Source organism: Streptomyces sp. CA-288835 (genome assembly GCF_050936385.1).
Classification (GTDB): Bacteria; Actinomycetota; Actinomycetes; order Streptomycetales; family Streptomycetaceae; genus Streptomyces.
This window is the reverse complement of record NZ_JBNJMW010000001.1, coordinates 2230178-2285753: the sequence shown is the minus strand read 5'-3', so window position 1 is coordinate 2285753 and position 55576 is coordinate 2230178. Positions and strand designations below refer to the sequence as shown.

52 protein-coding genes and 1 pseudogene (2 of these 53 cut by a window edge) are annotated in these 55576 nt (G+C 69.8%); 16 read left to right on the top strand and 37 right to left on the bottom strand.

Features of this window, described 5'->3' with window-relative positions; all coding sequences use genetic code 11:
- The 4 genes from ACQEVY_RS10335 to ACQEVY_RS10320 all read right to left on the bottom strand — a co-directional run.
- On the bottom strand, positions 1-1009 hold the 5' portion of the coding sequence (locus ACQEVY_RS10335; protein ID WP_432947071.1) for a B12-binding domain-containing radical SAM protein. The gene continues 515 nt to the left of window position 1, outside the view; 1009 of the gene's 1524 nt are visible here — the first part of the coding sequence; it begins with the start codon at positions 1007-1009; its stop codon lies beyond the left edge, outside the window.
- Between the two features lie 529 nt (positions 1010-1538).
- Entirely contained in the window at positions 1539-2828 is a 1290-nt protein-coding gene (locus ACQEVY_RS10330) for an ABC transporter substrate-binding protein (protein WP_432947069.1), read from the bottom strand.
- Positions 2828-3661 carry a carbohydrate ABC transporter permease gene (locus ACQEVY_RS10325; protein WP_432947067.1) on the bottom strand — a complete coding sequence of 278 codons (834 nt, stop codon included), beginning with the start codon at positions 3659-3661 and terminating at the stop codon, positions 2828-2830. The genes ACQEVY_RS10330 and ACQEVY_RS10325 overlap by 1 nt, the downstream gene beginning before the upstream one ends.
- A complete protein-coding gene (locus ACQEVY_RS10320) occupies positions 3658-4587 on the bottom strand; it encodes a carbohydrate ABC transporter permease (protein WP_432947065.1) in 930 nt (309 codons plus the stop codon). The genes ACQEVY_RS10325 and ACQEVY_RS10320 overlap by 4 nt, the downstream gene beginning before the upstream one ends.
- A gap of 456 nt (positions 4588-5043) precedes the next feature.
- Here ACQEVY_RS10320 and ACQEVY_RS10315 point away from each other — a divergent pair, with 456 nt between their 5' ends.
- A complete protein-coding gene (locus tag ACQEVY_RS10315; protein ID WP_432955159.1) occupies positions 5044-6066 on the top strand; it encodes a ketopantoate reductase family protein in 1023 nt (340 codons plus the stop codon).
- A gap of 73 nt (positions 6067-6139) precedes the next feature.
- On the opposite strand, the gene ACQEVY_RS10310 is transcribed toward ACQEVY_RS10315, so the two are convergent.
- The 14 genes from ACQEVY_RS10310 to ACQEVY_RS10245 form a co-directional block, all read right to left on the bottom strand.
- On the bottom strand, positions 6140-6877 hold the full coding sequence (locus ACQEVY_RS10310; RefSeq protein WP_432947063.1) for a sirohydrochlorin chelatase: 738 nt from the start codon (positions 6875-6877) through the stop codon (positions 6140-6142).
- Positions 6878-6897: 20 nt separating this feature from the next.
- Positions 6898-7827 carry an ABC transporter permease gene (locus ACQEVY_RS10305; RefSeq protein ID WP_432947061.1) on the bottom strand — a complete coding sequence of 310 codons (930 nt, stop codon included), beginning with the start codon at positions 7825-7827 and terminating at the stop codon, positions 6898-6900.
- Positions 7814-8602: an ABC transporter ATP-binding protein gene (locus ACQEVY_RS10300; protein WP_432947059.1), complete on the bottom strand. Its 789-nt coding sequence runs from the start codon at positions 8600-8602 to the stop codon at positions 7814-7816. Before ACQEVY_RS10300 ends, ACQEVY_RS10305 begins: the two co-directional genes overlap by 14 nt.
- 40 nt (positions 8603-8642) lie before the next feature.
- The gene (locus ACQEVY_RS10295; protein WP_432947057.1) at positions 8643-9752 is read right to left on the bottom strand and encodes an aliphatic sulfonate ABC transporter substrate-binding protein; all 1110 of its coding nucleotides are present in this window, start codon (positions 9750-9752) and stop codon (positions 8643-8645) included.
- A gap of 229 nt (positions 9753-9981) precedes the next feature.
- Positions 9982-11337: a sulfate adenylyltransferase subunit 1 gene (locus ACQEVY_RS10290; protein ID WP_432947055.1), complete on the bottom strand. Its 1356-nt coding sequence runs from the start codon at positions 11335-11337 to the stop codon at positions 9982-9984.
- Between the two features lie 2 nt (positions 11338-11339).
- The gene (cysD, locus tag ACQEVY_RS10285) at positions 11340-12275 is read right to left on the bottom strand and encodes a sulfate adenylyltransferase subunit CysD (protein WP_432947053.1); all 936 of its coding nucleotides are present in this window, start codon (positions 12273-12275) and stop codon (positions 11340-11342) included.
- The gene (gene cysC / locus ACQEVY_RS10280; protein ID WP_328767905.1) at positions 12272-12829 is read right to left on the bottom strand and encodes an adenylyl-sulfate kinase; all 558 of its coding nucleotides are present in this window, start codon (positions 12827-12829) and stop codon (positions 12272-12274) included. The genes cysD and cysC overlap by 4 nt, the downstream gene beginning before the upstream one ends.
- A gap of 20 nt (positions 12830-12849) precedes the next feature.
- A complete protein-coding gene (locus tag ACQEVY_RS10275) occupies positions 12850-13575 on the bottom strand; it encodes a phosphoadenylyl-sulfate reductase (RefSeq protein ID WP_432947051.1) in 726 nt (241 codons plus the stop codon).
- Entirely contained in the window at positions 13572-13751 is a 180-nt protein-coding gene (locus ACQEVY_RS10270) for a hypothetical protein (protein WP_189327815.1), read from the bottom strand. The genes ACQEVY_RS10275 and ACQEVY_RS10270 overlap by 4 nt, the downstream gene beginning before the upstream one ends.
- Before the next feature lie 109 nt (positions 13752-13860).
- A complete protein-coding gene (locus ACQEVY_RS10265; RefSeq protein WP_432947048.1) occupies positions 13861-15558 on the bottom strand; it encodes a nitrite/sulfite reductase in 1698 nt (565 codons plus the stop codon).
- Between the two features lie 157 nt (positions 15559-15715).
- A complete protein-coding gene (locus ACQEVY_RS10260; protein WP_309486338.1) occupies positions 15716-15799 on the bottom strand; it encodes a putative leader peptide in 84 nt (27 codons plus the stop codon).
- Positions 15800-15947: 148 nt separating this feature from the next.
- Entirely contained in the window at positions 15948-16508 is a 561-nt protein-coding gene (locus ACQEVY_RS10255) for a GNAT family N-acetyltransferase (protein ID WP_432947046.1), read from the bottom strand.
- 48 nt (positions 16509-16556) lie between these two features.
- Positions 16557-18002 carry a hypothetical protein gene (locus tag ACQEVY_RS10250; RefSeq protein ID WP_432947044.1) on the bottom strand — a complete coding sequence of 482 codons (1446 nt, stop codon included), beginning with the start codon at positions 18000-18002 and terminating at the stop codon, positions 16557-16559.
- A gap of 229 nt (positions 18003-18231) precedes the next feature.
- Positions 18232-19866, bottom strand: a complete 1635-nt coding sequence (locus ACQEVY_RS10245) for an acyl-CoA dehydrogenase family protein (RefSeq protein ID WP_432947042.1) — start codon at positions 19864-19866, stop codon at positions 18232-18234.
- An 87-nt stretch (positions 19867-19953) separates the two neighbouring features.
- Between ACQEVY_RS10245 and ACQEVY_RS10240 the strand changes: the two genes are divergently transcribed.
- Complete coding sequence (locus ACQEVY_RS10240; protein ID WP_432947040.1) at positions 19954-21108, top strand: YihY/virulence factor BrkB family protein; 1155 nt, start codon at positions 19954-19956, stop codon at positions 21106-21108.
- Between the two features lie 86 nt (positions 21109-21194).
- Here ACQEVY_RS10240 and ACQEVY_RS10235 read toward each other — a convergent pair whose 3' ends face one another.
- A complete protein-coding gene (locus ACQEVY_RS10235; RefSeq protein ID WP_432947038.1) occupies positions 21195-22031 on the bottom strand; it encodes an NAD(P)H-binding protein in 837 nt (278 codons plus the stop codon).
- Between the two features lie 81 nt (positions 22032-22112).
- On the opposite strand from ACQEVY_RS10235, the gene ACQEVY_RS10230 reads away from it, so the two are divergent.
- Positions 22113-23048, top strand: coding sequence for an AraC family transcriptional regulator (locus tag ACQEVY_RS10230; protein WP_432947036.1), 936 nt, complete (start codon positions 22113-22115; stop codon positions 23046-23048).
- A gap of 10 nt (positions 23049-23058) precedes the next feature.
- Entirely contained in the window at positions 23059-23748 is a 690-nt protein-coding gene (locus ACQEVY_RS10225) for a helix-turn-helix domain-containing protein (protein WP_432947034.1), read from the top strand.
- Here the strand turns inward: ACQEVY_RS10225 and ACQEVY_RS10220 are convergent.
- Complete coding sequence (locus ACQEVY_RS10220; protein ID WP_432947032.1) at positions 23728-24132, bottom strand: VOC family protein; 405 nt, start codon at positions 24130-24132, stop codon at positions 23728-23730. The two genes, ACQEVY_RS10225 and ACQEVY_RS10220, sit on opposite strands and share 21 nt — an antisense overlap.
- A gap of 401 nt (positions 24133-24533) precedes the next feature.
- Here ACQEVY_RS10220 and ACQEVY_RS10215 point away from each other — a divergent pair, with 401 nt between their 5' ends.
- From ACQEVY_RS10215 to ACQEVY_RS10205, 3 genes are all read left to right on the top strand, one after another.
- Positions 24534-25436: a NucA/NucB deoxyribonuclease domain-containing protein gene (locus tag ACQEVY_RS10215; RefSeq protein ID WP_432947030.1), complete on the top strand. Its 903-nt coding sequence runs from the start codon at positions 24534-24536 to the stop codon at positions 25434-25436.
- Between the two features lie 85 nt (positions 25437-25521).
- Entirely contained in the window at positions 25522-26298 is a 777-nt protein-coding gene (locus ACQEVY_RS10210) for a YwqG family protein (RefSeq protein WP_432947028.1), read from the top strand.
- A gap of 58 nt (positions 26299-26356) precedes the next feature.
- Positions 26357-27040, top strand: coding sequence for a DUF2625 family protein (locus tag ACQEVY_RS10205; protein WP_432947026.1), 684 nt, complete (start codon positions 26357-26359; stop codon positions 27038-27040).
- Positions 27041-27275: 235 nt separating this feature from the next.
- Here the strand turns inward: ACQEVY_RS10205 and ACQEVY_RS10200 are convergent, their stop codons facing one another.
- The 10 genes from ACQEVY_RS10200 to ACQEVY_RS10155 form a co-directional block, all read right to left on the bottom strand.
- Complete coding sequence (locus ACQEVY_RS10200; protein ID WP_432955157.1) at positions 27276-27416, bottom strand: hypothetical protein; 141 nt, start codon at positions 27414-27416, stop codon at positions 27276-27278.
- A gap of 49 nt (positions 27417-27465) precedes the next feature.
- Positions 27466-27843 carry a D-alanyl-D-alanine carboxypeptidase gene (locus ACQEVY_RS10195; protein ID WP_432947024.1) on the bottom strand — a complete coding sequence of 126 codons (378 nt, stop codon included), beginning with the start codon at positions 27841-27843 and terminating at the stop codon, positions 27466-27468.
- Between the two features lie 554 nt (positions 27844-28397).
- Positions 28398-30035, bottom strand: a complete 1638-nt coding sequence (locus ACQEVY_RS10190) for an ABC transporter substrate-binding protein (RefSeq protein WP_432947022.1) — start codon at positions 30033-30035, stop codon at positions 28398-28400.
- Positions 30036-30039: 4 nt separating this feature from the next.
- Positions 30040-32133, bottom strand: coding sequence for a hypothetical protein (locus ACQEVY_RS10185; RefSeq protein ID WP_432947020.1), 2094 nt, complete (start codon positions 32131-32133; stop codon positions 30040-30042).
- Between the two features lie 306 nt (positions 32134-32439).
- Entirely contained in the window at positions 32440-33423 is a 984-nt protein-coding gene (locus ACQEVY_RS10180; protein ID WP_432947018.1) for a BtrH N-terminal domain-containing protein, read from the bottom strand.
- Positions 33424-33656: 233 nt separating this feature from the next.
- On the bottom strand, positions 33657-34094 hold the full coding sequence (locus tag ACQEVY_RS10175) for a glutaredoxin domain-containing protein (RefSeq protein WP_432947017.1): 438 nt from the start codon (positions 34092-34094) through the stop codon (positions 33657-33659).
- A gap of 39 nt (positions 34095-34133) precedes the next feature.
- The gene (locus ACQEVY_RS10170) at positions 34134-34796 is read right to left on the bottom strand and encodes a GNAT family N-acetyltransferase (RefSeq protein ID WP_432947015.1); all 663 of its coding nucleotides are present in this window, start codon (positions 34794-34796) and stop codon (positions 34134-34136) included.
- Between the two features lie 271 nt (positions 34797-35067).
- Positions 35068-36108, bottom strand: coding sequence for a LacI family DNA-binding transcriptional regulator (locus ACQEVY_RS10165; RefSeq protein WP_432947013.1), 1041 nt, complete (start codon positions 36106-36108; stop codon positions 35068-35070).
- 217 nt (positions 36109-36325) lie between these two features.
- Positions 36326-37459, bottom strand: a complete 1134-nt coding sequence (locus ACQEVY_RS10160) for an aminoglycoside phosphotransferase (protein WP_432947011.1) — start codon at positions 37457-37459, stop codon at positions 36326-36328.
- Positions 37460-37502: 43 nt separating this feature from the next.
- The gene (locus tag ACQEVY_RS10155) at positions 37503-37796 is read right to left on the bottom strand and encodes a DUF1905 domain-containing protein (RefSeq protein WP_432947009.1); all 294 of its coding nucleotides are present in this window, start codon (positions 37794-37796) and stop codon (positions 37503-37505) included.
- Between the two features lie 199 nt (positions 37797-37995).
- Between ACQEVY_RS10155 and thrS the strand changes: the two genes are divergently transcribed.
- The 3 genes from thrS to ACQEVY_RS10140 all read left to right on the top strand — a co-directional run bounded on the left by thrS (position 37996) and on the right by ACQEVY_RS10140 (position 41199).
- Positions 37996-39309 carry a threonine--tRNA ligase gene (thrS, locus tag ACQEVY_RS10150; RefSeq protein ID WP_432947007.1) on the top strand — a complete coding sequence of 438 codons (1314 nt, stop codon included), beginning with the start codon at positions 37996-37998 and terminating at the stop codon, positions 39307-39309.
- Positions 39310-39439: 130 nt separating this feature from the next.
- Positions 39440-40411, top strand: a complete 972-nt coding sequence (locus tag ACQEVY_RS10145; protein WP_432947005.1) for an ATP-binding cassette domain-containing protein — start codon at positions 39440-39442, stop codon at positions 40409-40411.
- A complete protein-coding gene (locus ACQEVY_RS10140; RefSeq protein ID WP_432947003.1) occupies positions 40408-41199 on the top strand; it encodes an ABC transporter permease in 792 nt (263 codons plus the stop codon). The genes ACQEVY_RS10145 and ACQEVY_RS10140 overlap by 4 nt, the downstream gene beginning before the upstream one ends.
- Before the next feature lie 63 nt (positions 41200-41262).
- Here the strand turns inward: ACQEVY_RS10140 and ACQEVY_RS10135 are convergent, their stop codons facing one another.
- Both ACQEVY_RS10135 and ACQEVY_RS10130 read right to left on the bottom strand, forming a co-directional pair.
- Positions 41263-44403: an ATP-binding protein gene (locus ACQEVY_RS10135; RefSeq protein WP_432947001.1), complete on the bottom strand. Its 3141-nt coding sequence runs from the start codon at positions 44401-44403 to the stop codon at positions 41263-41265.
- A 567-nt stretch (positions 44404-44970) separates the two neighbouring features.
- Complete coding sequence (locus ACQEVY_RS10130; protein ID WP_432946999.1) at positions 44971-46356, bottom strand: amino acid permease; 1386 nt, start codon at positions 46354-46356, stop codon at positions 44971-44973.
- Positions 46357-46481: 125 nt separating this feature from the next.
- Between ACQEVY_RS10130 and mmuM the strand changes: the two genes are divergently transcribed.
- Together mmuM and ACQEVY_RS10120 are read left to right on the top strand one after the other, a co-directional pair.
- A complete protein-coding gene (mmuM, locus tag ACQEVY_RS10125; protein ID WP_432946997.1) occupies positions 46482-47417 on the top strand; it encodes a homocysteine S-methyltransferase in 936 nt (311 codons plus the stop codon).
- A gap of 137 nt (positions 47418-47554) precedes the next feature.
- Complete coding sequence (locus ACQEVY_RS10120; RefSeq protein ID WP_432946995.1) at positions 47555-48499, top strand: SDR family NAD(P)-dependent oxidoreductase; 945 nt, start codon at positions 47555-47557, stop codon at positions 48497-48499.
- A 4-nt stretch (positions 48500-48503) separates the two neighbouring features.
- Here the strand turns inward: ACQEVY_RS10120 and ACQEVY_RS10115 are convergent, their stop codons facing one another.
- Complete coding sequence (locus tag ACQEVY_RS10115; RefSeq protein ID WP_432946993.1) at positions 48504-48884, bottom strand: winged helix-turn-helix transcriptional regulator; 381 nt, start codon at positions 48882-48884, stop codon at positions 48504-48506.
- 119 nt (positions 48885-49003) lie between these two features.
- Here ACQEVY_RS10115 and ACQEVY_RS10110 point away from each other — a divergent pair, with 119 nt between their 5' ends.
- Positions 49004-49411: a RidA family protein gene (locus ACQEVY_RS10110; RefSeq protein WP_432946991.1), complete on the top strand. Its 408-nt coding sequence runs from the start codon at positions 49004-49006 to the stop codon at positions 49409-49411.
- Positions 49412-49424: 13 nt separating this feature from the next.
- Here the strand turns inward: ACQEVY_RS10110 and ACQEVY_RS10105 are convergent, their stop codons facing one another.
- Positions 49425-50252, bottom strand: coding sequence for an oxidoreductase (locus tag ACQEVY_RS10105; RefSeq protein WP_432946989.1), 828 nt, complete (start codon positions 50250-50252; stop codon positions 49425-49427).
- A 91-nt stretch (positions 50253-50343) separates the two neighbouring features.
- Between ACQEVY_RS10105 and ACQEVY_RS10100 the strand changes: the two genes are divergently transcribed.
- On the top strand, positions 50344-51243 hold the full coding sequence (locus ACQEVY_RS10100) for a LysR substrate-binding domain-containing protein (protein WP_432946987.1): 900 nt from the start codon (positions 50344-50346) through the stop codon (positions 51241-51243).
- Between the two features lie 268 nt (positions 51244-51511).
- Here the strand turns inward: ACQEVY_RS10100 and ACQEVY_RS10095 are convergent, their stop codons facing one another.
- On the bottom strand, positions 51512-52669 hold the full coding sequence (locus tag ACQEVY_RS10095) for an FAD-dependent monooxygenase (protein WP_432946985.1): 1158 nt from the start codon (positions 52667-52669) through the stop codon (positions 51512-51514).
- 90 nt (positions 52670-52759) lie between these two features.
- Here ACQEVY_RS10095 and ACQEVY_RS10090 point away from each other — a divergent pair, with 90 nt between their 5' ends.
- Entirely contained in the window at positions 52760-53323 is a 564-nt protein-coding gene (locus tag ACQEVY_RS10090) for a TetR/AcrR family transcriptional regulator (RefSeq protein WP_432946983.1), read from the top strand.
- A 255-nt stretch (positions 53324-53578) separates the two neighbouring features.
- Here the strand turns inward: ACQEVY_RS10090 and ACQEVY_RS10085 are convergent, their stop codons facing one another.
- Positions 53579-54157 carry a hypothetical protein gene (locus ACQEVY_RS10085; protein WP_432946981.1) on the bottom strand — a complete coding sequence of 193 codons (579 nt, stop codon included), beginning with the start codon at positions 54155-54157 and terminating at the stop codon, positions 53579-53581.
- A 70-nt stretch (positions 54158-54227) separates the two neighbouring features.
- On the opposite strand from ACQEVY_RS10085, the pseudogene ACQEVY_RS10080 reads away from it, so the two are divergent.
- Positions 54228-54326 (top strand): annotated as a pseudogene (locus ACQEVY_RS10080) (glyoxalase); the annotation flags it as partial.
- An 18-nt stretch (positions 54327-54344) separates the two neighbouring features.
- Here ACQEVY_RS10080 and ACQEVY_RS10075 read toward each other — a convergent pair.
- Positions 54345-55576 carry the 3' portion of an autotransporter gene (locus ACQEVY_RS10075; protein ID WP_432955156.1) on the bottom strand. 823 nt of this gene lie beyond the right edge of the window, so only the last 1232 of its 2055 coding nucleotides appear in the window; its start codon lies off the right edge, out of view; it ends in the stop codon at positions 54345-54347.

The following is a 55576-nucleotide window of genomic DNA, read 5'->3' as shown; positions in this document are numbered from 1 at the left end:
TGTCGGCCTTCCTGAGCAGGGCGATGGCGTCGGCCGCCTGCTGAGGGGTGGTGCGCTTCGCGTACAGCCGTATGTCCTTGTCGTTCGCCGACTCGACACCGATCAGAACATGGCGCAGCCCGACCTCCCGCAGCGTCATCAGCACTGTTTCTTCCAGCTCGCTGATGCGGCACTCGATGGCGAACTTGATGTCCAGCTCATGCTTCCTGATCAGGCCGGCGATCTCATGGGCCCGCTGGACCCCGCGGCTGTCGCCGCCCAGGAAGTCGTCGTCGACGAAGCTGAACATGCGGGCGCCGTAAGTCTGCTGAAGATGCTTGATCTCGGCTACCACATGCTCCGCCGACCGGTACCGCCAGCGTGGTGCCCCGGGGTGGCGGTTCGCGTAGTTTCCCGACTGGCAGAACGAGCAGTGGGCCGCACAACCCCGGCTGGTGCACATCGTCACGTGGCTGTCGGCGTACGCTGCCTCGCGGCCTCCCCGGAACGGAAGAGGCAGCCCATCGAGATCCTCCGTCGGGGGCCTGGGGCCGGTGAACACCAGCCCCTCGTCCAGCCTGACGTAAGTCCCTCGGACGCCCTTCAGGCCTTTGCCCCTGGTGACATGGCGCCATAACTCGGCGACGGACTCCTCGGCCTCATTGAGGCAGGCGGAATCCAGAGCGTCACATTCTTCGAGCATGCGGGCCCAGAGCGAGAACGTGCCTTGCCCGCCGATCGTGATATGGGCCTGAGGTGCCGCCGACCGGAACTTTCGGGCCAGGGCCAGGGCGTCCGGAATTTGCCTGGTGAACAGCACCCCGATCCCGATCAACGAGGCCTGACGGGCCAGATCAAGGATCTCCGTGGAGGGCTTGGCCGGACATTCGTCGACCACCGAAACCTGCGCCCCCTCTCGGAGGAGGGCCGCCGCCACGGAGCGGATTCCCAGGCTCTCCGCCCCGCGGTATTCGTTGTGATCATAGGAAGGTGCGACCAGAAGTGCGTGCCGGACATCGCTGCTCTCCATGGCCCCCGCCTTCAACAGCGCACCGTGCTACGGATGTTATGAGCATGCGGCAGGCCATAAGCCCGGTCAAGGTGGTGTAGAGGCCCGCCGGGCGCACGCCGGGCGCTCCGGCTGGGTGACAGTGACATCTCCAAGTGCAGGACGCACATCGCCCTCCGCCGGGCAGACGTCAGCCGCAACGGCCCTTCCTGGTCTCGGTCGCGACCACGTCCTCGAGCCGTGCCGAGAGAGATTCAGTCCGCCGCGGATCTCAGAACCACACCCGGTCCCCAGAAGGGCCGAACGTGAGCAGAGGCTCCTTGCTGTCGAGGGTGGCGTTGAAGACGGCGACCTCCTCGTCCAGCGGCTTGACGCACACGAGCTTGCCCCCCCCAAACCGTAGTACGAATCCGGTGTCTCCCCGGTTCGTGCGGCTGTCGAGGCGCGTCCTGACGCCCTGTCTGCTCCTCCAATTCCGGCCAGTCCGAAAATCACGACGCACACCAGAGACACCGTGACCGCCGATCGGATCGATGACCGTCGCCTTCCGTCACCTCTGATAGCGCTTGAGTACCAGGTTCCCGTCCTCCACCAGGCGCCCGCGCAACTCGTCCAGGTCGATCGCCCCGCTGTAGTACTCCTGGAACGCAGGTGTCGCGATCTTGTCCTTCCACTCGGGATAGCCGCGTACGGACTGCGCCGGGGCCGAGCGGAGGTGGTCGGCGAGGGCCGTTCCGGTGGCCCAGTCGTGCTCGGTCGTGTGCAGCGCCGGGTCCTTGAGTGCCTCGGTGCCCGTGGGCAGCATCCAGTCGCCGAGCGCGAGCCGGACCATGTTCTCGGGCCGCAGCAGGAAGTCGATGAACTCTGCGGCCTGCTCCTTGTGCGGGCTGTCCTCCGCGATGGACAGCGTCTGCGGACTCACTCCCTGGGCGAGCCCGTCGGCGCCGGCCGGTGCGGGCAGCACCTGCCAGTCGAAGCCCTTGGGTGCCTGCTGCACGATCTGCTGCCGGTACGAGAAGCCGAGCGGCACCATCGCGTATCTGCCGCCGAAGAAGCCGGGGAGTGTGTCGGAGCCGCTGCTGCCGAGTGTCGAACTGGGCGCGCTGCCATCGGTGTTGACCTGGTCGTGGATGGTTTCTGGCACCACCTCGTCGGCCTCGTCGAAGCGAATCTTCACCTTGCCGTCCGTGCCTCGGTGGAACAGCTGCCCACCGGTCGACAGTGACAGGTTGAGCGTGGCCGAGACGGGCTCCTTGAGCGGCCAGGCCACGCCGTACTTGCCGTCCCCGTTGCTCAGTTCGTCGGTGATCTCCCTGAACTCGCCCCAGCTCCAAGGCTTTTCGGGCGTGGGGATGCGTACGCCGGACTCCTTGAGCCATTTGGCGTTGGCGATCAGGACTCGCGGCTCCTGGAGGAACGGCACCCCATAGATCCCCTCCCCGAACGTCGCCGTCTCCCAACTGCGCTCCGGAATATCGGACTTGAGTCGCTCGGGGAGGAGGTCGGTCAGATCGGCGAGATACCCGCCGTACGCGAAGTCCGCGAGGTCGTCCGAGGCGTCATGGATGATGTCCGGCGCCTCGCCGCCCTCGAAAGAGGTGAGCAGCTGGTCGTGGACGCTCTCCCAAGTCCCCTGTACATACTCGACCTTGACGCCCGGATGGGTGGCGTTCCACTCCTTCACGAGCTCCTTGTTGGCGTCGACGGATTCCTGCTGCCAGGCGAGGGACTGGAAGCGGAGGGTGATGCGGCCGTCCTCCGAGCCGCTGTCGTCGCTGGTGCAGCCGCTGATCACCAGGCCCAGCACCACCGCCAGTACCACGAGCAGTCTCCTGCGCATCAGCTCTTCACCGCCCCTGCGAGCATGCCGCCCGTGATCCGCTTCTGGATGATCGCGAAGACGACCAGTGACGGCAGGGTCGCGAGGAACGCGGCTGCCGCCAGTGGTCCGAGGTCCGCCACGCCCTCCGCGCCGAGGAAGTGCGTGAGGACGACCGGCAGGGTCTGTTTCTCCGGGGTCTTGAGAAGGACCAGCGCGAAGAAGAACTCGTTCCATGCGCTGATGAACGCGAACAGCGCCGTGGCCACGATGCCCGGCGCGAGCAGCGGCGCGGTGATCGAGACCAGGGTGCGTGCCTTCCCCGCGCCGTCCACCGCCGCGGCCTCCTCCAGCTCGGCCGGCACGGCCCGTACGTATCCGACGAGCATCCACAGCGCGAACGGCAGCGCCCAGACCACGTACACCATGATCAGACCCGGTACGGAGTTGATCAGCCGCAGGTTCTTCAGGACCAGGAACAGCGGGATGATCAGCAGGACGAACGGGAACGCCTGGCTGACCACGACCCAGCCGGTCGCGGCCTTCGCCAGCCGTGTGCGGTGCCGGGCCATGACGTACGCCATCGGGGTCGCGATCAGTACGGCGATCAGCGCCGCGCCTACGGCCGCGACCAGGGAGTTGAGCGCGGCGTCCAGCAGCGGCTGCTCCTCGAAGGCCTGCCGGAAGTTGGCGAGTGTGGGGTCCTTCGGGATCCAGGTGGGGTGCAGGCTCCCCAGTTCGCGCGCCGGCTTGAAAGCGGTGGAGATCAGCCAGAGGAAGGGGAAGGCTAGGAAGACGAGATACGCGAGGAGGGCGAGGTACTGGCCCGCACGGGCGCCTTTGCCGGTCTTCACGCGTCCGCACCTCCTTTCAGGCGGCCGACGAGAAAGACGGCGAGGATCACCGAGATCACCGCGACCAGCACGCAGCCCATCGCCGCTGCGTAGCCGAACTGGCCGTAGCGGAAGGCCTCTTCGTACGCGAACAGCATCGGCAGCCGGGTGCGTCCGCCCGGGCCGCCGCTGGTCAGGACGTACACCAGGGCGAATGAATTGAAGTTCCAGATGAAGTTGAGCGCGGTGATGGCGAGGGCGACCGGTCTGAGGGCGGGCCAGGTGACCGTGCGGAAGCGGCGCCAGGCGCCCGCGCCGTCCATCGCGGCCGCCTCGTGGAGTTCGCGCGGGGTGTTCTGCAGGCCGGCGAGCAGAGCGACCGTCGTCTGGGGCATGCCCGCCCAGACGCCGACGACGATCACGGCGGGCAGGGCGGTGGCGAGACCCGACAGCCAGTCACGCCCATCGCCCAGACCCAGGTTGCGGATGGTCTCGTTGAGGATGCCCGCGTCCGCGTTGTAGACGAGCCGCCACATGATGCCCACGACCACCTCGGGCATCGCCCACGGGATGATCGCGAGGGCGCGCGCCAGCCAGCGCAGTCTCAGGTCCTGGTTGAGCAGAAGCGCGAGGCCGAGCGCGAGCAGGAACTGCGGGACGGTGACCCCGACCGCCCACAGCAGACCGATCCGGAACGAGTCCCAGAACAGCGTGTCGTGCAGCAGATCCTGGAAGTTGAGCATCCCGATCCACTGCGTGGGCTCGGTCCGGCCGGACTGCGAGTCGGTGAAGGCCAGCGCGATCCCGTACAGCAACGGTCCGACGCTGAGGATCAGGATCGGAATCAGCGCGGGCAGCACCAGGAACCAGGCGCCGTGGTCGACGGGCCGGCCCTGTTGCGGCAGGCGGGGTTTCGCTGCCCGCTTCGTCGCGCTCCCCAATGTCACGGAATCGGCTCCTTCGGGCGGCTCGTGGGGGTCCGGCCGCCCCGGCGGCCCTGGTCATCGTGCTGGCGGACTGACGTGCCGTCAAGGCAGTGCGCAGGCCCTGGCCAGGGCTCCCACCTGGGCGAATGTGACAGTGGGCGGCGTATGGCGCGATCTCGACGTCGTACGCGAGCACACGCCGCGTACGTGTCTGATGCCGGACTGAGCAGCCGAGGAAGGCGAGTGATGGACGAGGCACGGGCGCGGGACGTCCTCGCGGGGGCGGGACTCGGGCAGGGCGGCGCGGAGCTGCTCGCGCCGGGCCCGATCCACGGCGACGCGCTGCCGCGCAACGTCCACGTCGGCCTGGACGGCCCCGTCCTGTTCGGTACGTGGCCGGGGTGTGTGCATTCAGGCCACGTTGCTGTGTGCGGAATCTTGATGGCGGCTACACACGGCTGTGGCAGGCTCTCACCCATGCGATACATCATCATCGGAGCGGGGGCGGTGGGCGGGGCGATCGGTGGGCGCCTTGCCGGGGCCGGGTGCGAGGTCGTGTTGGTTGCGCGGGGTGCTCAGTACGAGGCGTTGCGTGAGCGTGGGTTGCGGCTGGTGGTGCCCGATGGGCCGCACGTGCAGCGGTTGACCACGGTCGACGGGCCGTACGCCCTGGGGGAGTTGCGGGCGGATGACGTGCTCGTACTCGCCGTCAAGACGCAGGACAGCGCGGCGGCCCTGGAGAGTTGGGCTCCGGTCACGGTGGCGGGCGGGGGGACGGCGGGGGAGCGGCTGCCCCTGGTCTGCGCGCAGAACGGCGTGGAGAGCCAGCGGCTCGCGCTGCGCCGCTTCCGGCGCGTGTACGGCATGTGTGCCTGGCTGCCCGCGGCCTTTGTCGAGCCGGGCGTTGTGTCCGCCGCCGGTACGCCGCTGACCGGCATTCTGCACCTCGGCCGCTACCCGTCCGGCATGGACGAGACGGCCCGTCGGATAGCGGCCGATCTCGAGAAGTCCCGGTTCGAGGCACCGGTCGTACCCGATGTGACGCGCTGGCAGTACGCCAAGCTCCTCGGCAACCTCGCGAACGCGATCGAGGCGGTCAGCGGCGTGCTCACCAGCGAGGAGGGCATCGCGCTCTACGACCGCGTTCGCGCCGAGGGTGAGGCCGTGCTCGCCGCGGCGGGCATCGCGTACGCCGGTGACGAGGAGCAGAAGCAGGCCCGCGCCGACAAGATGCGGTTCGAGCCCTTCGACGGCTCCGAGCGTGGTGCCGGCTCCTCCTGGCAGTCGCTCCACCGTGGCACCGGCACGATCGAGGCCGACTACCTCAACGGCGAGATCACCCTTCTGGGCCGCCTGCACGGCGTACCGACCCCGCTCAACGACCTGCTGCAACGGCTCGCGAACGACTTCGCGCGCGAGCGTCAGGCGGCGGGGTCGATGCCGGTGTCCGAGCTGGTGCGGCTGGCCGACGAGGCGGTCGCGTCGGCGAAAGAGGACTGAGCGCCCGCGTTTGCTCGGGCAGGCAAGCAGCCGCGAGTCGTCCAGGGAAGAAGGTGCAGGCGTCTGCGGCTGCTCAAGCCCCCAGCGCCGCCATCACCGGCACCCGCGCCCCGTCGTACCTCTCCAGCAGCACCCGAGCCACCTCCGGCGCCGGCCCCAGCACATCCGCCAGTACGTCCGCCTCGACCGCACCCCGCGCGATCCGGTCCGGCAGGAAGCCGGGAGCGAGGACGTACGGGGCGACCGCCACGCGGGCACAGCCCAGCGCTCGCAGCTCGCGTACCGCGTCCTCCGTGCGGGGGAGGGATGCGGAGGCGAACGCAGGTCGCACGGCGCACCAACCGGTGTGCCGCCACTCCCGCGCGATTTCTGCGATCACTGCGATCGCCTCCGGGTCGGTGGACCCCGCCGAGGCCAGCACGACCCCGGTCGAGGACTTGTCGGCCGGGCTCAAACCGGCCTCGTACAGCCGCCGTTCGAGCGCGGCCGTCAGCAGCGGCGACGGGCCGAGCACCTCGGCCTGCCGGATCCGTAGCCGCGACGGTGCCTCCCGCAGCACCGCCGGGATGTCGGCCTTCGCGTGGAAGGCCCGGTTCAGGAGCAGGGGGAGTGCCACCACGTCCCGTACTCCCTCTGCCGCCAGCGACTCCAAGACCGCCGGGACGGAGGGGACGTTGAAGTCCAGGAAGCCGGTCTCCACGCGCAGGCCCGGACGCATGGCGCGCACCCGGCGCACCAGGGCGTGCACCGTCGCGGCATGGCGCGGGTCGCGGCTGCCGTGGGCGATGACGAGAAGGACCGGTCGGCGCATGGGACGTGACACTCTCCGGGTCAGCGGTTCGGGAGGAGACCGCGGCTGCGCAGCACCGACCGCTCCAGCGGACTGAAGATCAGCAGGTCGATGGCGATACCGACGATCAGGATCAGGAGGATGGCGAAGAACACCATGGACATGCTGTTCGCGGTACGGCCGTTCTCCAGCAACTGGCCGAGACCGACGCCCAGTTCCGGCGAGGACGCGATGATCTCCGCGGCCATCAGCGAGCGCCACGAGAACGCCCAGCCCTGCTTCAGACCGGCCAGATAACCGGGCAGCGCGGCGGGCATCACGATGTGCCAGGTGCCGCGCAGGCCCGTCGCCCCGAGCGTACGGCCCGCCCGCAGGAACAGCGGTGGCACCTGGTCGATGCCCGACACCAGGCCGTTGGCGATGGAGGGCACCGCGCCCAGCAGGATCACCGCGTACATCATCTGGTCGTTCAGGCCCAGCCACAGCACGGCGGGCGGCACCCAGGCCACCGACGGCAGCGACTGGAGGCCGGACAGGATCGGGCCGATCGCCGCCCGGACGAATTTCACGCGCGCCACCAGCAGACCCAGCGGCGTACCGATCGCCAGCGCCATCAGGAAGCCCAGCAGTCCGCGCGAGACGCTCGTCCAGATGTACTCGTGGAGCGTGCCCTGCAGCCAGGCGTCCCGGACCTCGCTCCAGACCTCGGACGGCGCGGGCAGCTTGTAAGCGGGGACGACCGCCGCCCACACCAGGATCTGCCAGACCACCAGGACCAGGAGTACGGCGACAACCGGCGGCAGGATCTTGTCGACGAGGGTCTTCCGGAAGGGCGTACGTCCGGTCTGGACCGTCTCCAGGGCGTCCAGGCCCGCTTCGAGTCCAGCGAGATCGTTGCCGTCCGCGGCGGCCTTGCTCCCGGTGCCGGCACCGGTGCCGGTCTTGGCGTCCGTCGCCTCAGTGCTGGCCATGACGGCGGATCTCCCCACGCAGTTGATCGGTGATCTCGAGGGACAGCTCTGCCACCGCGGCGTCCTCGATACGGCGCGGCTGCGGAATGTCGACCGTCCACTCCCGTGCGATACGGCCGGGGCGCGAGGACAGCAGCACCACGCGCTCGGCGAGCCGCACCGCCTCGCGCACGTTGTGCGTCACGAACAGCACCGACAGGTTCGTCTCGCGCCAGATGCGGGTCAGCTCGTCGTGCAGCACGTCCCGCGTGATCGCGTCGAGCGCCGCGAACGGCTCGTCCATCAGCAGCAGCTTGCTGTCCTGTGCCAGCGCGCGGGCCAGCGCGACCCGCTGCCGCATACCGCCCGACAGCTCGTGCACCCGCTTGCCGTACGCGCCCTTCAGACGCACCAGCTCCAGCAGTTCCTCGGCCTTGTCGCGCCGCTCGGACTTCGCGATGCCCCTCAGCTTCAGGGCGAGTTCGATGTTCTTGCCCGCGGTCAGCCACGGGAAGAGGGCGTGCTCCTGGAACATCAGCGCCGGACGCCCGTCCGTGGTGATGCCGCCGGCGGTCGGCTTGTCCAGGCCCGCCACCAGGTTCAGCAGCGTCGACTTACCGCACCCGGAGGCTCCCAGGAGGGTGACGAACTCGCCGGGTGCGACATCGAGCGTGATGTCGTCAAGGACGAGCTGCTGTCCGGCCGGGCCGGCGAAGGACTTCGAGACATGCTCGATGCGCGCGGCGTGCGCCACCGACGTACCGGCGTCGGCGGCCTTGGCGAGGGCGGTTGCCATGGTCGTCACCTCCTGGGAACTCAACGGGATGGATTCGGGCTTACTTGACGCCGAGATCGGCGTCGTCGACTTCGGGCTCGCCCTCGGCCTTGAGGACCTTGTTCAGTGGTGCGAGGTCGTAGATGCCCTTGAGGTCGGGCTTCTCGAGCAGACCCGCGTCGACCGCGTGCCGCGCCTCGGCACCGAGGGTGGCGGCCAGCGGATCGTCGGTGAACCGGATCGACTTCCAGGCCGGATCGAGCACATCGGCGGGCAGCGGCTTCGAGGTCAGCTCCTGGAGCTTGGCGTTGGCCGCGGCCTTCGCCTCCTCCGGGTGGGCGTTCATCCACGCGTTGGTCTTCACCGAGCCGCGCAGCACGGCCTCGACGACGTCCGGGTGCTCCTTGAGGAACTTCTGCGACACGATGATGTTCGTGATCACGAACTTCTTGTCCGGCCACAGATCGGCCTCGTCGAGCAGCACCTTGCCGCCCTCGGCGACCAGCTTGGACGCGGTCGGCTCCGGCACCCACGCACCGTCCACGGAGCCCGACTTGTAGGCGTCAGGGGTGATCTTGTTGTCCGTACGCACCACGGACACATCGCCCTTGCCGCTCTCCGCGTCGACCTTCCAGCCCTGCTCCGACACCCAGTTCAGGAACGCCACGTCCTGGGTGTTGCCGAGCTGCGGAGTCGCGATCTTCTTGCCCTTGACGTCCTTCAGGGACTTGATCTTCTCCGGGTTCACCACGAGCTTCACACCGCCGGACGCCGAACCGCCGATGATGCGCAGGCCCTTGCCCTCGGTCGTCGCGTAGCCGTTGATCGCGGGCGACGGGCCGATCCAGCCGATGTCGATCGAGCCGGAGTTGAGCGCCTCGATCTCGGCGGGGCCCGCGTTGAACTGCGAGTACGTGGCCTGCGTGCCCCCCAGCTCCTTCTGGAGCAGCCCCTTCTCGTCACCGACGAGCGCCGTGGCGTGGGTCAGGTTCGGGAAGTAGCCGATCCGTACGGTGTCGGCGGAGAGCTTCTTGCCGTGGGCGGCGACGTTCTCCGTGCCGTTGTCCTTGGCCTGGGAGCCGTACCCGCAGGCCGGCGCGGCGAGCGCCAGCAGGGGCACGGCCACCACCACGGCGAGACCGCGGCGGAGGGCGGAGGGGAGAGCAGGCACGGGAGGGGTTCCTCTCGTCGGCCCGGGGGTCACGCTCTCAGGGCGTGGCCGGGAGATCGGCAGGGGGTTTTCGTCGGTACGAGGTGCGGCGGCAAGGCACGTACGCCTTCACCGCTGAGGGCGTCACACCGCACATCGCGCCACCCCGCCCTGTCCGCTGCCGAGAGCGCCGCTTCCTACGCGGCCGCCCTCCTTCGCGAACGTCGAGAAGAACCCGTCAGTCGTCATGTCAGAAGTCCCAGCCGTCGTCGTCGGCCTCGGTCTTCACCGGTTCCGGCGAGGCGAAGGACTCGCCGACCATGCCCGCGGTCAGCGTCGTCCCGTCCGCCGGGTCGATCAGGATGAACGAGCCGGTGCGCCGGGAGTCGGCGTACGCGTCGACCGGCAGCGGCTCGGCGGTACGGATCTTCACCCGGCCGATGTCGTTGGCGACCAGGTGCCCCGGGTGCGGGTGCAGGGACAGGTCGTCGAGGGTCAGCCGGGAGGGGATGTCCTTGACGATCGCCTTGACCGTGCGGGTGCCGTGCTTGAGCAGCACACGGTGACCGATGGTCAGCGCCGCGTCCGCGACATGGCACACGGTCGCCTCGATGTCCTGCGTGGTCGCGGGCGCGTCCTTGCTGGGCACGATCAAGTCGCCGCGCGAGATGTCGATGTCGTCCTCGAGCAGGACCGTGACCGACTGCGTCGTCCAGGCCACGTCCACCGGCTGGCCCAGCAGATCGATCGCGGAGATCTTCGACGTACGACCCGAGGGCAGCACGGTGACGTCCTCGCCGACGCGGAAGGCACCGGCCGCGATCTGGCCCGCGTAACCCCGGTAGTCGGGGTGCTCGGCGGTCTGCGGGCGGATGACGTACTGCACGGGCAGGCGCGCGTGGCAGGTGGCCAGGTCGTGGGTGACCGGGACCGTCTCCAGGTGCTCAAGGAAGGTCGGGCCGCCGTACCAGTCCATGTTGGCGGAGGGGTCCACCACGTTGTCACCGGCGAGCGCCGAGATCGGGATCGCGGTGATCTCGGGGACGCCCAGCTCGGAGGCGTACGCCGTGAACTCCTCGGCGATCGCGGCGAAGACGGTCTCCTGGTAGTCGACGAGGTCCATCTTGTTGACGGCCAGCACCACGTGCGGGACGCGCAGCAGGGCCGCGATCGCGGCGTGGCGGCGGGTCTGCTCTACGACGCCGTTGCGGGCGTCGACCAGGATGACCGTCAGCTCGGCCGTGGAGGCACCCGTCACCATGTTGCGGGTGTACTGCACATGGCCGGGGGTGTCGGCGAGGATGAACCGGCGCCGGGCGGTGGCGAAGTAGCGGTACGCCACGTCGATGGTGATGCCCTGCTCGCGCTCGGCCCGCAGCCCGTCCGTGAGCAGCGCGAGGTCAGGTGCGTCCTGACCGCGGTTCCGCGAGGCGTGCGCGACGGCCTCCAACTGGTCGGTGAGGACCGACTTGGAGTCGTGCAGCAGCCGGCCGACGAGCGTGGACTTGCCGTCGTCGACGGACCCCGCGGTCGCGAAACGCAGCAGGGTCGTCGCCGACAACTGCTCGACCGACAGTGGCTCGGTGGAATCGGTGGTGCTCGTCATGGCTAGAAGTACCCCTCGCGCTTACGGTCTTCCATCGCGGCCTCGGACAACTTGTCGTCCGCTCGCGTCGCACCCCGCTCGGTGAGCCGGGAGGCGGCGATCTCGGCGATCACCGCGTCCAGCGTGGTGGCGTCGGAGTCGACGGCACCGGTGCAGGACATGTCGCCCACCGTGCGGTAGCGGACGAGGCGCTTCTCGACGGTCTCGTCGTCCTTCGGGCCGCCCCAGTCGCCGGCGGTCAGCCACATGCCGCTGCGCTGGAAGACCTCACGCTCGTGGGCGAAGTAGATCTGCGGGAGCTCGATCTTCTCGCGGGCGATGTACTGCCAGACGTCCAGCTCGGTCCAGTTGCTGAGCGGGAAGACACGTACGTGCTCGCCGGGCGCATGACGGCCGTTGTACAGGTTCCACAGCTCGGGCCGCTGCCGTCGCGGGTCCCACTGCGAGAATTCGTCCCGCAGCGAGAACACCCGCTCCTTGGCCCGCGCCTTCTCCTCGTCCCGGCGCCCCCCGCCGAACACCGCGTCGAACCGCTCGGACTGGATCTTCTCCGTCAACGGCACCGTCTGCAGCGGATTGCGCGTCCCGTCCGGCCGCTCCCGCAGCTTGCCCGCGTCGATGTACTCCTGCACCGAGGCCACATGCAGCCGCAGCCCGTGCTCGGCCACCACCCGGTCCCGGTACTCAATGACCTCGGGGAAGTTGTGCCCCGTGTCCACATGCAACAGCGAGAACGGGATCGCCGCCGGGGCGAACGCCTTCAGCGCCAGATGCAGCATGACAATCGAGTCCTTGCCGCCGGAGAACAGAATCACCGGCCGCTCGAACTCGCCCGCCACCTCACGGAAGATGTGCACACCCTCCGACTCCAGCGCGTCCAGGTGCGAGAGCGCGTACGGGCTGTCCGTCTCCTCGGGGACAGTGGCGACGGTCGTCATGCGAGACCCCTTTCGGTGAGCAGCGCGTGGACCGTGGCTGCCGACTCCTGCACGGTCTGGTTGTGCGACTCGATGCGCAGATCGGGCGACTCGGGCGCCTCGTACGGGTCGTCGACCCCGGTGAGCCCGGAAATCTCGCCCGCCGCCTGCTTGGCGTACAGCCCCTTCACATCGCGCTCGGAGCACACCTCGACCGGAGTGGCGACATGCACCTCGAGGTACGCGGTGCCGCTGGCCATGTGGCGCTTGCGCACCGCCTCCCGGCTGTCCGCGTACGGCGCGATCACCGGGACGAGCGTCTTGACGCCGTTACGGGACAGCAGGTCGGCGAGGTAGCCGATGCGCTGCACGTTGGTGTGCCGGTCCTCGCGGCTGAAGCCGAGGCCCGCCGTCAGGAACGTACGGATCTCGTCGCCGTCGAGCACCTCGACGCGGTGGCCCTCCGCACGCAGCCGGTCGGCCAGCTCGTACGCGATCGTGGTCTTGCCGGCACTCGGCAGACCCGTGAGCCAGATCGTGGCTCCGGTCACTTGGTTCTCCTGGTTCCTCGGCATCGTCGAAGGCACAGTCGTGCTCACTCGTGCAGCCCGCACTCGGTCTTGGCACGGCCCGCCCAGCGGCCGGCGCGCGCGTCCTCGCCCTCGAGCACCCGGCGGGTGCAGGGGGCGCAGCCCACGGAGGGGTAACCGTCCATGAGGAGCGGGTTGGTGAGGACGCCGTGCTCGGTGACGTACGCGTCCACGTCGTCCTGCGTCCAGCGGGCGATCGGCGAGATCTTGATCTTGCGGCGCTTCTCGTCCCAGCCGACGACCGGCGTGTTCGTCCGGGTCGGGGACTCGTCGCGGCGCAGGCCCGTGGCCCATGCGGTGTACTTCGTCAGGCCCTCTTCCAGGGGCTTGATCTTCCGCATCGCGCAGCACAGGTCGGGGTTGCGGTCGTGCAGCTTCGGCCCGAACTCGGCGTCCTGCTCGGCCACGGTCTGCCGCGGGGTGAGCGTGATGACGTTGACGTCCATCACGGCCTCGACCGCGTCCCGGGTGCCGATGGTCTCGGGGAAGTGGTAGCCGGTGTCCAGGAACACGACGTCCACGCCGGGCATGGCACGGGCGGCGAGGTGAGCGACAACTGCGTCCTCCATGGAGGAGGTCACACAGAACTTCTTGCCGAAGGTCTTCGCGGCCCACTGAAGGATCTCGAGCGCGGACGCGTCCTCGAGGTCACGACCCGCCTGCTCGGCGAGCGCCTTCAGTTCCGCGTCGGGATCCGTCTCAATATCCGGCTCTGCCTGAACCGTGGTCATATCTGTTCCCCTCCACCGTCAGTGCGCTGAAGACCCCGGGACAACAGCCCGAGGAACTTCAACTGGAAGGCCCGATTGCACGCTCCGCATTCCCAAGCCCCGTGCCCCTGCTCGCTCGGACGCAGGTCCTCGTCGCCGCAGTACGGGCAGTAGAACGGCGCGGCTCGCTCGCTCACCGCTGCCGCCCTCCGTCCGCATCCATGCGTACGTGACCTGCGAGGGCGCCGAATACGGCACCCGCACCGGCGAGCAGGAGGGCGCTCATCGCCGCGACCACGAGGGCGCTCATGACAGCGACTCCTCGCTGGCCCGAGCCGCCCATGTGGCGAACCTCTCGCCCTCCTCGCGCTCCGCCTCGAAGCGCTTGAGGACCCGCTCGACGTAGTCCGGCAGCTCCTCCGAAGTGACCTTCAGGCCACGGACCTTGCGGCCGAAACCGGCCTCCAGGCCGAGCGCGCCGCCGAGATGCACCTGGAAGCCCTCGACCTGGTTGCCCTCGTCGTCCAGGACCAACTGGCCCTTGAGACCGATGTCCGCGACCTGGATACGGGCGCAGGCGTTCGGGCAGCCGTTGATGTTGATGGTGATCGGCTCGTCGAACTCCGGGATACGGCGCTCGAGTTCATCGATCAGCGAGGCCCCGCGCGCCTTGGTCTCGACGATCGCGAGCTTGCAGTACTCGATGCCGGTACAGGCCATCGTGCCGCGCCGGAACGGGGAGGGCTTGGCGGTCAGGTCCAGCGCCTCCAGCGCCTCGACGAGCGACTCGACCTGGGGCTCCTCGACGTCGAGCACGATCATCTTCTGCTCGACGGTGGTGCGGACCCGGCCCGAGCCGTGTGCCTCGGCGAGTTCGGCGATCTTGGTGAGGGTGGCACCGTCCACGCGGCCCACGCGCGGGGCGAACCCGACGTAGAAGCGGCCGTCTTGCTGCCGGTGCACACCGACGTGGTCGCGCCAGCGCTGCACGGGCTGGGCAGGCGCCGGGCCGTCGACGAGCCCCCGCTTGAGATACTCGTCCTCGAGGACCTGGCGGAACTTCTCCGGGCCCCAGTCGGCGACCAGGAACTTGAGACGGGCCCTCGTACGGAGCCGCCGGTAGCCGTAGTCGCGGAAGATACCGATCACGCCGGCCCAGACGTCGGGGACCTCGTCGAGCGGGACCCAGGCGCCGAGGCGCACGCCGATCTTCGGATTCGTGGACAGCCCGCCGCCGACCCACAGGTCGAAACCGGGGCCGTGCTCGGGGTGGTTCACGCCGACGAAGGCGACGTCGTTGATCTCGTGTGCCACGTCGAGAAGCGGGGAACCGGAGATCGCCGTCTTGAACTTGCGGGGCAGGTTGGAGAATTCCTTGGTGCCGATGAACCGGCTGTGGATCTCGTCGATGGCCGACGTGCCGTCGATGATCTCGTCCTCGGCGATCCCGGCGACCGGCGAGCCGAGGATCACGCGGGGCGTGTCACCGCAGGCCTCGGTCGTGGACAGTCCGACGGCTTCCAGGCGGTCCCAGATCTCCGGGACGTCTTCGATACGGATCCAGTGGTACTGGACGTTCTGCCGGTCCGTGAGGTCGGCGGTGCCGCGCGCGAACTCCTGCGAGATCTCGCCGATCACCCGCAGCTGCTCGGTGGTGAGCCGACCGCCGTCGATCCGCACCCGCAGCATGAAGTACTTGTCGTCCAGCTCCTCCGGCTCCAGGATCGCGGTCTTGCCGCCGTCGATCCCGGGCTTGCGCTGGGTGTAGAGGCCCCACCAGCGCATCCGGCCACGCAGGTCGTTGGGGTCGATCGAGTCGAAGCCCCGCTTGGAGTAGATCGTCTCAATACGTGTCCGTACGTTGAGACCGTCGTCGTCCTTCTTGAACTGTTCGTTGCCGTTGAGCGGGGTGTAGTGACCCACGGCCCACTGGCCCTCGCCGCGGTGACGGCTCACCTTGCGGCGGGGCGCGGCGGCAGCAGGGTTCTGTGGGGTGGCGGCCATGGTGTACGTCCTTCGGGACAGACGGGGAAAGCGACTCGCGCTCTGCGCATGGGTGCGCATGGGGTCATACGCGCGCGTCATTGCGCAGGCGAGGCAAGAGGGAGAAGTGCGGCGGCGGTGCTGCCCGGGACCGGAAGGCCCTGTCGGATGCAGCTGCTCAGCTCGCCGGACAGATGGCGCTGGACATGCGGCCGAGGTCGACGTGGCGCCGACTCACCAAGGCAATTCCAGTTCCAGACATGACGGAAGCGTGTCATGGCGATCTGGACAGAGTCCAGCTTCGTCCGCGATGCGGACACCCTTGTCCCGTATCGCGAGACAAGGGTGTTGTTGGTCACAAGCTCTGACGTGGGGCTTGTGTTTCCCGGTCTCACCAGGTCAGAAGCATCCTAGGCGCCGGGCCAGGGACCGGCGGTGGCGATGTCCGGCTCCTCGGCGACCTTGGTGTCGTAGAGCTTGAAGCCGCGCCGCAGGTAGTTGTCCATCGCGTGCTCCCCGTCCTTGCTGCAGGTATGCAGCCAGACCCGCTTCGTCGGCGGCCTGCCCGGCCACCGCTCGGCCAGATCCCAGGCGCGCGCGACCCCGTGCGACAGGAGATGCCCGCCGATCCGCCGGCCGCGGAAGGCCGGGATCAGCCCGAAGTAGACGATTTCCACGACGCCTTCCGGCTGGCCTTCCAGCTGTACGTATCCCGCGGGCGTCCCGCGCTCGTACGCGACCCACGTCTCGACCCCCGGCCGCTCCAGGTCCTCCTGCCACTGGGCGTACGTCCAGCCCAGCCGGTCGGTCCAGCGGATGTCGCCGCCGACCGAGGTGTACAGGAAGCGGCTGAACTCGGGCGAGGGCACCTCGGAGCGGACGATCCGGACGTCGCCGGCCGGCTCGGCGGCGGGCAACAGGTCGGCCGGAGAGGTCTGCTCCAGCGACCAAGTGGTGACAGCGATGCTCATGCGGGTCAGCGATACCACGCGGGCGAGCCCCGCTTCAAAACAACCGGGTCACTCCAACGAGTGGTCCACCGCGGACAACGGAACCGCGTACAACACCCGTTCGGAAACCATGCCCGGCTGCCACGCGGTGGCCCGGTCCGCCGCCCGCCCGGGAAGCTCGTGCGCCCGGCCCGAAGCGGTCGCCGCCCGCCCGGTCAGCGTCCACAGCTCGCCGGTCTCCTGCCAGTACGACAGCGACTCCGTGTCCCGTCCCCAGCAGGCGTACGACTCCTCGGCGCCGCACTTCGCGGCCTTGGCGGCGCTCTTGTTCTGCCGCCACAGGGTGCCGTGCTCCCCGCGCTCGCCGGGTGCGTGCCCGGCGTACCAGTTCGGCTCGCTCGCGCCGCTCGGCCGGTGCGAGAGGACCCCTTGCAGACCGACGGCCTCGGTCTTGTACGCCTCGTCGGCGTGGACGCGTCCAAGGCGGTCGGTGGCGAGCAGGCCCGTACGGGCGCTCGCGGTGCTGTAGTCGTAACGCCACACGCGGCCCGGCTTACCGCTGTCCGGGCGGAACCACTCGTTGGCGACCAGGCTGTGCGGTGTGGAGGTGCGGTCCAGGGAGACCGACGCGAAGCAGGGGACGCGGTCGTTCGTGGTGGCGTCGCAGGCTCCGCCGGTGAGGCTGTACGAGCCCATGGCCGGCATCACATAGCGGTAGCCGTGCGCCGACCAGCCGTCCTTCACCTTGCCGACCGCGCCGCTGGTGACGTCGGCGCGCAGGATGCGGTTCATGTCGAAGACGAACAGGGCGTCGTCGCCGGCGGTGCCGTTCCTGGCGGTGACGATCAGCTTGTCCTGGTACCAGACCATGCCGCCGATCCGGGAGCGGACCGCCTCGAAGTTCTTGCCGCCGTCCAGCGGGACGACCAGCAGAACCCAGCGGTACTTCAGATTCGCCGGGTCGTTCGCGTCGATGAAGGCGACCCGGGCAAGGCCCTTGTCCTCCTCCTGGGCGCCCCCTGTCTGACCGTCGTGCGTCCAGCCGGAGAGGATCACACGGTTGGAACCCCACCTGCCGTCCTCGTCCGAGTCCCCGGAGGTGGTGACCGACTGGGGCTGCCACTTCTGGGTCCGGGAGTCGTTGTCCGCCCAGCAGTACACGCGCGTAGCGTCCGGCTCGACGGGCAGCGCGGCCTTCTCCGTGGCACTGCAGTCGGCTCTGCCCCGCATCTCGTGGTTGGCGTTCTTCAAGACCGCGTCCACGCCGACGTTCCCGCCCATCCCGCTCTCGAGGGTGTCGAGGGTGCCCTCGTCGACGAGGTTCTCGTGGAGCTGGAGCTTGTCGGTGTCGGAGGAGGAGCCGAGCGCGGTGAGGGCGCCCGGATTGTCGCTGCTCGCGGCCTGTGACGTGCTGATGAGGCCCGCGGCGACGGTGAGGGCGAGAGCGGTTCCGGCCAGGCTCGCGCGCAGCGCGCGGCCCTTCTTCCGGCGGCGGTGCCTGCCTCGATACGCCATCGTTCCTCCCGCGTTGGCGGCCAACTGCCCTTCCCGATCAGTGCGTTGTACCGGGCGGACGGTATGGAGAGCCGTGGGAGGGATGGTACGTCAGGTGTCGCCGGGCCTGGGCGAATACGCCGGAATAGGTGGTACGAGAGGGAGGCGCCGGTTCGACACGGCGCCTCCCCTGTCGTACATCTGCCTACGGCTCGTGCCGTACGCCCGCCGACGGTCCTGACTGTCCTGGCTACGCGACGGGCCGCGCCCGTTCCACCACCGAGGCCAGGTCCAGGCTGTGCGGCAGGGTCCCGAAGGCCGCCCCCCAGTCCCCGCCGAGTCGCGAGGCGCAGAACGCGTCGGCGACCTCCGGAGGCGCGTACTGGACGAGGAGCGCGCCCTGGAGCACCAGCGCGATCCGTTCGGCCAGGCGGCGGGCGCGGCCCTCGATGCCGTCCAGGTCGGCGAGTTCGGCCAGCAGGTTCTTGATCGCCCCGTCCAGTCGGTGGTCGGCGCCGCGGGCCCGGCCGATCTCCTCCAGGTAGGCGTTCAGGGCCTGTGGCTCGCGCTGCATGGCGCGCAGGATGTCCAGCGCCTGGACGTTGCCCGCGCCCTCCCAGATGGAGTTGAGCGGCGACTCGCGCAGCAGGCGCGGCATGCCGGACTCCTCCACGTACCCATTGCCGCCCAGGCACTCCGAGGCCTCCACGACGAGCGGTGGGCAGCGCTTGGTCACCCAGTACTTCGTGGCCGGCAACGCGAGCCGCAGGAACGCCCGCTCCTGCTCACTCCCGTCGTCGTAGGCGGCGGCCAGCCGCAGCGACAGCGTCGTCGCCGCCTCGGACTCCAGCGCCAGATCGGCCAGGACGTTGCGCATCAGCGGCTTGTCGATCAGCTTGCCGCCGAAGGCCTCGCGGTAGGTGCAGTGGTGCACGGCCTGCGCGACCGCCTGCCGCATCAGGGCGGCGGCACCAAGCGCGCAGTCCAGCCGGGTCACCGCGACCATCTCGAGGATCGTGCGCACCCCGCGCCCCTCGTCCCCGACCCGGCGCGCCCAGGTCCCGTCGAACTCGACCTCGCTCGACGCGTTCGACCGGTTGCCCAGCTTGTCCTTCAGCCGCTGGATCAGGAACACATTGCGCGTGCCGTCCTCCAGCACCCGCGGCACGAGGAAGCACGTCAGTCCGCCGGGCGCCTGCGCCAGCACCAGAAAGCCGTCCGACATCGGTGCCGAGCAGAACCATTTGTGGCCGGTCAGCTCGTACGTCCCGTCCTCGGCGAGCGGACGCGCCACCGTCGTGTTCGCCCGTACGTCGCTGCCGCCCTGCTTCTCCGTCATACCCATGCCGAAGAGGACGCCGGCCTTCTCGGAGGCGGGCCGCAGCCCCTGGTCGTACACGGTGGACGTCAGCCGTGGCTCCCACTCGGCCGCGAGCTCCGGGTCCGTACGCAGCGCGGGCACGGCCGCGTGCGTCATCGACAGCGGACAGCCGTGACCCGCCTCCACCTGCGTCCAGACCACGAACGCGGCCGCCCGCCGCAGATGCCCGCCCGGCCGCGCCCACGCCGCCGTCAGGCCCGCCGCGACGCCCTTGCCCAGCAGCCGGTGCCAGGACGGATGGAAGTCGACCTCGTCGACGCGGTGACCGTAACGATCGTGCGTACGCAGCCCGGGCGGATTCTCGTTCGCCAGCACCCCCCACTCCTGGGCCTGCGCGGAACCGGCGGTGCGCCCCAGCCCCGACAGCTCCTCACGCACCACGTCCAGCAGCCCCGGGTCGAGATGCCGCTCGACCGCTTCCGTCAGGACCCGGTCGGCGCCGTAGACGTCGTAGCCGACAAGGGGAGGAACCTGGTTGGTCACTGCGTGGGTGCCGGTAGCCATGCAGAAAAACTACCCCCGAGTAGGGCGGCCGTCACCCGCGAGTGCGGAGGGTGAGGAACGCACGTCGCGACCGATACGGTTAGGAGCGTGCAGCCAGCAAGTGAAACACCAGAGAGCCCGCCCGGCCGGCTTCACCGGGCACGTGCTCTCTACCGGAATGTCTCCAAACGGAGGACCGCCTGGCTGCTGGTCAAGGACACCGTCAACTCCTGCATCGAATACCGGATCCTGGGCCTCGCCGCGGAGGCCGCCTTCTTCACGCTGTTGTCCGTGCCGCCGCTGCTGCTGAGCATGCTCGGACTGCTCGGCTATGTGGACTCCTGGACCGGCGCCGACACCATCGTCAGCCTCGAGACCAACCTGCTGGAGGCCTCCCGCACGATCCTCACCGACAAGGGCGTCACGGAGATCGCCCAGCCGATCCTCCACGACGTGATGAAGGGCGGCAGACCCGACGTCATCTCGCTCGGCTTCCTGTTCGCCCTGTGGTCGGGCTCGCGCGCCGTGAACGTCTTCATCGACACCATCACCGTCATGTACGGCCTCGACGGGGTGCGCGGCATCGTCAAGACCCGGCTGATGGCGTTCCTTCTGTTCCTCGTGGCGCTGCTGATCGGCTCCGTGGCGCTGCCGCTGATGGTCGCCGGCCCGGACGCCGTGGTGAATCTCGTGTCGTGGTCGACGACGGTCGTGCAGATCCTGTACTGGCCTACCGTCATCGTCCTGTCGATCATCTTCCTGACGACGCTCTACCACGTGTCCGTCCCCGTGCGCTCCCCCTGGATCGAGGACGTTCCCGGTGCCCTGGTCGCGCTCGGCATGTGGGTGCTGGGCAGCTTCCTGCTGCGGATCTACCTGGCCAACACCGTCGAAGGCCCCACGATCTACGGATCCTTGGCCGCCCCCGTCGCCGTACTGCTGTGGATCGGCGTCTCGGCCTTCGCCGTGCTCGTCGGAGCGGCCGTCAACGCGGCCATCGACCGCGTCTGGCCGGCCGCCGCCACGGCCGCCGCCCGCGCCGTCAACGAGCAGCTGCGCGCCGCCCAGGCCGCCGACCTGGTCGCCCGCGCGGCGGCCGCCCGGGCCGCCGCCGACCCCGACGACCCGGACATGCCCTCCGAGTTCCCGGAACGCTGGTCGCGCTTCCTTCCTCCGGAGGACGTGACGTCGCGGCTGCGGACGCATGTGAAGAGCTCGCCTAAGAACGGGGAGGAGCCGCCTGCGCAGGACTCCGCTGGGTAGGCGGTTTCGAAGCTGCGGGTTCGTTGTGGCTGGTCGCGCAGTTCCCCGCGCCCCTAAGGAGGCCTACGGCCTCCTTAGGGGCGCGGTCAGACCTTCCACACCCCCTGCGCCGCATGCTCCCGCGCGAACCCCGTGAAGTCGCGTGGGGTGCGGCCCAGGACCTGCTGGACGTCGCCGGTGGCCTCGCCGTCGGTGCCGTCGAGTAGCCCCTCGAAGAGCTCCTCCGTGAACGCGACCTCCTCCGGCGACAGACCGAACCCGGCCAGGATGGCGCCGTGCTCCTTCACCGACACCGGCGCATACCGGATCTCCCGGCCCGCCGCGGCGGAGATCTCCGCCATGACCTCGCGGAAGGACAGCAGCCGCGCCCCCGTGATCTCCAGGGTCCGCCCCACATACGAGGAGTCCGTCAGCGTCGTCACGACCACATCCGCGATGTCCCGCGTATCGATGAACGGCTGCCGCCCCTCGCCCCCTGGGAACGCGAACTCACCGCTCCGTACGCCCTCCAGCAGCAGCCCCTCGCTGAAGTTCTGCATGAACCAGTTCGCCCGCACGATCGTCCACTCGGCACCCGACTCACGCAGCGCCCGCTCGGTCGGCTCCGCCTGCCGTTCACCGATCGCCGACAGCAGCACCAGGCGCCGTACGCCGAGCTCCTGCGCCCGGCGCGCGAACGCCGCGATGTTCTCGTCCGCGCCCGGCGCGCCCACGTCCGGCGAGTACGCCAGATACGCCGCGTCCGCGCCCCGCAGCGCCTCGTCCCACGTCGAGGAGTCGTACCAGTCGAAGCGCACCTCACCCCCGCGCGAAGCGGCCCGGACACCGAACCCGGCGGCATTCGCCGCATCCGCCACCTGACGCCCCGTCTTGCCCGAGGCCCCCGTCACCAACACCGTCTCGTTCCGCGTGTTCTCCGTCATGAAAACCAGTGAACTGCCCTGCTCGGAAAGGGAACATCGCTGAACCTCTCATTCCCATAAGAGCCCGTCTACGCTGGCCTCATGGACGCCCTTGCAGGCCTTCTCGAGGGTCCACGCGCGCGTGGCGCCTTCATGATCCGAGCGTGTTTCGATCCCCCGTGGTGCATCCGCGTCGAGGACCGCGCACCGCTCACCGTGATGCTCCTGCTCCGCGGCGACGCCTGGATCACCTCGGACAAGGGGGAGCGCCTGCATCTGCGGGCCGGCGACCTCGCCATCGCGCGCGGTCCCGACCCGTACACCTGCGCCGACGACCCCTCGACCGCGCCCCAGGCGGTGATCCTGCCGGGCGCCGAGTGCTTCTATCCCGACGGACGGTCCATGAAGGGCACGATGGACCTGGGGGTACGTACCTGGGGAGCCAGACTCGACGGCTCCATGGTGATGCTCATCGGGACGTACACGATGCAGGGCGAGATCAACGGCCGGCTGCTCGACGCCCTGCCGCCGCTGCTCAGCCTGACCTCCGACGAATGGGCCTGCCCCCTCACCCCGCTGCTCACCGAGGAGATCGTGCGCGACGAGCCCGGCCAGGAGGTCGTCCTCGACCGGCTGCTCGACCTGCTGGTCATCGCCGCGCTACGGGTCTGGTTCTCCCGCCCGGAAGCCGAGGCGCCCGCCTGGTACCGGGCTCTCGCGGACCCCGTCGTAGGCCGCGTGCTCAGGCTCCTCCAGGACGACCCGTCCCACCCCTGGACGGTCGCCTCCCTCGCCGCGAAGGCGGGCGTCTCCCGGGCCGCGCTCGCCCGCCGGTTCAGCGAACTCGTCGGCGAGCCCCCGATGACGTACCTCACCGGCTGGCGCCTCGCGCTCGCCGCGGACCGGCTGCGCGACACCGAGGACACCATCGGCGCGATCGCCCGCCAGGTCGGCTACGGCAGCGCGTTCGCCCTGTCCACCGCCTTCAAGCGGGTGTACGGGGTCAGCCCGCAGGAGCACCGGACCCGAACCGCGTAGCGTGGTGTACGTGTACACGGAGCGGCCCTCCCGCCTCCCGGGCGCCGTCGTCTGGACGAACACCCCGTCCGGTACCGGCGCCGGGCCCGTCCTGCCCGACGGCTGCATGGACCTCCTGTGGAACGAGGGACGACTGCTGGTCGCCGGACCCGACACACGGGCGTACGTCACCGAAGGCGCGCCGCGTTCTTGGGCGGGCGTCCGCTTCTACCCCGGCACCGCGCCCACGCTCCTGGGCGTGCCCGCCCATGAACTACGCGACCGGCGCGTGGAGTTGACCGACCTCCGGCCGCCGTCCGAGGTACGGCGCCTCACGGCGCACGTGAACGCGGCCGACGACCCGGCGAGCGGCCTCGAAAAGGTGGCGCTGCGCTGGGCATCCGCCGCCGCACCTCCCGACCCGCTGCTCGGCCAGGTCGTCGCCGCCCTCCACGCGGGCCGCCCCGTCGCAGCCACCGCCGACGAACTCGGCGTAGGCGCCCGCCAGTTGCACCGCCGTTCCCTGGCCGCCTTCGGCTACGGCCCCAAAACCCTCGCCCGCGTCCTACGCCTGCAGCGCGCCCTCGCCCTGGCCCGCGCCGGGGTGCCCTTCGCGGACACGGCGGCGCGGACCGGCTTCGCCGACCAGGCTCATCTGGCCCGGGACGTACGGGAGTTGGCGGGCATGCCGTTGGGCGAGCTACTGGCCCGCACCGGGTAGCGGCGCGAACAGCCCGACGTCGTTGCCGTCCGGGTCGAGCAGGCTCGCATACCGCTGCCCCCAGTCGGCATCCCACGGCTTGAGCCCGCTGTCGTACCCGGCGCCCACCATCTCCTCGTACACGGAGTCGACCTCGGCCGGACTCTCACACAGCAGGGCCAGCGACATACGCCCGCCCCCACTCGGCGGCTGCCACTCCGGCGCGAACTCGCGGATGCCGTCCTCGCTGTCGAGCATCAGCCGCAGCCCGCCCGGCAGTTGAGCCTCGGCGTGTGGCTGCTTCCCGGAGCCCTCGGGGAATTCGAGTCCGAGGCGGCGGTAGAAGGCGATTGAGGCGGCCATGTCGGAGGCCACCAGGCCGATCGCATCGAATCGTGGAGTCATGGGGCCACGGTAGGCAGGCAGTTGGGGCGTGGTCTTGTAGGAATCGGACACGTCCTGGCCGTTCCGGGGTCCGCAGAATGTTCGAGGCGCTCGTCGCAGGCGCACAGCGCAAGCCCTGAGAGGGGAACCTGCCAGGGGTACGGCAGGCGGAGCTGTTCGCGGGCCGGAGGAGGCGGGGGTTCCGGGTGCGGTGAGGCCCGTCAACTTACCCGCGGGTTGGGATGTTTGCCCCTGGCTCTGCCTCATAGCCAGCCCATAGCGTCGCCGTCGCCGGGAACTCCCGGCTTCCCTCCTCGCCCAGTGCGGAGCCGGTTCCGCGGAACAAGGGGTTTGTCATGCATGAGTCAAAAACGGCGGAAGGGTCACCCCGCCGGGCTGGGCACCGACGAAAACGCCCTCTGATGATCCTGCTCGGAGTACCCGCGGTCATCGGAGCGCTCGTCTTCGGCTACGTCAACCTCGACGACTCGAACTCGGCGAACGCGGCCATCGTCGACCCGGGGAACTGCATCGAGCTCCAAAACACGGTCCTGACCTTCGAAGCGCAGCTCCTGGACGAGGGCGAACGCATCGACGCCGACTTGCAGCTCTTGCGCGACGAGGGTCCGACTGAAAACGCCACGACCGCCGCGTTCCGGCTGGACGCTCTCCCGACGAGCGCGATTCCAGAGTGGGAGCAGCAGGAAGCCATCCTGGTGGGCGACCAGGAGACGCTGGACTGCGACACCGAACTCGATATTACCGCCGGGCTGGTAAACATCGACGGCGAGCTCGTCCAGATCAACCAGGCGCTCACCAAGGACGACAACGAAGAGCTGATCAGCGATGTGATCACTTCGGATTCGGACGGCTACGACCCGTGCCTGGACGATGCCTCGGTGCACGCCGCACCGGCGGCGGGCAGCGGTTCAGGCGACGGCAACAACAACGTGGTGCCCCTTGCCGGGAACGTCGTCAAGGTCGACGTGAGCGAGTCCAAGTACCCCGAGTCCACGCAGCACATCAAGGACGCCATCGCCGCGGGCGCGCCGGCGGTGCTGACGCTGGACCGGAGGGACCCTGACGGCACCGCCAACAAGGACAAGAAGTGCAACAAGCGGCGGAAGCTCTCCCTGAAGGGGCACAAGAAGGTGAAGGGCAAGGATCTCGACGAGTATCCGTTCGCCATGAGCGCCGAGGGCGGCACCGGGGCCAGCGTCCGCGCCATCGCGCCCGGTGACAACCGGGGTTCCGGCTCCACGATCGGCAATGCTTTGCGCAACCAACCCGACGGCACACAGTTCGAGATAAATATCGTGCCGTAACCGGCGAGCCCACCGGCCCACCAACCCACGGCTCACGGACCGGGCCCGGACAGCCGAGCTGTCCGGGCCCTTCACAGGAGGTTTCATGAGGGATCAGATCAACTCCCTGATCCGGGACAGCGGAGTCGCCCGGGCCGCGGAGGAACTGGCCGGTCTGCTGAGGCCGGCCGTCGCCGTCGCCGAGGACGAGCAGGAGAGCGTCACGGCGGACCGCTCCGCCTTCGGGCCCGCCGCCGGGCTTCCCACCGGGCTCGACTGGCCGACCTGGCGCGGTGAACCGCTGCCGCTCCTCGCCGACCTGCGGCCGGCGGAACTCCAGCCCTTCGACGGGGCGGGTGAGTTGCCCCGCGACGGTCGGCTGCTGTTCTTCTTCCAGGCATCCGCGCTCGAGGACTACCCGCCCGAACCCGGCAGTTGGCGGGTGATCCACTGTCCCGACGGCCCTCGAGGCTCCGACGGCGAGATACCGGCGGCCGGGAGCCCCGCTCCCCGGAACCTGCGCTTCGCCCACCGGCTCACCCTCCCGCCGCTGGAGTCCGCCGCCGTGGAGGCACTCGCCCTCGACGAGGACGAGTCCGACGCGTACAGCGACCTGCTGGAGAGCGTCGACGAGCTGTACGCGGCGGAGGGGGCGCACCAACTCCTCGGACACCCCTGGCAGTTGCAGGGCGACCTGCAGCAGGAGTGCCTGGCCGACACCGGGCGGGGCTCCGCGCCCGATGACTGGCGACTGCTGCTGCAGCTCGCCGAGTCGAAGGACATGGTGTGGGGGGACGGCGGCATGCTGTACTTCTTCGTCCGTGAGCAGTCGTTCCGGGAAGCGGACTTCTCCGACGTCCACCTCGTGATGCAGTCCGGGTGATGCCGGAGGGGCGTGGTTGACTGTCGTTACACCGCACGAAGGGCACGAAGGGGAAGTCGTGACGCGCAAGTCAGTTGCGGAACTGCTGGACACCGACGAACCTGCCTGGCCGATGATCCAGGAATGGCTCGCGTCGGCGGGCGACCGCGTCGAGGTCCTCCCGCGAGACGAACGGCAGGCCGAGCAGACCCTTCAGCAGTTGCAGGTCACCGTCCGCTCGCCGCTCGGGGCGATCGCCTACGAAACCGGGGGGCTGCTGATCGACTCCGGCTGGTTGCGGGTGCTGGGGTCCGGCTCGGAGCGGATGTCCGGGAGCCTCAGGTCGTGGAACGACGGCACCGTCGACACCTTCGGCCTGTCCGGCAAGGCGCTGCTGATCGCCCACGACGCGGTCGGCGGCTTCTTCGCGCTCAACGGCGGCGCGTTCGACGGCGACCCGGGCAACGTGCACTACCTGGCTCCGGACACGCTGGAGTGGGACGACCTGGAGCTGCCGTACTCGGACTTCCTGTCCTGGGCGCTCACCGGTGACCTGGCCTCCTACTACGCCGACAACCGCTGGCCGGACTGGCGGGAGCAGGTCGCTCCCCTGTCCGGGGACCAGGGGATCCTGGTCTACCCGCCGCTGTGGGCGGCCGAGGGGGGCGAGCGGGCGCGGCGTTCGAAGAACGTGGTACCGGTCACCGAACTGTGGGGGCTCACTCACGAATGGCGGAAACAGCTGGGCCTGACCGCCGAGTAGCACTCGATTCCGATCGCCGGAATCGCCGGGGCCGCCGGAGTCGATGGTCTACGAGTACCTGGAAATCTTCCATAACCGACAGCGCAGGCACTCTGCGCTGGGCATGCTCAGCCCGGTGGAGTACGAACTCCGCACCCCACCGGTAGCGCGAAACCAAGCAACTCGACTCCACCCAACTGGGACAGCCCGGAGTCTGTATTCGAACCGGGGCGGTTCACCGGACCCCGGCCCCGGCTCAGAAGCAGCCGTTGACGGTGGCGGCGAGGCCGTCGAAGACTTTCTTGGTGTCGGCCGGGTCGGCAGAGGCCCCGTTCTCGACGAAGGAGAAGACCTTCCAGCGCCCGTCCTGGCCGACGGTGAGACCGCTCAGGGCCAGGGCACCGGTCAGAGTGCCGGTCTTGGCCTGGGCCTCACCCGTGGCGCAGCTACTGGCCGTCGACCACCAGGGGCCGGACGGGGGAGACCACGTCCGGGAAGTAGCCGTCGGTCCAGCCGGTGGCGAGTGCGGGCTCGGGGAAGAGGCTGTCGTCGACGCGCACCTTGACCGAGGTCAGGCCGGCGGCGGACAGGCCGTCGGCGGCCGTCTTCGCGAGGGCGGAGAGATCGTCGGTGGTCAGGACCCGGTCGCCGCCGCCGGTCAGGGTGAGCGTGCCGTCGCCGTAGACGACGCGGGTGGTGAAGCGGTGGTCCGGACCCAGCACGGTCAGGGCGGCGGTCGCGGTGGCGAGCTTGGTGTTGGACGCGGGCATCAGCGCGGTGGACGCGTTGTTGCCGAAGATCTCACGATCGGACTCGGCGTCCATCACGAAGCCGCTGAGATTGTCGCTGAGGCCGGCCTCGTTGATCCGGGACTCCAGATCGTCGGCGATCTTCTGGTCCGTCGGACTCAGAGGGGTGCCGTCGGCCGCGAAGGCCGAGTGCCCGCCAGGATGGACCCGATGATGGGTCCGGTCGCGGTGAGACCGAGCACACGCCGGGCCGCCGGACTCATGGGTTTTCGCTTGCGATGACGCCCGCCGGCAGACGCGCCGCCGTGGGTGCTGTGCCGGGGAGTGGATGCCGACCCTGAGGAGCGGGACGGCGGAAGACCCGTACCGCTCCCACCAACCGTGATTTCCGACATGGCAGTTCCGTTGGCTCGATGGGGAGAGAAGGTCGCGCAGTCTGCCCGCCCGTACAGACCTCCCCGAGAATCGAACGGCGGCTTCGCGGAGACCTGAGTGTCGGCTGGGGGCCGGGGCCGCAGTAAGAGTCAAATATCCCTACCGGCACGTAAGTTGTGCGGGTCACACGATGCAAGGCGCAAGGCGCACGGTGCTGGGGTGGCGCCCGCTCAGCCCCGATCTTTTCCTTCCTTCTAGCCGCCGCGTACGACGCAGTCCTCCGGCTGTGGCTCGCCGGTCGGCCAGGCCAGCCCGACGAAGCCGAGCGTGCCTGGGCCTTCCTTCGTGCCGGGTTTCAGTTCAACGACGGCGAGCGGCTTGTCGTACGGATTGCCGGCTTTGGTGAGGCAGATGCGGCCGCTGGTGCCGTTCACCCGATTCATCGACTGCATCGTGGCCCAGCGGTTGCCCACCTGCTCGGCGGAGGGCGCCGCCTCTCCAGTGGGCTTGGCGCCGCGGATCGCCTCGATCGCTGTGCGTACCCCGTCGTGCACCATCATCGTGCGCGAGTCGCCCAGTTCCACTTCGCCGATGTCGCGGCCCGCCGACTCCAGCGCGGCGAAGGTGTCCTGTAGCCGCGTCAACTCGCCCAGTGGATCGCGCAGCGAGCCTGGGGCCTCCGACTCGGGCGGCTTCGACCCGGTCCGCTTCTCCTCTCGGTCCTGCCAACGCTGCACCTCGGTGCGCCAGGAAGCGGGGTGGGCCGGTGCGGCGTACTGCACGGTCAACCGCGGCTTGCCGGAGCTGTCCCGGAGTTCGGCCCAGTCCTCGTCATTCATCCGGTTGTTCAGCGAGGCCGCGTCCGAGCCGGACACCACGGTGTACTTCCGCTCCGCGCACGCCTCCTTGGCGAGCCGCTTCAGGAACAGCCGCAGATGTGTGGAGCGGCCCGCAAAGTAGACGGTGTCCGCGCCGGAGTTGCAGATCGTGTTGACCGTCGGCCTGAACTGGTTGTCCACGTCGCCCACTTCGGTGACTCCAGAGGAGGTGAAGGTCATGTCGTCCGGGCCGGCCGGACCTTCCTCCGGCAGCCCCTGGAAGGCGCGAGCGAGCGTGCGGACGTAGGGGTCGGGCCGGGTGTCGCGGACCAGGACAGTCTGCTCGTCCGTGCGGCTGCCGTTGAAGTCGGCCAGCGCCCGGGCCTGTTCCTCGTTGGTGGGGATGATCCGGGCCAGCCCCTTGAAGTCGTACGTTCCGTCCTTGCTCTCCTGGTTGGCGAGGTCACCCGCCGAAGCCCGCGCCACAAGCACCGGCACCTGCTGCTCGGTGAGGCCCCGCACCGCCTCCTCGGTGGCGTCGAGGGAGAGGTTGAATCCGGTTACCGCACGCAGTTTGTGGCGTTCGGAGTGGGCCAACCCCACAAGGTCCGGCACCACTTCGTCCTGCCGGGCGTAGTCTTTGCCGGGGTTGGCGAGCACCAGCCGCACGACTGGTTTCCCAGGCTCCCGGTTGGCCCGGTACTGCGCCAGGAAGGCGCCCTGCAGTTCGCTGCGCAGCTGCCGCCTCTCGGCCTTCGACTCCGGCTGCAGCGGGAGCATCATCGCCACGGTGACGTGCGGCTGCTTGTCGATGCGGCGGTTCTCCTCGGCGATCCGGGCGGCGACCGGGGCTATCTCCGGAACCTCGAAGTCGTAACCCGAGCCGTTGATGCCTATGCACTCACCGCCGGACTCGGTGACGCCGTCGGCGCAGGTACGAGCCTCCTCGACGATCGGCGGGATGACGAAGTACGCGCCGATGCCGAGCAGGGCGGCCAGGGTACAAGTGACGATCTTTTTCAGCAGCGTGGCCCACAGGTGTGCGTACAGCCAGTCGGCTGCGCTCCCGAACATCCGCTCAGCTCCCCTCTCCGATGTGGGCCGTGCAGGAACAGGACTGCAGTGGCTGCCGGTTGCGGGCACGGCGCTCCCACCGTTCGGCCCGGGCGGTGAGCACGGGCGCGGCCTCGGCGTACTCCCGGGCCAGCTCCTGCAGCAGGCGTGCCATCCGGTCGGCCGCGGCGGTGTCGGGCGGACGGGTGCGCTCTTCGCAGAGCCACACGGCGTGCAGCAGCTCGTCCAGCCGACGCTCCAGCTTGCTGCCCTCGACCCGGGCCACCATCATCCGGTCGTGCCGCTCGTCGCGGCCGCCGGGCGAGGGGGCCTGGGCGAGGGCGAGCAGCTGGTCGCACCACTCCTCGGCACCCATGCCGTCCGCCGGGAACGTGGTGGCGAGGTGGCGCACGGCGCGCTCCGGCCCGTTGGCGACCAGGTCGTGGTTGAGGCCATGCGCCGCGGTGGTGCCGAAGGCACGGTCGGGGGCCGCGGCCCGCCTGCGGTAGTGCGCATGCAGCAGGCCGTGATTGCGGCGCCATTCGGCGCCCGCGTCGGGCGGCCCGTGGAGTCTGCTCATCAGCAGCTGCCGGAGGCCGAAGTCACCGATGAAGTGCCGCTCGCAGGCGGGCCAGCCGCTCTCCCGCAGATGCTGCTCGACCTCGTCCGCGCTGAGCCCGCCGCCCGGCTGCTCCAGCTGCGGGCTGCGCAGCAGGGCACGAGCGCAGTCGCCGGTGTGCGCGACCGAGAGCTGGGTGAGCAGGTCGAGCCAGCGGTCGTCGGTGTACTCGACGGGGAGCCGTTCGGGCAGCTGCCGCAGCACCAGCTCGCTCAGCAGCACATCCCGTACGGCGCTGGACTCCCCGTTCCGTACGGGCGGCTGGTCGAGCAGCTCCCGGTCGTTGTCCAGCTCCGGCAGATTCCCGGCCGCCTGGACCAGCCGCTGCACCATCCGGGGGCGGTGGCCCGAAAGCCGGTGCACAGCGCTCTGCGCCCGCCGCAGCCGCGCCGCCTCCGGCACCCCACCGGTGTGTTGTTGCAGCTCCTTGTGGATGTGCTCGGTGGTGAGCAGCGGCATTCGCAGCAGAAGCACCCCCTGTCCCAAGCGGCCGCGTGCGGGCCGCCGTTGCCAGTCTGGTGGCTCCTCGTGGTCCGGCTGGTAGTCGGCGAGCTGCTTGCTGCGCGGCTCGTCGGCCAGGAACAGCGGCTCCGCCATTCGTTCGCTCGCGACGAGCACCGTGCGGTCGCGCCGGCCGTCGGCTCGGTCGGCGAGCACCGCCGCCAGGAGTCCGCGGCCCGTCGGCCAGTTGGCGTGCTGCAGCAGCAGGGCGGGGCGGCCGACCCGGTTGAGTCTGCCACCGAGTCCGGTGTAGGCGGCGTCCAAGTCCTCGCGCAGGGCGCGGAAGAGGAAGCTCTCCGCGAACCGTCGGTCCTCGTCGCCTCTTTGGAAGTCGTGGGTGAGCAGCCGCAGCCCGGTGCCGGCGCTTCCGGCGGCGCCGGGATAGTCGCCGTAGGTGGTGCGCACCGGCTCGGCACCGGTGCGCGCCAGCACCTCCAGGAACTCCGTCAACGCGGCGCCCACCAACGGTGCCGCCGCGGGAGCGACCACCCCGGCGAGGGCGGTCAGATAGCCGGTCAGCAGGTTGTGGGTGAATCGGTTGAGCGCCCCGCCCGGATGCAGCACCACTCGGTAGCGCTCCAGCTCCTCTTCCAGCTCGCGCCGCCGCAGCCCTGCGCCCGCCGCCACCGCGGCCATACCGGCGAAGAATCGGGGCGTGGGCAGAGCTCCGCCCGGCCCCTCCCACTCGCTCATACGAAGGGCGACGTCGTACAGCGTCTCCGTCGCTTCCGACCGGCAGGAAGGGCGGCGCGCGGCCTCCTCCGCGGACCGCGTATCCGCACAGTCCACGTAGGCCACCGGCACCCTCCTCCCGAACCGGTCCCGCAACAGCTCAAGGAGGCGCTGCTTGCCCGTCCCCGGCCCGCCGGTGAGCAGCACAACCGGCAGGTCAGGACCGTACAGAAACTTCTCGTCGCGGCCCCGGGCGTTCCGGCCCAGCAGCCTGGGGAAGAATCCTCGGTCCTCGAGGAGCCCCTCGAAGCCCAGTTCCCGGTTCATCCGGCTGACCCCTGTGGCGTGTGTGCGCTGTGCGGTGGATGGATGACGGAGGGTACTGGAGCGGGCATGGGGAGGGAACCAACATGCCTGTTCGAAAGGCGAATTGGCCCATGTCACGGGCGGGCCGACGGCGTCGGCGCTGCGCGACCAGAGCACGAAAGCGAGCGCCGGTTTGGCCAACTGGGCGCTGTGACGGCGCATTCGTGAGTGGCACCTCTTGGGTTTCGCCGTACTCGCGGGCCTACGTGGCAGAAAGGCATCGAACTGCGCAGGATGGTGGTCGCCCCAACTCGCCCTGGAGCAGCCCTAGAGCATGCTGAGTGCCCGCATCGCCTCGCGTTCGATACGCGAGAGCTCGTGGAGGAGGGAGCCGGCCTGCATGAGGTTCTTCGCGTCGCCGGATTCGCCTGCTGTAGCGATGAGTGCGGCCACTTGTGGCCAGAGGGTGGCGGCCTCGGCGTACAGGCTGTGGCCGGTGCGCAGATGGCTGCTGTCGATCAGCTGGGCGCATTCGGCGAGGAAGTCCCGGTAGAGATTGCGGAACAGGGCGCCGCCGGTGCCGGCCTTCTCCATGAGGACGGCGGTTCGTGGGAGGTCCTCCCGCGGATTGTCGCTGCGCTGCAGCCACTTCGGCACTTGCCTGGCCGTCTTCTCGATGCCCCGGTGGCCCAGGTTCGCGATGGGAGGGTTCAGGAAGGCGTCGGCGCAGGTCTTGATCGCGGGGGTGATCCGGTCCTGCGGTGACGTCAGCCTGCTGGGCGCCGTGATGGTGAAGGAGCGGTGCTTGGCGGTCATGGGGCCGCGCTCGGCTCTGGCCTTGGCCAGGCTGGCGAGGCTGGTCGAGACGGCTCCGCCCTGCGGGTCGGTGTCCACCAGGTAGGCGTCCTGTTCGTCGTAGCCGTACATGGCCACCACGTGCCCGCCGAAGTGCACCTTGGTGCTGAAGTAGTCCAGGTGGTAGCTGTCGAGCTGAAGGCCGACCGGCCGACCGGCGTCGATGGGTGCCGCCACGTTCTGCCATGCCTTGCGCGGAGAGGTGGTCTCCCTGACCAGCAGCTCAAGTCCGAGTACGGCGGCCAGGTTCCTGGTGAGCTCGAACGGCTTGACCCGGCCACCCAGGAAGGGGAAGCCCATGGCCTTGCTGTCCCAGTAGACGAAGGACAGCCCGGAGCCGAACCCGAACAGCATGGGTTCGGACAAGTCGAGCCCCTCATGCCGCAGCAGCACGCCCAGCGCCGTCGTCTCACAGTGCTGCATACCGCGGACGTCGACGCCTTTCACCATGGCCATGCCGATCATTCTTCCTCCCTCAACGGACGACGACCCCGTAGATGGGCGTGCCGGACCACCGCGCCTGAGGCGTGATCCGACGGACGGGTCCTGGGCAATTCCCATGTCCCCGCCCGCGCTGGCAGATGCTCGACGGAAGTGCGGACGCTCAGGTCGACGCTGCCGAACCCTCGGGGTATGCGATCGCGGGAATGTGACAGTGCGGCCCTCGACTGTCACATTTCCGCGAATGACTACCTGGCCGGGGAGAGTTGTTTGCGGACCCATGCTGGATCGGGGTTGGTGTGCGGTCGGCCGTTCACGACGACGGTTGGCACGGTCTCGTTGCCGTTGTTGGCTTCGCTGACCGCTGCCGCTCCAGCGGGGTCACGCCAGATGTTGACCCAGTGCGCCTGGCGGGCGTTGCGGCCCAATCGGATGCGCAGGCGCAGACAGTACGTACAGCCCGGCCGCCAGTAGACGACGGGCCGGCCGTCGACCGTACTGCGGTGTTGGGCCTCCAGCGCACCGATCGTTTTCGGGAAGATCAGGGGCGAGTTCACGCCTGCGAGCAGTACGAACACCAGCAGGAGTGCGGCGGCTGGGCCGGGACTTCCCCCGAGGATCAGCCCAGTCGCGGCGAGTGAGCCGCAGAGCACAAGCAGCATCGGCAGAATCCAGGCGCGCATCATGGTGACGCAGGCTATCGATGTCAGCGATGGTGACCGGGCTCAGCTTGGGGCGGAGACATCTGCCGGCGGCTGCCCGCCCCGCTCGAGGCCACGAGCCATTCGCTGCTCGAGTCTCGCCCGGCACTCCGGCCACTCCGCCGCGATGATCGAGAACATCGCGGAGTCGCGAAGTCCGCCGTCCTCGCCCGGCGCCCAAGATGGGGACCAGTTCCGTAGTACGCCTTCGAAGTGTGCGCCCGTCCGTTCGATGGCGGCGCGCGAACGGCTGTTACGTGCGTCCGTCTTCAAGTCGAGGCGTGCGACTCCCCAGTTCTCGAACGCGTACCGGAACAACAAGTACTTGGCCTCGGTGTTCAATCCTGTGCCCTGGGCCGAAGCCGCGAGCCACGTGAAGCCGACCTCGATCGCGCACAGACGGTCTCCGTCCGGCCACAGCCGCGGCTCCCAGTAGGCCGTGACGCCGACTGCCCGCCCCGACGCCTGTTCCACCTGCGCGTACGGGGCGAGTTTCCCGGCAGCGGCACGGGCGAGTTGGGCGTCGATGTAGTCCTCGACCTCCGCTGCCGTGGGCACCCACGTGAACCGGTAGGAGGTCCGGTCCTCTTCCGCCGCCACAGCCAAGTCCGCGGCATGTCGGTGGTCCAGCGGCTCCAGACGTACGAGCGTGCCCTCCAGAACCGGTCCCTCCAGCGTGAAGCTCATCGATCGCCCATCCAATTCCCATGCCGGCTCAGCTCGTTCGCATCCAGTCCGCAGGCCCGTAGCGTTCCAGAGCCGTCGCGCCATGTCGCGCGAATTCCGGGCGGAGCGCACACCGAACCCTGACCTGAGCGGCCAACCACGACCGGTTTCCCAGTGCGCTCGGGCCCGCAGCGGGGACGTACAAGAATCCGGGCTTCCGGGCGCACCTGCTCGGCGGCATCGCATGGGCGGCGCGACTCCAACCGCGTAGACCGCATGGGCTTTACGGGTCTTACGCGCCCCCCGGCACCGGCCCCGTACTCTCCCGCACCACCAACCGCGTCGACAGCTCCGTCCGCGTCCCCTCCGGCCGTTCGCCCGCCATCATCCGTACCAGCAAGCGCAGCGCTGTGGCGGCCATCTCCGACAGGGGCTGGCGGATCGTGGTGAGCGGGGGAGTGGCCCAATGGGCCTCGGGCAGGTCGTCGAAGCCGACGATGCTCATGTCGTCGGGGACGGTCAACTTCCGTTCGTACAGGGCCTGGTAGCAGCCGAGGGCCATCTTGTCCGAGCAGACGAAGACGGCCGTGGGCGGTTCGGGCAGATCGAGGAGTTCCAGCATGCGGCGGTGGGCGCCGGCCTCGTTGAAGCTGCCGTAACGGAGGTACTCGGGCCGGTGCCGGATGCCGGCCGCCGCGAGCGCCGAGCGGTAACCGGCCACGCGGGCGCTGCTGCACATCTTGCGCCGGGAACCGGCGATGACCGCGATCCGCTCGTGGCCGAGCGCGAGCAGATGCTCGGTGGCGGTCACACCGCCCTGCCAGTTGGCGGCGCCCACCGAGGCGACGCCGGGCGGCGGATCGTTCACCGGGTCGATCAGGACGAACGGGATGCGGTGCTGTTCCAGCCAGGCGTACTGGGACGGGGTGAGCTCCGCCAGGTTGAACAGCACCCCGGCGGAGCCGCGTGCGGACAGCTTGTCCAGCCAGCCGCGTTCGGGACGGCCACCGCGCGTCCGGGTCAGGCCGGCCGAGACGACCACCTCCAGGCCCGCGTCGTGCGCCGCCTCCTCCACGCCGTGCAGCACGGCACCCGACCAGGAGGAGTCCAGCGAGTGCACGACCAGATCGACCAGGCCCGGTGACTTCGTGGCGTCGAACCGCGGTCGGCGTACGTAGCCCAGCCGGTCGAGCGCCTCGGTGACCCGGCGGCGGGTCTCAGGCGCCACGTCCTCCCGGCCGTTGACCACCTTCGACGCCGTCGGCACGGACACCCCGGCCTCGCGGGCCACGACCGCCAGCGTCGGGCCGGCCTCGGTCCCGGTACGCACCATGGAAGCCCCACCTCTCCGCCCCGTCCCGAGGGCCGGCGAAAGTTTCGTATCACCACGGTCTGGCACGCGGGAGGGCGTCGACCGGCTAGAAAGCGCTTCCTACATTACGGCCGCCGGAAGTGTACGGGGAAGGGGTGGTGTTCCTGGGAATTCCCGGAAGCCGAAACTTTCGAAATGTCGAACAGGTGGGGTGGGCTTCTGGACTCGGTGGCCGGTTTCAGTCGCTGAAGCCGAGGTCCGTCGCGAGACCCCGGGCCTCCCGGGCCCAGTCCGCCAGGAAGGCCAGTACCAGGCCCCGTTCGCGGTAGCGGTGCTCGGCCTCCACGGTGCGGCTGCCGCCGTAGTCGAGCTGCTCGGCGTCGCTCGCGCGGGACAGCATCAGGGCGGTGAGCCAGTCGTACTTCACGGCGGAGGCGCACACGCCGAGCCGGACGAGCCGTTCGTCCCCCTGCCAGCCGCTGTCGCGCAGGCCGCGTACGTAGCCCTCGTACACGGCGGTCGCCAGCTCGGGCAGCCGGGCGGCGGGCAGGAACCCATCCAAGATCGTGTCGGGGATGTAGTTGCCGATGTCCTCGCCGAGGGCGCCGTCGCCCGCGAACGCCCAGTCGAACAGCACACTTTGGCCGCGGTGCGGCGAGGTGAGGTTGGCCGGCCACTGGTCGAGGTGGCTGAAGACGCGCGGCAGGGTCTCCATGATCCGCAGGAACCACTCGCGTTCCTGGTGCAGCCGCACCATCTCCTCGCGGAGGCCTGCGGGGAAGTGGTCGCGTACGAGCGGCTGTTGCCAGGCGGTGTCGTCGTCGAGCAGGTCCCGGCCGGTCGTCTGGGCGGCGCTGTAGTCGCGGAGGAAGCGGCGGCTCAGCCAAGAGTGGTCGAGCGATTCGGCCTGTTCCGAGAGTGCCCGGCCGTGGGCCGCGCCCAGGCGGCGGGCGTGCTCGGCGTGGGCCGCTACGGACCAGCCCGTGGCAGGTTCGCCCCGCACATCCTCCAGCCACAACGCCACGTCGCCGTCGGGGCGTTCGACGGAGGCGAGCAGTTCGGGCGCGGTGATGCCCCACGGTTCCCAGGCCCGGGCGACGCCCTCCTCGTACACGTACGCCTCTCGCCGCCAGAAGTTCCAGTGCCGCGGGTCCTCCGAGGACGCCCAGGTCTCGGTGGTGTCCTTGCCCCGGGTCAGCACCTTCAGCACGGCCGACCGCTCGCCGACGCTTACGCGCCATACGCCTGCGGTGACGCCGTTCTTGGGGTTGTGCGTGAGGGGGTGGAACTCGGCGCGCTCCGGGGGGACTTGAAAGAGCTCCCGGATTTCGTCGGTGGCTTGGGGAGAGGTCGGTGAGGCGGCTTCAGGCATGCCGGGATGTTAAGGGGTCCCCCTAAAGCCGGGGGGGCTCACGTCAGGACTGGAGACGGACCGTCAGCTTCACGGTCACGTCGTCGCCTGTCGAGAGGCCTTGCGGCTTGCGTACGGCGTCCTTGAGTGGCAGGAGGTATCCGCCGTCCTTGGGGAAGAGCGACGTTTTGAATGCGACCTCGCCGATCCGCGCCTCGACCGGGATCACGCCCCAGCCGTACGTGGCCAGCGCGGCCACTTGGCGGATGTCGTCGGACTCGTCGCCCGGCACGCGGACGAAGTAGTACGGCGCCGGCCCGCGCCATTCGATCACCCGGCTGGAGAATACGAGCTCCATGAGGTCAGCCCCGTTCCTCGAAGTCACCGTCGCTCATGGCGTCAGACTAGGGCTGCGACAGCCCAACTCACCCTGGTGGCAACGAGACAGAGCGCGGAGGAAACTCCCGAGCGGACCGCGCCGTACCCCTGCTACCGTCCCCGATATGAAGCGCGCCCACATGACGACGACGCCGGAAAGTGTCCCGGCGCGCTGACCGATGTCTGAGTCCGAAGCCCCGGGGCGAGTGCCCCGGGGCTTCGGCTTGTGCGGTCACTCGCTCGGAGCCGTCCGCGAGGAGACCGCCATGAATGACCACCGCAAACTCGGCCGTGAGCTCGGCCTGTTCGACACCGACCCGCTGATCGGAGCGGGGCTGCCGTACTGGTTGCCCGACGGCGCGGTCGTACGGCACACCCTGGAGGAGTACATCCGTAGCGCCGAGCGAGAGGCGGGCTACCGGCACGTGTACTCGCCGGTGCTCGGCAAGCGGGAGTTGTACGAGATCTCGGGGCACTGGTCGCACTACAGCGAGGACATGTTCCCGCCGATGGAACTGGGCGGGGAGCAGGTCGTGCTGCGGCCCAGCCTGTGTCCCCATCACGCGGTCATCTATCGCTCGCGCTCGCACAGCTATCGTGAACTGCCGTTGCGAATGGCGGAGTTGGGTGGCATGTATCGCGCCGAGCTGTCCGGCGTGCTGGGTGGGCTGACCCGTGTACGGGCCATCCAGCTCAACGACGCGCACATCTTCTGCACCCTGGATCAGGTGGCGGCGGAGGCGCAGGCCGCCCTGGAGATGATCCGCCGGGCCTACGAGGCGCTCGGTATCCGCCCGGCGCGCTACCGGCTGTCCCTCCCCGGACCCGGCGGAAAGTACGTCGCCGCCCCGGAGTTGTGGCAACGGTCCACCGCCCTCCTCACCGAGGTGCTGGAGCGGTCAGGTCTGCCGTACGAGGCTGCCGAGGGCGAGGCCGCGTTCTACGGGCCGAAGATCGACGTCCAGGTCGTCGACGGTGCGGGCCGGGAGTCCACCCTGTCCACCGTCCAGGTCGACTTCCATCAGCCGGAGCGGTTCGACTTGCACTACATCGGCGCGGACGGCGCGAAACACCGGCCCGTCATGGTTCACCGCAGCATCATCGGCAGTGTCGAGCGGGCGGTCGCGCATCTCATCGAGGAGCACGGTGGCGCCTTTCCGGCCTGGCTCGCACCGACTCAGGTGGTGGTTCTGCCCGTCTCCGCCGCCGAGTTGCCGAACGCCGTTGCATTCGCGCGGAGTTGTGCCCAACGCGGACTGCGGGCCGAGATCACCGAACCCGAACGCGGCAGCCTGGGTGCCCGTATCCGGGAGGCTCGCCTTGTGCCGTACCAGGCGGTGATCGGCGCCAAGGAGGCGGCCGATGATCTGGTCGCCGTGCGCCTGCGGGACGGTCGTCGGCTCGATCCGCTGCCGGTCGAGGACGTCCTCGGCCGGATCGGCGCGCTGGTGAGCGCCCACCGCACCGACTTGTGGGACGGCGCGCCCCGCTGAGGCCGTGTCCGGCGGGCCAGTTCTCAGTTCGACGAACCAGGGCGGCCGGCTGCCGGGCCCAACAGCGGTTTCAGGGTGCTGAAAGCATCCTGAAACCGCGCTGAATGCGCCCTGCCGCAACCTCTCCGTCATGACGACAACGACATCGCACTCTCCCGCCATCGCGGCCAAGGGGCTGCGCAAGGCCTACGGCGACAAGACGGTCCTCGACGGTATCGACCTTGCGGTGCCGGCCGGCACGGTCTTCTCCCTGCTCGGCCCGAACGGTGCCGGCAAGACCACCGCCGTCAAGATCCTCTCCACCCTCATCACCGCCGACGCCGGCGAACTGCACGTCGGCGGCCACGACCTGGCCACCGACCCGCAGGCCGTGCGCGCCGCGATCGGCGTCACCGGCCAGTTCTCCGCCGTCGACGGGCTGATCACCGGCGAGGAGAACATGCTCCTCATGGCGGACCTGCACCACCTCTCCCGCAGCGAGGGCCGCCGCAGCGCCGCCGAACTCCTGGAGCGCTTCGACCTGGTGGAGGCGGCGAAGAAGCCGGCCTCCACCTACTCCGGCGGCATGAAGCGCCGCCTCGACCTCGCCATGACGCTGGTCGGCAGCCCGCGGATCATCTTCCTCGACGAGCCCACCACCGGACTCGACCCCCGCTCCCGGCACAACATGTGGGGCATCATCCGCGAACTCGTCTCCGACGGTGTGACCGTCTTCCTCACCACCCAGTACCTGGAGGAGGCCGACGAGCTCGCCGACCGCATCGCAGTGCTGAACGACGGCAAGATCGCCGCCGAAGGCAGTGCCGGCGAGCTGAAGCGGCTCATCCCCGGCGGCCACGTCCGGCTCCGCTTCTCCGACCCGGCCGCGTACCAGTCCGCCGCCGTCGCCCTGCGTGAGGTCACCCGGGACGACGAGGCGCTGTCACTGCAGATCGCCAGCGACGGCAGCCAGCGCGAGCTGCGCTCCATCCTCGACTGGCTGGACTCGGCCGGCATCGAGGCGGACGAGCTGACCGTGCACACCCCTGACCTCGACGACGTGTTCTTCGCCCTGACCGGCACCGGTACCGTCCCCAACCAGCCCAAGGAGTCTGTCCGATGAGCGCCCTCTCCCTCGCCGTCCGCGACTCGAACACAATGCTGCGCCGCAACCTGCTGCACGTACGGCGCTACCCGTCCCTCACCCTGAACCTGTTGCTTACTCCGATCATGCTGCTGCTCCTCTTCGTCTACGTCTTCGGAGGCGTGATGAGCGCGGGCATCGGTGGCGGCGGCGCCGACCGCTCCGACTACATCGCCTATCTCGTGCCGGGCCTGCTGCTGATGACCGTCGGCTCCACCGTGATCGGGGCCGCGATCTCCGTCTCCATGGACATGACCGAGGGCCTCATCGCCCGCTTCCGCACGATGGCGCTCTACCGCGGCTCGCTGCTCGTCGGGCACGTCGTCGGCAGTGTGCTGCAGGTGCTCGCCAGCCTGGTCCTGGTCGGTGCCATCGCCGTGGCCATCGGCTTTCGGTCCACGGATGCCACGGCCCTGGAGTGGCTGGCGGCGTTCGGACTGATCGCGCTGTTCACCTTGGCGCTCACCTGGATCGCGGTCGGGATGGGCATGGCCAGCCCGAACCCCGAGGCAGCCAGCAACATGACATACCCGCTGATCCTGCTGCCGCTCATCTCGAGCGCCTTCGTCCCCATCGACGCGATCCCGGGCTGGTTCCAGCCGATCGCCGAGTACCAGCCCTTCACACCGGCCATCGAGACCCTGCGCGGCCTGCTGCTCGGCACCGAGATCGGCAACAACGGGTGGATCACGATCGCGTGGTGCCTGGGCCTGACCGCGCTCGGCTACCGCTGGTCGATGGCACTGTTCAACCGCGATCCGAAGTAGCCACCATGGCAACGGCGTTGGTCAACCACCGAACCGAAGTAACCGCCATGACAACGGCGTTGTTCAGCTCCGACCCGAACTCACCGCCACCACAGCTCGCGCCGCCTCCCGCAACTCGTCCCGCCCCAGGGCGGCGTACTCCGACACCGCGTCGGCGTACGCCGCCCCGTCGGCGTCCTGGGCCGCCTTCCGGGCGCGGTCCGCCGACATCGTCGGCTGGAACTCGCGCAGCACCCGCAGCCGTTCGGCCAGCGCGATCATCCGTACGGCACCGGTGTCGCCGGAGGCGAGCCCCGCCATGCCGAGCGCGTGGAGCACCGTCCCGAACAGATGGAGATCCATGGGCGAGCCGGACGGACCCGAGAGCAGGGTCCGCAACCCCTGCCGCAGCCGGTCGACCGGCCCTGCGACCAGCTCGACGCGGCCGACGTGCGCGTGCGCCGTCACCGCCACCGACTGGATCTGCAGCGCCCACCGGTCGAGGAAGGGGTCGCCGCTGTGCGTCGAGCCGAACTCGGCCATCTGCTCCGCGGCAGTGCGCCACAAGCCGAGCCCGACCTCCGTCAGCCCGCGCGCGAGCGCGATCTCGGCCCGGCCGCCGAGGTCGGAGAAGTCCTCGTTCTGCAGGGAGTTGGCGTCCTCCGCCTGACGCAGCCAGTACTCGGCCTCGTCGGGTTCGCCGCGCTGCAGGCAGGCGAGGGCGAGGCCCCAGCGGACGCCGATGAAGTCCTGACCCCCACCGAGCCGCGGCAGCGCCTCGAGTACGGTCTTGAGGTGTCCGTACGCGGCCTCGCCCTGCGCCGTCTTCAAGCACAGCTCGCCCAGCCGGGCGTGGCCCATGACATGCAGGAACGGGTTGTCGATCGGCGCCAGTGAGACGACGATCCGGCGGGCCGAGGCGAGCGCGCGGTCGATGTCGTGCTCGTACTCCCAGACGTACGTGGCGACGCACTCGGCGATGCCGGCGAGCAGCGGCTGTTCGCTGTCGCAGAGCTTCCGCAGCACTTCGTAGTCGGGAGGCCGCATCTCGGGAATCGCGCTCAGCACCACCGCCGTCGCGCGCAACAGCGTGTCCGGCGGGGCCGGGGGCAGCCGCCGGAGGGTGACGAGCTGGCGTACGGCGACCGGGCCGTAGCCCATGAACAGGCTCGCCGCGCACATCACCGCGGCGGCGCGGGCGACTTCGACGTATTCGGGCTCCGGGTAGTAGTGCGACAGCGGCGGACCGGTGTCCGCGGCGAGGTTGGCGAGGCGGGCGTAGTCCGAGCCGATGGACCACAGGCCGGTGAGGACGGCTGCGAGGGCGGCGATGGTGGGGCCGTCCGTACGGGCCAGGGCGTGCCGCAGGGCCAGTACGAGGTTGTCCTGCTCGGCCCTGACCCGCTCCGAGGTGGCCAGCGGATGCGGGCCGAAGAACCAGTCGTGGTACGCGACGCCGAAGTCCCGCGCCCAGGCGAGGAACCGGCTGACGGCCGCCTCGTCCTCGCCCGCCTTCGTACGCCGGGCCGCGCTGAACTCCCGTACGGTCTCCAGCATCCGGAACCGCGCCCCGGTCGGAGTGTCGGCGACCGTGAGCAGCGACTGATCGGCCAACTGCTCAAGCCAAAACAGCGCGTCCTCGCCCAGCACGTGCTCCGCCGCCTCACCGGTGAAGCCGCCGGGGAAGACCGACAGCGTGCGCATGGCCGCCCTGGCGTCCTCCTCCAGCAGATTCCAGCTCCACTCCACGACGGCTTGGAGGGTGCGGTGGCGCTCCGGCACGTCCCGCGCGCCACCGCGCAGCAGCGCGAAACGGTCGCCGAGGCGGCGCGCGATCTCCGGCACCGACAGCACTCGCACCCGCGCCGCGGCCAACTCCACGGCGAGCGGCAGCCCGTCGAGGTGGCGGCACAGCTCGGCCACCGGATCCGGCGGCAGCTCCACGCCGGGTCGGGCGGCCCGGGCCCGTTGCGTGAACAGCTCGATGGAGGTGCCGAGTTCGAGCTCCGGCAGCGCGTACACCGCCTCCGACGTCAGGCCCAGCGGGGCCCGGCTGGTGGCGAGTACCCGTAGATCCTTCGAGGACGAGACCAGGGCCCGTACGAGGTCGGCGGCGCCCCGGACGACCTGCTCGCAGTTGTCGAGGACCAGCAGCGCGGGCCCGGAGCCGAGTACGCCGAGGATGCCGGACACCGGGTCGGCCGAACCGGCGTAGCCGCTCATGGCGCCGTGCCGCCCTTCGCCCGCGCCGAGCGCGGAGGCCACCTCCGCGGCCACGTCCTCGTCGGCGGTGACGCCGGCGAGCGGCACGAAGTACACCACGCGCTGCTCGGCCCGGCGGCTGACGGCGTGCGCGAGCCGGGTCTTGCCGAGGCCTCCGGGGCCGACGACGGTGACGGCGCGGGAGGTGTGCAGCAGCCGCTGCACCGCCGCGATGTCCTCGTCGCGGCCGAGGAGCGGGTTCGGCTCGTGCGGCACGCCGTGCCGGGCCGTGGGCGGCTCGCCTCGCAACAACTCCTTTTGTACGACCCTGAGTTGAGCGCCCGGATCCGTGCCGAGCGTCTCGCGCAGTTCACGCCGGTACGCCTCGTAGCGCGTCAGTGCGGCGGACGGGCCCGCTGTTGCTGCCTCGACGCGCAGCAGCTCGGCGAGCACTTCCTCGTCGCGCGGGTACTCCGCAGCGGCCTCGGCCAGCGGCCCTGCGGCCTCCGCGTGCCGTCCGAGGCGGGCGAGCGCGAGTGCCCGTGCGCGTACGAGGGTGCCGTGGACGGGGGCGCGCTCGGCACGTAACGCTGCGACGGGGTCGTCGGCGGCGTCCCCGCCCGCGTCGGGCGTGCCCTCCCATAGGGCGAGCCCGGCCTCGGCGGCGGCCAGCGCTCCCGCGTGGTCCCCGGCCCTGGCCCGTTCGGCGCTTGCGGCGGCGTGCAGCAGCAGGGCGGAACTGTCGACCTGGTCCTCGGTGAGGGTGAGCCGGTATCCGGTCGGCGTGCTGACGACGGCGTCGGCGCCGAGCAGCGCCCGCGCCCTGGACACGAGGACCTGCAGCGCCTTCGCTGGCCGCTCTGGCAAGTCGTCCGGCGGCCAGAGCCCGTCCACCAGCCGCTCGGTGCTGCAGCCCGTGCGTAGGTCGCCCGCGAGCAGCGCGAGGAGACCACGGAGCCGGGGCGCGGTGACCTCCTGCCCGCGATAGGCGACGCGCGGCAGAAGGGTCAGGTCGGTGGTCACCTGTGCAGATTACGGCGCCTACTGGGAGGGTGCCTCCGGCGGTTGGGCGGCTGCGGGCTGAGTGTGGTTGCTCGCGCAGTTCCCCGCGCCCCTGAGGTGCGTTGGGGGTCGGGGCCGCGTCGGGGGTGTCCGTCCTCGGACCGGCGCGCGTTGCTGTTGGCTGGTAGAGGGTGCCGGTGTGGGCGCGCCGGCCGCTGCGGGCGCACACCCCCGCCCCGTCCCCTTGCCGCCGTGGGCGGCTGCGGGGCCGTGGGGGTGCGGGCTCCCTCCGGGCGGGCATTCCGGGCCGCGAGCTTGCTCGGGGCGCGGGCGCCTTCCGGGGCGGGGCTTTCCGGTTCGCTTGCTCGTCGGGTGCGGGCAGTCGCAGGCTTTTGCTTTTAGGGGCGCGGGGAACTGCGCGACCAGCCACAACGCACCCGCAGCCGCGACACGCAGTGTCACCCCCCACCCCAGTAGGCACCCACCCACCCCGCCGGAGGCAGCGGGGCCTGGGGGCGCAGCCCCCCGTTTCGGGAAGGGGCGGGACTGGGGAAAAACTACGCGACCACCCACAACGCACCCGCACCTTCAAACCGCACCCCCAGCGGAGCGCCCCCGCATCCACACGTACACCGGAATCCCCGCGAACAAGAACAACACTCCCTGGTACACCGCCGCATACCCCGCCCCCGCGATCAGCCAGAACGAGAAGGCGAAGGACAGCACCGCCACGATCAGATCGCGGGCCAGCCCCGCGGGACGTACCCGCTCGCGGGTGCCCTGCGCGAGCCAGTACAACTGCGCAGCCGCCGACAGCAGATACGGCACGCACCCGGTGAACGTCGTGATGAGGACAAGGACGCGGAACGTCGTGTCCGGCCCCGCCGTGTAGTTGAGGCCGATCAGCAGCGTGCCGAGGACCGCGCAGGCCAGCACCCCGAAGCCGGGGACACCGCCCTTGCTGACGCGGGCGAACGGCGAGGGGAAGAGCCCGTCGCGCGCGGCCGCGTACGGCATCTGGGCGCTCATCAGGATCCAGCCGTTGAGGCAGCCGACCATCGAGGCGACGGCGACGGCGGCGATGAGCGTGCTGCCCCAGTGGCCGCCGGCCATCGCGTCGACGGCGTCGGCGAACGGAGCCCCGGACTCGGCGAGTTCACCGTGCGGTACGAGCCCGAAGACCGCGACCATGCCGAGCAGATAGACGAGCGCGGAACCGAGCGTGCCCAGGACGCTCGCGCGGCCCACCGTGCGCTCCGGGTCGCGGACTTCACCCGCGCTCATCGCGGCGGACTCGACGCCGAGGAAGCTGTAGAGGAGCAGCGCGGCGGAGGCGGCGAGGGCGCCGGGCACGCTGTCGCCGGAGGCGTTGAAGGGGCCGAAGTTGTCGGTGTCGATGAAGAAGAGGCCGACGGTGGCGACGAGGAGCAGCGGTACGAACTTCAGGATCGTCGAGACGATCTGCACGCCGCCGACCCAGCGGGTGCCCGCGAAGTTCGCGGCGGCGGGCAGCCACAGTGCGGCCAGGGCCACGGCCGCCTGCAGAACCTTGTTGTCGCCCAGCGGCAGCAGCACGTCGGCGTATCCGACGGTCGCGACGGCGAGCGCGGCGATGCTGACCCAGGTCATCGTCCAGTACGACCAGGCCGACAGGAAGCCGGCGAACTCGCCGAACGCGTCGCGCGGGTACACGTACAGCCCGCCGGTGACGGGGCTGCGGCGCGCGAGCTTCCCGAAGAGCAGCGCGAGCAGCACCGCGCCCACGGACAGGACGAGGAAGGCGAGCAGACTGACCGTGCCGTACGGGGCGACGGTGGCGGGCAGGGCGAAGATGCCGCCGCCGATGATGTTCCCCATGACGAGGGCGGTGGCGGCGGCGAGGCCGAAGCCCTTGGGGCGTATGGACGCCGGGGTCTTGTCGGTGGGCGACGGCGGTACGGGCTCGGCGGCGTCGGTGGTGTCTGCGGCAGGCATGGGGCGTCCATGGGGAGAGGGGGAGGGAAGGCCGTGATCGTAACCCCCGATCCCACATGGTGGTCGATCTGTTCATGTACTGGACACACAGGGGGGTTTGTGCCCTCTTCGGTTAGCGTCGTTGCATGACCAGCGACGCCCTCTCCTCCTCTTCTCTCCTCGTCGACGCCCTCGCCGCGGGGACGCTCGTGCTCGACGGCGGCATGTCCAACCAGTTGGAGTCCGCCGGGCACGATCTGAGCGACGAACTCTGGTCGGCGCGGCTGCTCGCGGAGCGGCCCGAGGCGATCACCGAGGCGCACCTGGCGTACTTCCAAGCGGGCGCGAACGTCGCGATCACCGCCAGCTACCAGGCCACCTTCGAGGGCTTCGCGAAGCGCGGGATCAAGCGGGAGCGGGCGGCCGAACTCATGGGCCTGAGCGTCGACTTGGCCCTGGACGCGACCCAGGAGGCGCGCGCCAAGGGCATCACGCGGCCGCTGTACGTGGCGGCCTCGGTCGGACCGTACGGCGCGATGCTCGCGGACGGCTCCGAGTACCGCGGCCGGTACGGCCTGAGCGTGGCCGAACTGGAGGCCTTCCACCGGCCCCGCATGGAGGTACTGGCATACGTCGGGCCGGACGTCCTGGCGCTGGAGACGGTGCCGGACGCCGTCGAGGCCGAGGCGATGCTGCGGGCGGTGCGCGGGCTCGGGGTGCCGGCCTGGCTGACGTACAGCGTGGCCGGCGACCGCACCCGCGCCGGGCAGCCCCTGGAGGAGGCGTTCGCCCTGGCCGCCGACGTGGACGAGGTGATCGCCGTCGGCGTCAACTGCTGCGCCCCCGAGGACGTGGACGGCGCGATCGAGACCGCCACCCGTGTCACCGGCAAGCCGGTCGTCGTCTACCCCAACAGCGGCGAGACCTGGGATGCCCAAGCCCGCACCTGGGCGGGCCGCTCCACCTTCGCGACCGAGGAGGTACGCGGCTGGGAGGCGGCCGGCGCGCGGCTGATCGGCGGGTGCTGCCGGGTGGGGCCGGAGGCGATCTCGTCGATCGCGGGGGCGCTCGGGGCGAGTTGACGTTACGGGCTGGTTGGCTTCTGGCTGACGCCCGGGGAACGATCGCTCGTACACGCTCCGGACCGGCCGCTCTCAGGGCGCCGCCCCGGGCCTGAACCCCTAGTCTGGGTACGCCCGTTCGCCCCCAGGGGGACGCCATGCGAACCGTTCTGATCACCGGCGGCACCGGCAGCCTCGGCTCGGCCACCGTACGCGCGCTCGCCCGCGACTACCCCGGCTGGCACACCGTCATCACCGGCCGCGACCTCGCCCGTACGAAGGAGCGCGCCGCAGCGCTCGCGGGCGAACTCGGCGCACCCGTCACGCCGTTGGGGCTCGACCTGGAATCACTCGACGCGGTACGGGAGGTCGTACGGGACTGGCCCGCGCGTGAACTGCCCCCGCTGCACGCGCTGGTGTGCAACGCCGGCCTCATGGTGGTCTCCGGCCTGCGCCACACCCCGGACGGCTACGAGGTGACCTTCGCGGTCAACCACCTGGCCCACTTCCTGCTGGCCCACCTGCTGCGACCCCACCTGACCGCACCGGCCCGCATCATCTTCGTATCCAGCGACACACACGACCCGGCGCGCCCCCACAACTTCCCCGAGCCGCGCTACACGGGGGGCCACGACCTTGCGCGCCCGGTGGACGGGGGCGGCGACAGCGACCCGATGAAGGCAGGCCGCCGCCGCTACACGACGTCGAAGCTGTGCAACGTACTCACCGCGTACGAGATGGACCGGGTGTTCGGTGCAGAGGGTGCTGATGCTGGGCAGATCAGCGTGAACGCATTCGACCCCGGACTGATGCCCGGAACGGGCCTCGCCCGCGACTACAACCTATTCTTCCGCTTCGCCTGGAAGTACCTGCTACCCGCCCTGACCGTCCTGCCGCGCAACTTCCACACCACACGCACATCCGGCGCGGCACTCGCCCGCCTCATCGCCGACCCGGAACTCGAGAGTGTCAGCGGCAAGTACTTCCAGGGCCGTCGTCAGGTCCGTTCGTCCGAGGAGTCGTACGACCTCGAGAAGGCCGCCGAGTTGTGGCGCAGCAGCGCGGAACTGGTCGGCATGCCGGAACTTGCGGACGGTCGCTGAGCCTTCAGGCGTCGAAGCGGCGGCGGGAGGCCTCGATGTGGGCGAGGTGGTGGCGGGTCCAGGCGCACATTCCGTCGATCGTCGCTCGTAGGCCCTGGCCTGCCTCGGTGAGCGTGTACTCGACCCGTGGCGGCACGGTGGGGTGCACGCACCGCTCGACCAGGCCGTTGCGCTCCAGCATGCGCAGGTTCTGGGTGAGCATCTTGTGGCTGATGCCTTCGACCTCGTTCCGCAGCTCGCTGAAGCGCAGGGTGCGGTCACCGAGGAACTCGATGATCAGAAACGCCCACTTGTTGGCGACGTCCGAGAAGATCTCGCGCGCCAGAGAGTCCGCGCGCGCCAGATCCGCGTCCTCGGGTGAGCCCGTGTACTGCTTGGTCTCCATTTGGTTCCCCAGTCACCGAAAAGTGCGTTCTTCCATGTCAGCGCTCACTCTCCTACGGTTCCTGAGTAACCACAAGAGAGCACGAGCTCTCGGACTCTCACGACAAGGAGGCTGACACCATGGCCATCAAACTGCTCAACCCCAGCGGACTTCCGGAGATCCCGGTCTACCGGCAGGTGGCGATCGCGACCGGTACGAAGCTGGTCTACCTCGCCGGGCAGGTCGCCTGGGATGCCGACGGAGTCACGGTCGGCGAAGGCGACCTCACCGCTCAGGTCGAGCGCGCCTACCTCAACGTCGGCACCGCCCTGACCGAGGCCGGCGCGACCTTCGCCGACGTGGCGAAACTGACCGTGTACGTCGTCGACTGGGCCCCCGACAAGATGCCCCAACTCCTGGAGGGGGTCGACCGGGCCTCGACAAAGCTCGGCGTCACTCCGGTGGCGCCGGCCACGCTGATCGGGGTTGCGGCACTGGACGTACCGGAGCATCTGGTCGAGGTGGAGGCCACGGCGGTAATCGACTGAGCCAGTCAACCCCTCACTCGCTGAACGCCGTAGCCCGAGTCACCTTCTCCCAGGCCGCGATCTCCCCCCGTACCCCATCGAGATGCCCGACCACGGCATCCACGGCGTCGTCGCCCAGGGGAAGCCTCAGCGGAGTCTTCTCGGCGTTCAGCGCGGCCAGGATCGCAGCCGCTGCCTTCGCCGGATCACCGGGCTGGCTGCCGTCACCGGAGGCGACCATTCGCCGTGTCGGCCCCACCGTCTCGGCGTACGCGTCGAGTTCGGCACTCGTGCTGATGTTGCCGAACAGACCGGTACGGAAGGCACCCGGCTCGACGATCAGCACCTTGATGCCGTACGGCCGCACCTCGTCCGCCAGTGCCTCCGACATGCCCTCAAGCGCGAACTTCGTCCCGCTGTACGCGGAGAAGCCGGCGAACGACATCTGCCCACCCATGCTGCTCAGCTGCACGATCGCCCCGGAGCGGCGGTCGCGCATGTGCGGTAGCACGGCGCGGACCAGGGCGGCCGGCCCGAAGACATGCACGTCGAAGAGGTCCCGCAGCTCGGTGTCCGTGGTCTCTTCGAAGGCGCCCACGTGGCTGCGGCCCGCGTTGTTGACCAGCACGTCGATCCGCCCGTGCCGCTCCACCACATCCCGTACGGTCGTCTCGATCCGCGCCGCGTCGGTCACGTCCAGGGCCACCGCCTCCACCTGGTCGGGATGCGCCGCGACCAGGTCGTCCAGCGGCGCCGGACGGCGCGCCGTCGCCACCACGACATCCCCTGCTGCGACCGCCGCCTCGGTGATCGCCCGCCCGAAGCCGCTGTTCGCCCCGGTCACCAGCCATACCTTGGTCATCTCAGGCTCCTCGCTCGTCAACTCCCTGTACTCACAAGCCTGTCCGGACACCCGGTCGCCCGTCCAAGACCTGTCGTGATAACCGTTGGTTATGGACGTGCACGGCAGGGATCTGAGGTACTTCGTCGCGGTCGCCGAGGAGCTGCACTTCACCCGGGCCGCCGAGCTGCTGTACGTCTCGCAGCCCGCCCTGAGTAAGCAAGTCAGGGCGCTGGAGCGGCAGTTGGGAGCGCCGCTGTTCGAGCGGGACAGGCAAGGAGTACGGCTGACACCGGTGGGTGCGGCGCTGCTGCCGTACGCCCGTCGGGTTCTCGCCGAGTGGGAGGAGGCCCGGGAGGCGATCGAGCGGGCCAAGGCCGAGCAGGCCGCCGTCCTCGTTGTGGGCATGAGCACGAGCCCCGCGCGGGGCGGCCTGCTCCCGGCCATCCGCTCCCGGTTCACCGAAGCGCGCCCGGAAGCCACCGTGCGGCTGCGGCAGATCGGCTGGGAGGACCCGACCGCCGGGCTCGCGGGCGGCTCGGTCGACGTGGCTTACGTATGGCTGCCGATCCCCGACCTCGACCGTTACACGTACGTCGTGGTCGCCGAGGAGCCGCGCCTGGTGGCCCTGCCTCAGACGCACCCCCTCGCGGCACGCGAGTCCGTCGACTTCGCCGATCTGCTGGACGAACCGTTCCTCGCCCTGCCGCAGAGCGCCGGCGTGCTGCGCGAGTACTGGCTCGCCCTCGACGAACGGCCCGGCGGCCCGCCGCGTATCGGAGCTGAGATCGCGAGTACGGACGAGACATACGAGGCGCTGGTGGACGGCCGCGGCGTCTGCCTGGTCGCGGCCGGGAACGCGCCCCTGATCAGCCTGGGCGGAGTCGTCACCCGCCCGGTCCACGGCCTGTCACCCAGCAGGCTCGCCCTCGCCGCCCGCACCGACGACCACCGCCCGCTGGTACTCGACTATCTGCGGGCGGCCCAGAGGGTGTCGAACCTCGTCACCTGACCGTCGAGACGCTTGACCGTCCAAGAAGGCTCACGCCGCATGCCGCCCACCCTTCCGTCCCGAACGCCTGCGCCTGCTCACCGGCACGATCGGCGCCGCCAGCATTCCGAGTGCCGCCGCGGCCACCACCACGCGAGCGGAATGGAACTCTCGTCACTCGCGTTCTCCGTGATCGCGGACTTCGGGGCGGCGCCGGAGGATGCGGACTGGGGAGCCGAGCGGGATTCAGGGGTGCCGGTGTGCTGGGCCTTGAGCGGGTCCGGGGCCGTCAACTCAGGCCCGGAGGTGTCCAGTTGGCATGCCGCAGGATGGTGTGGACGGTCGCGCGGGAGGGGGTCAGACGGAGAGCGGTGTTGCGTGCGGTGACGGCCAGGGGGTGCGTCAGTTGTTGACCTATCCGGCCGGCCTGGCGGGCGGCGCGGGCGACGGACTGAGTGCGCGGGCGGCGTTCGGTGTCGTAACGGGACAGCGCTGATTCGACGGTGGGCTCGGTGGCGAGTGTGGCGGCCAGCACGACGGCGTCCTCCAGTGCCTGGCAAGCGCCCTGGCCGAGGTTGGGGGTCATGGCGTGGGCGGCGTCACCGAGCAGGACGGTCCGGTCCGCGGTGAAGGCGGGCAAGGGCGTTGCCAGTTCGTGGATGTCGTGGTGCAGGACCGCTTCCGGCCGGGTCGCGTCCAGCAGCGCGGGGATCGGGTCGTGCCAGGTGCCGAAGCGGCGGCGCATCGTGGCAAGGGCGTCCGTATGCCGCACGCCGGGCGGCGAGTTGAGCACCGCGTGCCACTCGGCCCGGCCGTCGGCGAACGCGATGTGGCCGAACTCGGCGCCCTTGCCCCAGGTCAGTTCGAAGTCGGTGTCCAGCTCGACCGGGCGCTCGGTGATGGCGCGTAATACGGTCGATCCGCTGTAGGCCGGGCCGGGGTGCTGGGGGAACAGTTGGGCGCGCAGCCGGCTGCCCACTCCGTCGGCGGCCACGACCAGGTCCGCTTCCAGGGCGGTGTCCCCGAGCGGTATCCGCATCCGGCTCGGGTCGGTGCGGTCGATGGACGTCACCTCGGCCCCGACCACCAAGCACTCGGACGGCAGTGCCGTACGCAGCAGGTGGTGCAGCGTGGCCCGAGGGATGCCGACGATCGGCGTGCCCAGCTCGCGCTCAAGAGCGGTCCCGTCCATCCGGGCCAGCCAGCCGCCACTTGGGACACGGGTGCCCCCGGTGTACTGCGGCCGGGCGGCTGCGCGTACCGCCTCGCCGACGCCGAGGGTGTCCAGGGCGCGGATGCCGTTGGCGTGCAGGGAGATGCCCGCGCCCACATCGGCCAGGACGGGGGATCGTTCGACAACCGTCACCTTCCAGCCGACCAGCCGCAGACCGATTGCGGCGGCCAGCCCGCCGATGCCTCCGCCCACCACCACGGCGCTGCCACCCATGCCGCCGCCCTCCCCTCGTCCGCCCGCCGTACTCTTTCTACAGATGTAGAAGGAGAGTACCCCGCCCCTCTACAGGTGTAGAAAAGGGGGATGCCCACAGACCGACGTACCGTCCTCGCCGACGCGGCCATCGACGTGCTCGCCGATACTGGAATCCGAGGGCTGACCCATCGCGCCGTGGACCGGGCGGCGAATCTGCCCTCCGGCACCACATCCGCCTACTTCCGCACCCGCCAAGCACTGCTCACCGCACTGGTCCGGCGCCTGGTCGCCCTCGACCAGGCAGAACTCCAGGCGATCGGAGAGCAGACACCCGTGCCGCGGGACGCCGAGGAACTGGCAGCCGGAATCGCCGCCTTCATCGATCACCGGCTCACGGGAGACGGACGCCGACGCTCCCTCGCGCGCTACGCGTGTGCCCTCGAGAGCGTGCACCATCCCGAGCTGCGGGAGATCCTCCTGCCACGCCAGAACGCCGGACGCCAAGTCGTACGCGACTTCCTGACCGCGCAAGGCGTCGCAGCCGATGACGCCGAGGACCGCACCGTCACGCTGCTGACCTGCGTGGACGGGCTGGTCTTCGACCGCCTGGTAGGCGGCGGAACCGTGTCGGCCGAGGAGATCCGCGGACTGGTGGCGGCGGCCCTGCGGTAGCCCACAGCCAGTCCGGGGCGGCGGACGTCACGTCGTAGGGCGGGCAGCAAGACCTTCGCCGCCTCACCGCCCTGGGCCGGGAGCTGAGCGGACCGCAGTACGGTGGAGCCGCGCAGGTCGCACACCGGGCGCGGCCGCACGGCGTTGTCGCAGCGGCCTGACCCAGCCAGGACTCCTCCGCTGTCAGGACGGGCGAGTGTGCGGTTCTTCGCGCCCCGTGGCGGACCGCTGCCCCGTACCGTGCATTTCAGGCTCTCAGCTGAAGATGTCCAGGAGGTCCGGCCAGGAGCCGCCGTCGTTGTTGGCGGGGCGGGCCCGTATCGGGCGCGGCTCTGGGTAGGTTGCCGCTGCGGCCCTCGCGCGGACGATTTCCGGCCCGCCGCACGCCGCGACCGCGAAGGCGCCGAAAACCTTGGCGAACGCGGCCGGGTCGCGAAACTCCACGCCGAACGCCCGGCCGTCCTGCAGCGGTACCCACACCACCCGTTCGACCCGTGTCCATTCCAGCACCGGCTGGTCGTCCGCAGTCGACCGCCCTTCCAGCCACAGCCGCGCAACGTGCAGCAGGTTCACCTTCTCCATCGGCAGCCGCTTGCGCCGTACACGCAGTTCACGCGTCGTCAGCGTGACCAGCTGATCCTTCTTCGAATACCAGACGACGCCGATCCCGAACGGCACCCACAGCAGGATCCCGATCAACGGCCAGACCAGAGCGTCGCCCCACGATCGGAGCAGCCCGCCGTCCAACAGAGACAGGACCCCGAAGACCAGAACCCACTTCGCCGTCATCCGCCAGAATCCGGTGCCCTGCCGGTAAAGGACCCGCCGCTTCATCGTCATCGTCATACCCGCACGCTATCCACCGCCCCGCAGCTCCCAACAAAGCCGGCTGTGCGTCAAAGCCATCCCCTGGGATGACAACTTCCCCGGGCACGATCGCTTCTACGCGTTCGACAAGCTGGGCAACCGGCTCGAATTCCTTGAACCTGCCCGGGATCGCTGACGTCAGGTCCACGACGGGTCACGCAGCATGTCGCCCTCCCCTTCGTCCCGTACGCGTACGCCTGCGCCTGCTCACCGGTATCAGCAGTGCAGCCAGGCCTCCCAGGGTCGCCGCGGCCACCCACCACGCGAGCGGTATGGAGCTCTCGTCGCTCGCGTTCGCGGTGGTGGCGGACTTTGGGGCGTTGCCGGAGGGGAGGGGAGTGGTGCGGGAGGTTGCTGAGGGGCTCGCGGTGCTCTTGCCCGAGGTCAGGACTACGTCGTTGCCGTCGCCGCCTCGGTAGGTGATCTGGTACTCGGTCTTGCCCAGCTTGACCTTGGCGCCTTCCTTCAGGCCCTTGAACGTGCCCTTCGTCTTCGCCTTGCCGGTGTGGTCGATCACGGTGACCGTCTTTGACGGAGTCCCAGCAGCCGCGGAGGTCGGCTCGACCACCAGCTTCCCGCCCAGCCGCAGCGCGCCCCCGACCTTCAACGCCTTGTCCTTCACGGTCAGTTGACCGCCCCCGCCCTGCGTGTAGTCCCCGGTCACCGTCACCCCGCCGGAGACCTTCCCCCTACCCGTATTGGTCACCACCCCGACGACCTTGCCCTTGCCGGCCAACGACGAGCTCAAGTTCAGTACCCCACCCGGCGCATTGCGCACATCCAGCCGCGCACCCGACGACGTAAGCCGGATCCCCTTGCTGCGCTCCAGGCTCGCCCCATCCAGCGCCAGCGTGCCCTTCGTGACGGTCGTCGTCCCCGAGTACGTCACGCCACTCGACAGCGTCGTCGTCGCCGCCCCCGACTGCGTAAGCGAGCCGCTGCCGCTGATCTTGGACAAGGTGATCGGCTTGGCTGCATTGCGCAGCACCAGCGAGCCATCGTTGACGAGCTTGTAGAGATCCCCCTTCGTATACAGCCCGCCGTCGCCGCCAGACTTGCCGCTGCCCAAGCGCAGCACCGCGCCCTTCTCGACCGTCGTCGAGCCGTTGTAGTACTGGACGGCGGCGAAGGTGACGTCGTTGCCCGGCGTCCCCTTGATTACGATGTCGCCGGCGCCGGGGGCGGAGAGCGTGTCGTGGAAGACGCCGCCGCCGATCGGGGCGCCGAGCGTCACGGGTCCGTTGTAGTTGAAGGTGAGCAGTGAACGGGACCTGGCCGACAGCAAGTTGATGTATACGGTCTCGGCGGTGCCCGGCATGAAGATCTTGTTCGTGGTGCCATCGCCCCACTGGACGTTGGCGCCCTTGATGTTGGTGCCGCGCTTGT

What these genes read in the sequence shown, in the direction of transcription:
- ACQEVY_RS10330 (WP_432947069.1), bottom strand. Translation starts at nt 2,828, where the DNA reads ATGCGCAGGAGACTGCTCGTGGTACTGGCGGTGGTGCTGGGCCTGGTG.
- ACQEVY_RS10315 (WP_432955159.1), top strand. Translation starts at nt 5,044, where the DNA reads ATGCGATACATCATCATCGGAGCGGGGGCGGTGGGCGGGGCGATCGGT.
- ACQEVY_RS10310 (WP_432947063.1), bottom strand. Translation starts at nt 6,877, where the DNA reads ATGCGCCGACCGGTCCTTCTCGTCATCGCCCACGGCAGCCGCGACCCG.
- ACQEVY_RS10305 (WP_432947061.1), bottom strand. Translation starts at nt 7,827, where the DNA reads ATGGCCAGCACTGAGGCGACGGACGCCAAGACCGGCACCGGTGCCGGC.
- ACQEVY_RS10300 (WP_432947059.1), bottom strand. Translation starts at nt 8,602, where the DNA reads ATGGCAACCGCCCTCGCCAAGGCCGCCGACGCCGGTACGTCGGTGGCG.
- ACQEVY_RS10290 (WP_432947055.1), bottom strand. Translation starts at nt 11,337, where the DNA reads ATGACGAGCACCACCGATTCCACCGAGCCACTGTCGGTCGAGCAGTTG.
- cysD (WP_432947053.1), bottom strand. Translation starts at nt 12,275, where the DNA reads ATGACGACCGTCGCCACTGTCCCCGAGGAGACGGACAGCCCGTACGCG.
- cysC (WP_328767905.1), bottom strand. Translation starts at nt 12,829, where the DNA reads ATGCCGAGGAACCAGGAGAACCAAGTGACCGGAGCCACGATCTGGCTC.
- ACQEVY_RS10275 (WP_432947051.1), bottom strand. Translation starts at nt 13,575, where the DNA reads ATGACCACGGTTCAGGCAGAGCCGGATATTGAGACGGATCCCGACGCG.
- ACQEVY_RS10265 (WP_432947048.1), bottom strand. Translation starts at nt 15,558, where the DNA reads ATGGCCGCCACCCCACAGAACCCTGCTGCCGCCGCGCCCCGCCGCAAG.
- ACQEVY_RS10260 (WP_309486338.1), bottom strand. Translation starts at nt 15,799, where the DNA reads ATGTCTGGAACTGGAATTGCCTTGGTGAGTCGGCGCCACGTCGACCTC.
- ACQEVY_RS10255 (WP_432947046.1), bottom strand. Translation starts at nt 16,508, where the DNA reads ATGAGCATCGCTGTCACCACTTGGTCGCTGGAGCAGACCTCTCCGGCC.
- ACQEVY_RS10250 (WP_432947044.1), bottom strand. Translation starts at nt 18,002, where the DNA reads ATGGCGTATCGAGGCAGGCACCGCCGCCGGAAGAAGGGCCGCGCGCTG.
- ACQEVY_RS10245 (WP_432947042.1), bottom strand. Translation starts at nt 19,866, where the DNA reads ATGGCTACCGGCACCCACGCAGTGACCAACCAGGTTCCTCCCCTTGTC.
- ACQEVY_RS10235 (WP_432947038.1), bottom strand. Translation starts at nt 22,031, where the DNA reads ATGACGGAGAACACGCGGAACGAGACGGTGTTGGTGACGGGGGCCTCG.
- ACQEVY_RS10230 (WP_432947036.1), top strand. Translation starts at nt 22,113, where the DNA reads ATGGACGCCCTTGCAGGCCTTCTCGAGGGTCCACGCGCGCGTGGCGCC.
- ACQEVY_RS10220 (WP_432947032.1), bottom strand. Translation starts at nt 24,132, where the DNA reads ATGACTCCACGATTCGATGCGATCGGCCTGGTGGCCTCCGACATGGCC.
- ACQEVY_RS10215 (WP_432947030.1), top strand. Translation starts at nt 24,534, where the DNA reads ATGATCCTGCTCGGAGTACCCGCGGTCATCGGAGCGCTCGTCTTCGGC.
- ACQEVY_RS10210 (WP_432947028.1), top strand. Translation starts at nt 25,522, where the DNA reads ATGAGGGATCAGATCAACTCCCTGATCCGGGACAGCGGAGTCGCCCGG.
- ACQEVY_RS10195 (WP_432947024.1), bottom strand. Translation starts at nt 27,843, where the DNA reads ATGGACGCCGAGTCCGATCGTGAGATCTTCGGCAACAACGCGTCCACC.
- ACQEVY_RS10190 (WP_432947022.1), bottom strand. Translation starts at nt 30,035, where the DNA reads ATGTTCGGGAGCGCAGCCGACTGGCTGTACGCACACCTGTGGGCCACG.
- ACQEVY_RS10185 (WP_432947020.1), bottom strand. Translation starts at nt 32,133, where the DNA reads ATGAACCGGGAACTGGGCTTCGAGGGGCTCCTCGAGGACCGAGGATTC.
- ACQEVY_RS10180 (WP_432947018.1), bottom strand. Translation starts at nt 33,423, where the DNA reads ATGGCCATGGTGAAAGGCGTCGACGTCCGCGGTATGCAGCACTGTGAG.
- ACQEVY_RS10175 (WP_432947017.1), bottom strand. Translation starts at nt 34,094, where the DNA reads ATGATGCGCGCCTGGATTCTGCCGATGCTGCTTGTGCTCTGCGGCTCA.
- ACQEVY_RS10170 (WP_432947015.1), bottom strand. Translation starts at nt 34,796, where the DNA reads ATGAGCTTCACGCTGGAGGGACCGGTTCTGGAGGGCACGCTCGTACGT.
- ACQEVY_RS10165 (WP_432947013.1), bottom strand. Translation starts at nt 36,108, where the DNA reads ATGGTGCGTACCGGGACCGAGGCCGGCCCGACGCTGGCGGTCGTGGCC.
- ACQEVY_RS10160 (WP_432947011.1), bottom strand. Translation starts at nt 37,459, where the DNA reads ATGCCTGAAGCCGCCTCACCGACCTCTCCCCAAGCCACCGACGAAATC.
- ACQEVY_RS10155 (WP_432947009.1), bottom strand. Translation starts at nt 37,796, where the DNA reads ATGGAGCTCGTATTCTCCAGCCGGGTGATCGAATGGCGCGGGCCGGCG.
- thrS (WP_432947007.1), top strand. Translation starts at nt 37,996, where the DNA reads ATGTCTGAGTCCGAAGCCCCGGGGCGAGTGCCCCGGGGCTTCGGCTTG.
- ACQEVY_RS10145 (WP_432947005.1), top strand. Translation starts at nt 39,440, where the DNA reads ATGACGACAACGACATCGCACTCTCCCGCCATCGCGGCCAAGGGGCTG.
- ACQEVY_RS10140 (WP_432947003.1), top strand. Translation starts at nt 40,408, where the DNA reads ATGAGCGCCCTCTCCCTCGCCGTCCGCGACTCGAACACAATGCTGCGC.
- ACQEVY_RS10130 (WP_432946999.1), bottom strand. Translation starts at nt 46,356, where the DNA reads ATGCCTGCCGCAGACACCACCGACGCCGCCGAGCCCGTACCGCCGTCG.
- mmuM (WP_432946997.1), top strand. Translation starts at nt 46,482, where the DNA reads ATGACCAGCGACGCCCTCTCCTCCTCTTCTCTCCTCGTCGACGCCCTC.
- ACQEVY_RS10120 (WP_432946995.1), top strand. Translation starts at nt 47,555, where the DNA reads ATGCGAACCGTTCTGATCACCGGCGGCACCGGCAGCCTCGGCTCGGCC.
- ACQEVY_RS10115 (WP_432946993.1), bottom strand. Translation starts at nt 48,884, where the DNA reads ATGGAGACCAAGCAGTACACGGGCTCACCCGAGGACGCGGATCTGGCG.
- ACQEVY_RS10110 (WP_432946991.1), top strand. Translation starts at nt 49,004, where the DNA reads ATGGCCATCAAACTGCTCAACCCCAGCGGACTTCCGGAGATCCCGGTC.
- ACQEVY_RS10105 (WP_432946989.1), bottom strand. Translation starts at nt 50,252, where the DNA reads ATGACCAAGGTATGGCTGGTGACCGGGGCGAACAGCGGCTTCGGGCGG.
- ACQEVY_RS10100 (WP_432946987.1), top strand. Translation starts at nt 50,344, where the DNA reads ATGGACGTGCACGGCAGGGATCTGAGGTACTTCGTCGCGGTCGCCGAG.
- ACQEVY_RS10095 (WP_432946985.1), bottom strand. Translation starts at nt 52,669, where the DNA reads ATGGGTGGCAGCGCCGTGGTGGTGGGCGGAGGCATCGGCGGGCTGGCC.
- ACQEVY_RS10090 (WP_432946983.1), top strand. Translation starts at nt 52,760, where the DNA reads ATGCCCACAGACCGACGTACCGTCCTCGCCGACGCGGCCATCGACGTG.
- ACQEVY_RS10085 (WP_432946981.1), bottom strand. Translation starts at nt 54,157, where the DNA reads ATGAAGCGGCGGGTCCTTTACCGGCAGGGCACCGGATTCTGGCGGATG.